The sequence below is a fragment of the Komagataeibacter oboediens genome, assembly GCF_003207815.1.
Classification (GTDB): Bacteria; Pseudomonadota; Alphaproteobacteria; order Acetobacterales; family Acetobacteraceae; genus Komagataeibacter; species Komagataeibacter oboediens.
This window is the reverse complement of sequence record NZ_NKTX01000003.1, coordinates 1-57,495: the sequence shown is the minus strand read 5'-3', so window position 1 is coordinate 57,495 and position 57,495 is coordinate 1. Positions and strand designations below refer to the sequence as shown.

Below are 57,495 nucleotides of genomic sequence, written 5' to 3'. Positions count from 1 at the left end.
CGCTGGCGAGAACACGCTGGCGTGCCTCAAGCCCATCCGGGATATCGAGGGTGACATCGCGATCTATCCGCTGCCGCACATGCCGGTCATCAAGGATCTGGTGCCCGACCTGGATGGTGCGTATGCCCAGCTGCGCTCGATTGATCCGTGGCTGAAATCCGACACGCTGCCGCCACCGGATTCCGAACGCCGCCAGAGCATCGAGGAACGTGCCGAGCTGGATGGCATGTGGGAGTGCATCCTGTGCTTCTGCTGCTCCACGTCGTGCCCGTCCTACTGGTGGAATGGCGACCGCTACCTTGGTCCGGCAACGCTGCTGGCGGCCTATCGCTGGATTGCCGACAGCCGTGACGAACATGCGGGCGACCGTCTGGATGCACTGGAAGATCCGCTGAAGCTGTATGCCTGCCGCACGATCATGAACTGCACCCAGACCTGCCCCAAGGGCCTGAACCCCGCCAAGGCGATTGGCCGGATCAAGGAGCTGCAGCTGGAACGCAAGGCGTAACAGCCGGTCACTTTCATTCGTGATTGACGCAGAAGGCGCTGGATGTGAAAAATCCAGCGCCTTTTTCGTCTCCACCCGTTTGAAAGGACAAGGCTGGTGTTTGAGGGAAACCTGTCCACCCCCGCCGGCCGAAGCCGTGCCTGGATCGACAGCCTGTTCGTTGACCATGCAATCCTGCGGCAGACATGGACCAACTTCCGCGTGGTCATTCCCGGCCGTGTCTATCGCTGCAACCATCCCACGCCGTGGCGGCTGCGGCTGGCCACCCGTCGCTACGGGCTGAAAACGCTGGTCAACCTGCGCGGGCACCGTCAGTGCGGGTCCGATGCCCTGTCACGCGAAGCCGCCCACAAGATCGGGCTGACCCATATCGACATGGCGTTCGAAAGCCGCAATGCCCCCCACAGGGACCGCATTGAACGGTTTGAGCGGATTTACCGCGACATCCGCTTTCCCATGCTCATGCACTGCAAGTCGGGTGCCGACCGCACGGGACTGGCCGCGGGGCTTGTCATCCTGTTCGAAGGGGGGACGGCGCAACAGGCGCTGCGCCAGCTTTCATGGAAGAACGGACATTTCAACAGTTCACGCACTGGCGTGCTTGATGCCTTCTTCCTGCGTTACGCGGCCGAGGCGGAAGGGCGCCTCCCCTTCATGGACTGGGTGCGCACGGAATATGACGAAGACCGCCTGCGCGCGGATTTCCGCGCCGGGAAAATCGCATCATTCATGACCGATCAGGTACTCAGGCGGGAATAGCCCGCCCGCTACGACGATGCCCCCATGGAGCGGACAAGATCCAGCACGCGGCGACGGGTGCCACTGTCCTCGATCCCGTAGTATGCGCGCACCAGTTCAATGGTTTCACGACGCGAAAGCAGGGCAAGGCCATCCTGCGCCACCGTGGGCAGCGCGGATGACAGTGTAGGGGCCTCGGGCTCGGCCATGCCATCGACAGTGTCTGTTACGGGCCGGTCCGTCGTATCGACATGCGCAGGCAGGCCCGCGAAAAAAAATCCGACCGGTACATCCAGCACGCACGACAGATCATACAGACGCGACGCACCCACGCGGTTACGCCCGCGTTCATACTTCTGCACCTGCTGGAATGTCAGACCCAAGGCATTCCCCAACCGTTCCTGTGACATACCCAGCAGTGTACGACGCAGACGGATACGGTTCCCGACATGGACATCTACCGGATTGGACGTAGCGGACATTTTCCCCGTCACAATAATGGTCTTACCTTCCCTACCTGCTATCTCCAGACCGGCTGGAAATTAAAATACGCCAGCCATTCACGGTGGGCGTTAAGATTTTTTAAATCAACTACAGCTACAATAAATCCGTTATTGACCCGAATTTCCAGAGTACCGGACCAAAGCATTACATAAATAACCTGTCCCTGCACGGCGAGCAGGGAATTAGGAAAATATTCATGCATTTTAAATGCATTAAATAAGATCAAAAAAAATGGCGGAAAACCGTTATGACAAAACGGCTTTACCCTGTCGACCTGCGTACCACACGCCGCACAGCCCCAGTAAAACAGCCAGCAGCAACGGCACCAGACGCCCGTACCGCCCGAAAACAGTCAGCGGCAGGGCATCGGGCACGGCATGCACCAGCACACCCTGACGGTCCCAGCCCAGCCGCGCCAGTTCATGTCCCCGCCCGTCAAACACGGCCGAGATGCCGGTATTGGCGGCACGGGCAACCGGCAGCCCTTCCTCCACCGCACGGATACGCACGGCGGCCAGATGCTGGCGGGGCCCGGCGCTGTTGCCATACCAGGCGTCGTTGGTGCTGTTCATAAGCCAGTCGGGCCGGTCATGCGGGGCTGTCACCTGACCTGAAAAAATCACTTCGTAACAGATCAGCGGTCCCACCGGCGCAATACCGGGGAGATGCCACGTCCGCACACCGGGGCCTGGGGTCATGCCCTCACCCGGCACAACATGGAAGGGCAGGAAGGCGGGCTGGTATTCTCCAAAGGGAACCAGATGCGCCTTGTCATACACCATGGACCCCGCGCCGTCGGGCGGCATCAGGGCCACCATGCTGTTGCGCCAGTGGTGATCATCCTCCAGCCAGCGCACGCTACCAATAATGCCGGCTGCAGCTCCCTGCCCCGCCCGCATGATCATGGGGCGCGCAATATCATCTTCCAGCAGCAGGCCCGGAAATGCCGATTCCGGCCATGCGAACACAACGGGGCGCGTACCCGCAGCCTGCTGCAGGCCCTGCGCCACCCCCTGATGGGTCAGGGCAAGGTAACGACGGAAAATCGCCACGTCTGAATTGCCTGCGATCTTGTCCGTCTCGGGCACGTTGCCCTGCACCAGCACGACTTCGGGATTATGGAGATAGGTGTCATGGATGCTGCTGAAGCGTGCCACGCCACAGCCAATCCACACCACCATCAGCGCGAGACAGGCCCGGCGGCCAGCACGACCATATAGCGGGGCCAGCGCCACGATACAGGTCAGCAGGGTCAGTCCGTCCACCCCGATCCATGCGGCAGGCTGGATCATGATATCGCCGGCAAGACCGGGGAATTCCCATACGCTGCCCGGCGGGTTCCATGGAAAACCGCTGAACACGTACACCCGCGCCATATCCGTCACCGTCCACAGGGCGGACAGGACCAGCAGACGGCCCGTGCCACGCGGCACAAGGCGGCTCAACCCGGCGGAGAGCGCACTGAGCGGGGCAAGGATCACCGCGCAGCCGGGCGATGCCAGCGGCACCAGCCACCAGAAATCATCCGCGCGCAGCAGGATGGCATACATGAGCCAGTACAGGCCGATGGTATGAAACCCCATCGCGAACATGAAGCCACGCCGCGCGGCCCCACGCCAGTCGGCCGCGTGATCGATCGCCAGCGCCAGCAGGCAGAAGGCGACCGGCAGGACCACCACCGCATGCAACGGTGGAAACGCAAGGGCATACACCCCACCCGCCAGCAGCATGGCCAGATCGGCCCGCCACCCGTGCAGGCGCGCAAGCTTCATATACAGCGTGTACAGGAACATCATGGAGCGTCGCGACCCGCCCCCCCTGTGGATTGCGGGGTCAGTCCAGCGCGTCACGCAGGCGACGTTCGTAATGGCGGTAATACTTATCAGCCAGCAGTTCGCTCTTGACCAGTACTGCAACATCGGTGGTGTTGAACTGTTCATCAATCACGGCGCCATCGCCCACATACCCACCCAGCCGCAGGTAGCCCTTTATCAGGGGCGGCAGGCGCGCCAGCGACCGCCGGTGGTCCAGCAGCTGCGGGTCCGCACGCAGCATTTCCACCCTGCGTTCAGGCAGGGCGCGCACCCGCAGCGCGGGCGGGGCAAGGTGATTGTGGTACAGGTAGGTCAGTTCATCCGACAGCGCATCGGGATCGGTGCCCGGCAGGCTGGCGCAACCGAACAGCACATCAATCCGGTGCAGGAAAATGTAGGACGCAATGCCACGCCACAACAGCTGCATGGCCGCGCGACCGCGATAGTTCATATCCACGCACGACCGGCCCACTTCCAGAAGGCGACCGGGAAATTCGGTCAGGGGCGAAATGTCGTATTCGCTGGAGGTATAGAATTTGCCCAGCTTCCGGGCAGCATCCCCCTGCATCAGCCGGTAGGTACCGACCACGCCCCTGGCACCCGATGAAATGGCATGATCGATCACCAGAAGGTGATCGGCATATTCATCGAATTCATCAATATCCCGCTTCAGGCGCTCGGTACGGGAATCGGGTCTGGCCCCCATTTCCTCATAGAACACCCGGTACCGCAGCGCCTGGGCGGCGTCGCGTTCCTCGTCCGTCGTGGCGATCCGGACGCCAAGGTTTCCCCCCCGCAATTCAGGAAAACCGTTGCGTTCCAGGTCCAGGGTAGAAAGGGACTGTATGGTTTTCTCGATACTCAAGGCCGTGACCTGCCTTTCCGCTGCGTTTGCGCCATCTGGCCCGTCTGTTCTTCTGCCACGTCGGGCAGCCTGCGCGCAAACAGTTCCAGTCGGTGCGAGACCAGTTCGAACCCGAGTTCGGCCGTAATCCTGCGCAACAGCTCGGCATGGTCGGCATGGGTGAATTCCACCACCTGTCCGCTTTCCACATCGATCAGGTGATAGTGGTCGCCTTCTTCCGTCGCTTCGTAACGGGCCCGGCCACCGCCAAAGTCACGACGTTCGAGAATGCCGTTTTCTTCCAGCAGGCGCACGGTGCGATATACCGTGGCAACCGAAATACGCCCGTCCAGCTGGGAGGCGCGACGATATAGCTCTTCCACATCCGGGTGGTCATGGGCTTCAGACAGGACACGCGCGATCACCCGTCGCTGGCCTGTCATTTTCAGGCCGCGTTCGGTGCACATGCGTTCAATGCGGGTCTGTAGTCCGTTACTGTCTGGTGCCATGTTTACGGGCGTAGCCGATCATGCAGATACCTGTCCACACTACCACACTCCGTGTGGTTCAGTCCTCACGTTTGGTGCCAAGGCCGATCTTGCGTGCAAGCGACGACCGATGGCTGGCATAGTTGGGCGCCACCATGGGGTAATCATGGGGCAGCCCCCATCGTTCACGGTATTCATCAGGCGTCATGTTATAAGCGGTCTTGAGGTGACGCTTGAGCATCTTGAGCTTCTTTCCGTCCTCAAGGCAGACGATGTAATCGGGGAAAACCGATTTCTTGAGGGGGACAGCGGGCACCGGCTTCTCAGGCACTGGTTCCGCACGCCCGAGGGAGGCCACGGCTTCATAAACCCGGTGAATCAGATCGGGAAGGGTATCCGCGTCAAGTTCATTGCGGGATACGTATGCCGAAACGATTTCGGCGGCCAGTTCCCGTACTTCCACTTCTGCCGCTGCATCGGCCATTAATCTGATCCTGTCGCTCTGGAATAATGATGTACCCTATATAAATAATTCCAGACGGATCGCAACAGGTAACAACAAAGGTTTCGTGGTAATATGTCTGATATTGATATGGCAGAAATAGATATCACCCATGAAGTATGCCCGATGACTTTCGTGCGTACCAGGTTGGCACTTGACAGACTTCCTGCCGGGGGAAAACTGCTTGTCCGACTGCGCGGCACCACCCCGCTGGACAATGTTTCACGCAGCCTGAAGCTGCTTGGTCATGTTGTAGAAGAAATACAGACAGAAACAGATGGCATGACACACCGGCTGACCGTCCTCAAATCTCCCGCTGCATGACGCAGGCATCCATCCCATCGGGGTAATAATTGCGCCGTACACCCGCCTGCACGAATCCACTCGTGCGGTACAGTGCCATGGCGGGAGCATTATCGCGCGCCACTTCCAGAAACAGGGTCCGCGCGCCTGCCTGGCCCGCCTGCCGCATACAGCGCGCCAGCAGGTCGCGCCCGATACCGCGCCGCTGCCATGCCGGGTCCACGGCAAAGGTCAGGATCTCGGCTTCATCAAACACGGTGCGGACCATGATGAAGGCAGGAGTGCCCCCTTCCGCCATCACGACAGAAACACCCGGCATGTCCAGCAGGGCCTGCATGGCCTGCGCATCCCACCGGTGAGTAGGGGGGAACGCCCGCGCATGGATATGGGCCAGCAACGTGGCCCGCGCGCTGGCGGGCCGGGGGGACAGGGTCATGGCGTATCGGTGGGGGCGGGCCGCAGGCCAGCCGCAGGCAGTTTGGCCTCCGGCGCATCGACATAAAGCGGCTGGGCCGCACGGGGCGGCAGATGGCCGCAGAAACGACGCAGGGCCACCGTAGCAATGCCCACGGGGTCAGGCTGCATCAGGTTGCATGTCCGCACATCCATGCGCCGTGACAATGCCTGCGCCACATCTTCCGCCGCATTTCCCGCCAGCAGCAAGCGACCGGGCGGCAGTTCAAGCATATCGAGCATATGGGCGGACACACTTCCCGCCCCATCCCCATCCGCCAGCATTTCGACAAAGACCCGTCCCCGTCGTGCAACGGTGCAGCACACCGGACGCGCCGCCTGTTGCCGGGCCAGATGACGCAGGGCGTCGGCCATGGCTTCCCCCCCGGTCATGCCCATGACGGCACAGCCACTGCCCGCGGCAAGCCCATGGGCAAAGGCCAGCGAGGCCCGCAGTCCCGTGAACGATCCCGGTCCGACGACCACGCCAACCAGTTCGGGCATGACATGGGTCCAGCCGCACTGCGCGAACAGTTCGGTTGCCAGCAGGGGAAACTGTTCCGCCGCGCCACGTCCGGTTGCCTCACGCGTCGCAAGGACAGACAGGACACCATCATCACCCAGCACAAGGCAGGCAATCACGGCACGCGCCTGCGTCCCGGTGGCGCTGCCGTCCATCACCAGAATCCGCATGACCTATACAATCACACAGGCATCATCGAAATCCGGGCGCGGGGCACGGGGCGTGGGTGGCGGTCCATCCGTATAACCCAGACAGACAAGGAAATTGGCCTGCCAGCCCTTCTGCGCCAGAAAGCTGTCTTCCACCATCGCGCCATCGAACCCCGACAGCGGCAGCACCGACAGGCCAAGCGCCCGCGCGGCCATGATCAGGTACGCGCCCTGCAACGTGCCATTGCGAAAGGCCGTTTCTTCCGCCAGTCCCACATCGGCTGCAAACCACTGCCGCACATCCGGGGCGGAATTAAGCGTATCCATGCGGTCAAAGAACAGTGGGTCATGCGCCACGATCACGGTGACCGGGGCGGTCATCACGCGCTGCACGTTTCCCGCCGACAGCGCGGGACGCAGGCGCTCACGGCAGCTTTCGGTCGTAATGAACACGAAACGCCCGGGGCAGCAGTTACCCGATGTCGGGCCAAGGCGGACCAGATCGTACAGCTGCCGCAGCGTATCCTGCCCCACGGGCCGGTCATTCCACGCCACCGGCGTGCGTGCGGTACGAAACAGAAGATCAAGCCCAGCGTCATCAAGCGCCATGAAACATTCCCAGACTACGCGCAGACCTGCCGATCAGGCCTCTACCTGCTCTACCGATACCACTTCCGGCACATAATGGCGCAGCATGTTCTCCACCCCGTGCTTGAGCGTCGCGCGCGACGACGGGCATCCCGAACACGCACCCTGCATGGTCAGCCGCACCACCCCGTCACGATACCCCCGGAATACAATGTCACCGCCATCACCCGCAACGGCGGGGCGCACGCGGGTATCAAGCAGTTCCTTGATCTGCTGCACGATTTCCTCATCCCCCGGCGCGATCAGATCCTCGACCACCTGCGCGTCGCTTTCGACCACGGCCTGCCCTGTGGCCAGGTAATCAGCCAGCACGGACAGCACCTGCGGACGCAGGTCATCCCACTGTGTTGCGTCGCTGCGGGTCACGGCAACGAAGTCATTTCCGAAAAAGACGCGGGCCACGCCGTCAAGGTCGAACAGAATTTCCGCAAGGCGCGACCGCCCGGCCACGGAATCGGGGCTGATGAAGTCAGCCGTGGCCCCGTTGGCCATGATCTCGCGCCCCGGCAGGAACTTCAGCGTTGCGGGATTGGGGGTATCTTCTGTTTCGATGAACATTGCTCGGTCTTCCAGACATGACGGGAAAGCGGGACATGCAAACGTACTTCCCAAGTCCTGTTATATGATCGACGCGCGCGTAAATCCAACCCCACACGACAGGGCCCGGCCCGCTTTTAGCTGCCGGGACGTATCACAGCATTGCGTGGCAGGACAATTTCCGCGCACAGCCCCCCCTGCGGGCGGTTGTACAGGTGGAAGCGCCCCCCGTCGCGCGCCACTTCGCGACTGACGATCGCAAGCCCCAGGCCCAGGCCGCCGGTACTGCGCGAACGCGATCCTTCCACACGGTAGAAGGGTGTCGTCACGCGCCCGATTTCGGCATCGGGCAGGCCGGGGCCGTTATCCTCCACCCGGATGCACAGGGCGTCCGCCGTCACCGTCAGGCTGACATGGGCGTTGCCACCATAATTCACCGCATTGTCGATCAGGTTGCCCAGCACGCGCTTGAGCGCAAGCGGACGCACCACGGCCTGCGCCTGATCCGGCCCGTCATAGGTCACGTCGCGCCCCTGATCGGCATCATCATCCACCCGTGTCGCCAGGATCGAGGCTACGTTGGCCGACCGCGCGGGTTCGGGGTCCTTTTCCCCCGACAGATAGGCCAGAACGCCTGCAATCATGGCCTCCATTTCCGTGACGTCGGCCTCGATTTCCTTCTGAGCGTTCGCATCTTCCAGAAAGCCCGCGCGCAGACGCAGGCGGGCCAGTGGCGTGCGCAGGTCGTGGGACACGGCGGCCAGTGCCTCGGTCCGGTCGGCAATCAGGCGGTTGATGCGTTCCTGCATGTCATTGATGGCCCGGGCCAGATAACGAACTTCACGCGGGCCCTTGTTTTCCAGCGGCACCCACTGGCCTGACCCGACCGTATCCGCCACATCCGCCAGCGCACGCAGCGGCATGCTGAGCGCGCGCACGAGCATGCCCGCCGCCAGCAGCACCGCCCCCGCCAGAATTGCCGCCGAGACAATGCCGCGCTGCATATGGTGCGGCTGCAGGATGGCGGGGGCAAGGAATCCCATGTAACTGCCATCGGGCAGGCGTAACGTGCCGCGCACATCCGCCGTGGCCGCGATCGTGCCCGACAGGTTCAGCGCATCGCCCCGCAATGCCGCAAGCGACCCCGCCATCCGGTCATGCAGCATGCGCAGCGATGGGGGTTCCACCTTCATCACCCCCTGCTGCGCCGGGGTGCGCCAGTCAACCGTCAGGTCATTGGTGGACAGCATGGCCGCCAGCACCATGCGCTGCGATGTGGGGGTGGCGGCCAGCACGCGGGCATCAATCACCAGCCGCTCCCCCACCTGTTCCAGCTGGGCGTCGTCTATGGTGTAGGTCTCGGCTTCTTCATAAAAGACGGAACTGCCGACAAAGACCAGCGCCACGGCGGCCAGCAGCACGAACATGACGCGCCCCACCAGGCCACGCGGCCATAGCGTAATGCGCCTGGCCACGGGTTCCGGTGCGCGGGGGGGCTGTGGAGGGCGGGTCGCTGTCACGGCCTGATCCCGTCAGATCCGCTCCACTTCCGACGTGAAGATATAGCCCATGCCGCGCACGGTACGGATCAGCCCATCCGAATCCGGCCCCAGCTTGCGCCGCAGGCGGCTGACCAGCACATCCACGCTGCGATCCGACACGTCCCCCAGCCTGGTACGCGACAGTTCCAGCAGCCGGTCACGGCCGATGACACGCTGCGGATTGTCAAGGAAGCTGGTCAGCAGGTCATGCTCCGCCCCCGAAATCTCGACCGCCGTACCGGACGGATCCGTCAGTTCACGACGGCGCAGGTCCAGCGTCCAGCCGGCGAAGCGGACGGTTTCCTTGCGCTGGCGGCCCGCACTTGGGGTCGTGACCCCGCCGCCCCTGCGGCGCAGTACCGCGCGCACGCGGGCAAGCAGTTCCTTCTGGCCAAATGGCTTGGGCACGTAATCATCCGCGCCCAGTTCCAGCCCCTGCACGCGGTCAAGCTCCTCACCGCGCGCCGAAACGATAATGACCGGCACTTCCGTCAGCGGCGCCTCCCCCGGCACCACCGGTTCGGACTGGGCACGCAGCCCGCGACACAGGTCCAGCCCGTTGGTGCCCGGCAGCATGACATCAAGGATGATCAGGTCAGCAGCCTGCGCACGCAGCGCGTCCCACATTTCGGGACCGTCCTGCACACCACGCACGCGGTAGCCATCACCCTGCAGGGCGCGGACGATCAGGGTGCGCATGCCAGGGTCATCTTCCACCACAAGGATACGGGCGGGCAGATCATCAGTGGCAGGTATCTGTGTCATTCTCTCGGCCATGTTTCGGTTCAGGGACAGTCATGATGCCATTCATGCGACGGCCTCCAGCATATCCAACGCACCGGGTCGGGATAAGACCATCGTTCATATCATAAAATGTCAGTCATGCCGGGATGCGAAACGCAGGCGGGGCGCCGGATCGAAACCCGGCGCCCCGCTGGTCATCAGTCCCGCGATTCCGAAGGAGCTCAGTGCGCGGCGGCAGCCGAGTTGAGCTTCAGCACCCAGAACTGGGCGATGTCACGCGCGCCATTGGTGCCTTCCACGCTGTTGAGCGTGGCAATGGCCGCATCCTTCTGCCCTGCCGCGGCCTGCGCCAGGCCAAGGTGCAGGCGGGCGATGTTCACATCCGACGGGCCCTTTGCAATGCCCTGCTTCATCAGCGCGATGCCCTTGTCGCCCTGACCGGACAGCACATAGTTGTAGCCCGCCGTCAGCATGGCGTTGCCGGTGGTCGCCTGTGTGGCGGTGGCGTCAAGATGCGCCTTGGTGTCGGCAACGCCCTGCGTTACCAGCGCCTTCAGCTTTTCCTCACGCGGGGCGCTGGCGTCATGCCCCAGCACGCCGGAGCTGTAGCCCTGGTTGATGATATCCAGCGCAAGCTGCGGCAGCCCTGCCTGCATGGCCAGTTCGGTAATGTCCATGTATTCGGCCGGGGTCTTGACCAGACCGGCCTCCAGACGCACGCGGTCGATATCCAGACGCAGCCCCGGGGCCATGTTCGGGGTGCTCAGGACAGAATGCACGACCTGCGCCCAGTAATCGGGCTTGGGGTAATAGGTGGCCAGCAGCACGTAGGTCTTGGTCAGTGCCGCATTATCCTTCAGCTGCGCCTGACAGGCGGCCAGAAGCTGAAGCTGGTTTTCCGTGGGTTTGCCACCCGCCTTGATGGCGGCATCAACCTGCGCCTGCTGCACGCGGGCGGCGTTGGCGTAATCATGCTGCAGGTAATAGGACTGAATCAGGATCGTCAGCATCTGCGGGTTCTTGCCACCCGCCTTGATGTATTTTTCCGTGACCGTAATGGCCGTAGGATAATCCTTGGCGGTGAAGGCCATGCTGCCTTCGGCCAGCGCCATCTGTTCCTTGGTCGCGGCAGGGGTGCGGGGCGATGCGATCAGCTTGTCATACGCTGAAATCGCGGCCGGAACATTGCCCGACTGGGCCGCGACGGCGGCACGCATCTGCGCAATGGTATAGGTCTCGAAATCGGACTTGCCGGTCACGGCATCCGCCGCGTCCACATCGGCCATGGCCTGCGGGTATTTCTTGGCGGCAAGTTCAGTCTGCGCCTTCTGCAGCGCCGTGCCGACCTTTTCCCCCAGCTGGTCCGCCGCATGCGCGCCGTGCAGGGGCAGTACCCCCGCCACCGGCAGCGCCATCATGACCCCGGCCAGCAGACGCCCGCGCAACTGGAACAGAGATTTGGATGTGATGTTTTTCAACTGGATATCCTTCCATGAACGGGTCATGGCCCGATTGATCGGCCAGGGCATAACGATGGTCCCACGCAGCCCATCATTCAATCCGCCCCCCGCCGATGGCAGCACGGCAGCCCACACGACATTCCTGCCGTATGACCTGCCGTGAAATCAGATCATGCGTGGATTGCAGGTTTATTCAGCAGGCTCGTGCGTTTCATGGCGATAGCCGCCCATCAGGATCGACTGCACGTCAGCGGCGAAGTTGCGGACTTCATCCAGCGCACCCTTGTTGCGACGGACCAGCATGTTGTAGCCCAGAACCGCAGGCACGGCGGTGCCTAGGCCGATGGCGGTCATGATCAGCGATTCACCAACCGGACCGGCAACCTTGTCGATCGAGGCCTGACCCGCGATGCCAATGGCCGTCAGCGCGTGATAGATGCCCCACACGGTCCCGAACAGACCCACGAACGGGGAAGTCGACCCCACGGTGCCAAGGAAGGCCAGGCCACCCTGCAGGCGGTTCTGGATGAAATCCACCGAACGCTGGATGGACATGGTGGTCCAGGAATGCAGGTCGATGGATTCCTGCATCGTGCCTTCGTGGTGTTCGGCGGCCTTGATGCCGGTATCAGCGATGTAGCGGAAGGGCGATGCGGTATCGAGCAGGGCCGCGCCTTCCTTGATGTCATGGGCAGGCCAGAACTTCGCCTTCACTTCCTTGGCGTCCTTGAACATGCGTGCCTGTTCAAGGAATTTCGTGATCATGATGTACCAGGTCCCGACAGACATCACGACCATGATGATCAGCACGGTACGGGCAATGAAGTCACCGTTCGACCACAGCGCACCCAGGCCATAGGGATTGGAGTCGGCAGCAGCCGCAGGCGTGGCGTAGGCAAGGGCCGGCAATGCGGTCAGCAGCGCGGCCGCGATGACTTGATTACGATGCTGTCGGGTCATTTACCTGAAATCCTCTGACAAATAGGGCCATGGGTCTGGCCTGCAACACATTTCATGACTGTTATCTGACCAGTCCGGAAACTGAAAATCAATCCGCCTGTATCGTTTTCGGAACAATTTCCGGCATATGGACCCTTCTGTCGCGACCAATGACAGGCGCGGGGACAGGGAAAACCTCCGGCTGGAGCATGACCGGGCGGACAGGGGGTGGTGCCGGGGGAACGGGTGGCATCGGTTCGGGAATGATCCGCAGCGTCACCGGCGGCAATGGGCGGTATGGTTCGGGAAACATGGGCTTGGCCTTTGGCCGCAACCCATAGGCCAGCACCGACAGGACAATGACATGGACCGCAATGATCACGCCCACCACGCGCAGGTACGGCGTCCGCCGTCGCTGCCGGGCGGCATAATCCAATCCCATGACTTCGTCAGACCACATGCCATTCCTGTCCAGACGCCGCCAGCAGGGATCCCTGCCCGGCCTGCGCGCCATTAAGTGCCAGGGTCTGATTGGGCGTGGTCGGGGCGTATGTGTCAAGCATGATATGCAACAGGTACGGAACAATTTTTCCGTTTCGGAACAAGGCGTCCCGTCCCGACATGAAAAAACCCCGCGGCCGGAAACCGCGGGGTATCACATACGGACGGGCCGTAGCGGATTACTGCGCCTGCGCGCTGGCTTCCGACCGGGTCGCCCCCACGCGGGCCGCAAGGGCTGCAGCCATGAAATCATCCAGGTCACCATCAAGGATGGCGTCCGGATTGGTCTTTTCCACGTTGGTGCGCAGGTCCTTGACCAGCTGGTAAGGGGCCAGCACGTAGGACCGGATCTGGTGGCCCCAGCCGATATCGGTCTTGTTCGCCTCGGTCTGGGCGGCGGCGGCTTCGCGCTTCTGCAGTTCCTGCTCGTACATGCGCGCCTTCAGCATGGTCATGGCCGTGGCGCGGTTACGGTGCTGGGAACGATCGGTCTGGCACGCCACCACGATCCCGGTGGGAATGTGCGTGATGCGGATGGCCGATTCCGTCTTGTTGACGTGCTGACCGCCAGCACCCGACGCCCGGAACGTATCCACCCGCAGGTCGGCTTCGTTGATCTCGATCTCGATCGAATCATCAACGACGGGATAGACCCACACGGATGCAAACGATGTCTGCCGCCGTGCCGCCGCGTCAAAGGGCGAAATCCGGACGAGGCGATGCACCCCGGCCTCGGTCTTGAGCCAGCCATAGGCATTCGGGCCGCTGACCTGAATGGTGGCGGACTTGATCCCGGCCTGCTCCCCTTCCGAACTTTCCAGCATGGTCACCTTGTAACCATGCTGTTCGGCCCAGCGGGTGTACATGCGCAGCAGCATTTCGGCCCAGTCCTGCGCCTCCGTCCCGCCTGCGCCGGCGTTGACTTCCAGGTAGCAGTCATTGCTGTCCGCCTCGCCCGACAGCAGGCTTTCCGTCTCGCGCCGCTTGGCTTCCTCCGCCAGGGCGCGCAGGCTGGCCAGCGCTTCGGCCACGACAGCCGAATCGCCTTCCATTTCCGCCAGTTCCACCAGTTCGAGCGTATCGTTCACATCGGCTTCAAGCCGCTGCACGCCCTCGATCTGGCTGGCCAGCAGCGTACGCTCGCGCATGAGCTTCTGGGCGGCTTCGGAATCATTCCACAAATCGGGATCTTCGGCCCGGTTGTTCAGCTCCGCAAGGCGGTCGATTGCGACATCCCAGTCAAAGATGCCTCCTCAGCAGTGCCACCGACTGCTTGATCTGGTCGTTCAGGGCCTCTGTCTCGGCAGACATGGGCTTGCTCCTCGCTCAACGGTAAACAATGCGGGCACGCGCGCGGCCCGGCATACGGGGCGTCAATACAGGCCGCCCATGCCAATGTCACCCCCGGAAGGCTGGGACGGGGCCGCGCCGGACGGCGCTGCGGGGTAACCGGCGGATGTCGTGCCATCACTGGCCGCTGCCGGACTGCCCGGCATGGTGCCCATGTCATTTTCAGAATCAGGCATGTTTTCAGCACCCGTATCCGCCGCCGTCAGCGCCATGCCCGACCCCGCGCCAAGGTCCACGCTCACGCCGGGCACCTGCCCGGGCTTGAAGGCGTCAATCGCCATGCCCATCCCGGTATCATACCGGGCCAGCTGCACCCCGTCGGGTATGCGGAAGTCAAGACGCGGACGGCTGGCGAACGCCGCCTTCATCACCTGATTCCAGATCGGACCCGCGATCACGCCGCCGGTCTCGTTCTTGCCCAGTGACTGCGGGGTATCGAACCCGATCCATACCACCGTCACCAGATCGGGAGAAAAGCCCGCGAACCATGCGTCATTGAAATCCTGGCTGGTACCGGTCTTGCCCGCAACGGGACGGTCAATGCCCGCCCCCGCGCGCACGCCGGTGCCCCGCCGCACCACGTCCTGCATCATCGCCACGATCTGGCTGGCCGATGTGGCCGACACCACCTGCGGGCGGGTATCGACCATCTGCGGGCCATCGGCGGGCGTGCCACCGGGCTGCCACGCAATGCCGTCGGGATGCCATATGACGTTGCCGTTGCGGTCCTTGATGTCATCAATCAGGGTGGGCGTGACCAGCCGGCCACCATTGGCAATGGTGGCGTAGGCGGCGGCTTCACGCATGACGGTGGTTTCCACCGCGCCAAGGGCGGCGGGCAGCACCAGCGGCATGGAATGGACAAGGCCCAGTTTCTGGGCAAGGTCCGCCACCGGCTTCATGCCGATCTGGGCGGCAAGGCGTATGGTGACGAGGTTGCGCGATTCACGCAGGGCGTCATGCAGCGTGGTTGGTCCCCAGAAATCCTTTTCATAGTTATTGGGATGCCATTCGCCATAGCTGACGGGGGAGTCATCGAATTTCTGCGATGGCGAGATCCCCTGCTCCATCGCGGCCAGATAGACGAAGGGCTTGAACGACGATCCCGGCTGGCGCGCCGCCTGTGTCGCGCGGTTGAACTGCGATTCCCTGAACGACCAGCCACCCACCATGGCCATGACGCGCCCGGTATGCACATCCACCGTGGCCAGCGCACCCTCCACGCGCGGCACCTGTCGCACGGCCACGCCGCCGCCATCGGCCTGCGGTTCAACCAGCACCACGTCACCTGCCTGCAGCCCCTTGCCGGTGCGCATCCACGCTCGGTCCCGCGCCAGCAGTTCGCCCGTATGGGGAATGACGGGGTCACGCCCCTCCAGCCAGCCCACGCGCCCGGTTGCGGGCGACAGCACGACCGCCACCCGCCACTGTTCCAGCATGGCGACGGGCGGCGTGACACGGGCCAGCGCATTGGCCCAGTCCCCTGCCGCGTCGGCAGCATCGATATGGGTGAACGCGCCACGCCAGCCGCCATGCGCACGGTCATAGCGCAGCAACCCGTCACGCAGGGCGGTGGTGGCCACCTGCTGCAGGTGGGAATCGAGCGAGGTATGAACCGACAGCCCCCCTTCCATGGTGGTGCCGATGCCGTAGCGTTCGATCAGTTCACGGCGCACTTCCTCAGCAAACCATTCGGAACCGGGAACCGGCCCGGGACGGGTGAAGTTGGCGGGAACTAGGGGTTCCTGCTGGGCCTCACGCGCCTCTTCGGGCGTAATGACCTTCAGGTCCGCCATGCGGTCCAGCACCCAGTTGCGCCGGTTGGTCGCCGCCTGCACGAAGCGGTGGGGGTTGTAGTTGGTGGGCGACTTGGGCAGCGCGCCAAGGAAGGCGGCCTCGGCATTATCCAGCTGGTCCAGTGGCTTGTTGAAATAGGTCTGGGCCGCTGCCCCGATACCGTAGGCCCCTTCGCCCAGGTAGATTTCGTTCAGGTAGATCTCAAGGATCTGTTCCTTGCTCAGCGTCTGCTCCAGCCGCATGGCCAGCAGCGCTTCCTTGATCTTGCGGTCGATGGACACCGCATTGGACCCCAGCAGCATGATCCGCGCGACCTGCTGCGTAATGGTCGATGCCCCGATGGGACGGTGCTTCGTCCCGTGCATCATCATGTCGGTCAGCCCCGCACGCATGATGGCCAGCGGATCAACACCACCATGGGTGAAGAATTTCTGGTCCTCGGCCGCAAGGAAGGCGCTGCGCACGCGCTCGGGTATCGCGCTGTAGGGCACGAATATGCGCCGTTCCGCCGCCAGTTCGGCCATGACCTGATCTTCGCCGGAATACAGGCGGCTCATCACCGGCGGCTGGTAGGTGCGCAGGCCGTCAACCGTGGGCAGGCCTTCGCTCAGGCGTTCATATTCCCCCCATGCCACAAGGCCCGCAGCCCCACCGCCAAGCAGCAGGACAGCAAGCGTGCTGCCAGCAAGCCAGCGCACCATGCGGTAGCGTGGCCGGCGCGGGCCACCGGCATCGGGGCGTGAGGGTCCATCAATCCGGCCATCGCGGCCTGATCCGTCAGCAAGCGTCATCCGGTATCCAATAGGGAAAGAAAGGGGCCGTTCTGTGTCGAGGTCCCCTGTCTAGCATTGTCCCGCGCCGCCGTCGCCCCCGATCCGCCGCCCCGTGGCCGTGCTGGTGCCTTATGCGCCGTTCTGGCGGGCCCATTCCGCGCGGCCGTCGTTATCAAGCTGCCGGAATTCCTCATCGCTCAGCTCAATCGCGGCGGCGGCGGCGTTATCGGCCACATGCGCGGGGTTGCTGGTGCCGGGAATGGGCAGCATGACCGGCGCACGGCGCAGCAGCCACGCCAGCGCGATCTGGCCGGGCTGCACGCCCTTCTCGTCCGCCAGCCGGGTCAGCAGCGTGTCCCCCTTCGTCAGGCTGCCTGCCGCCAGCGGTGCCCACGGAATGAAGCCGATGTTTTCCTTCGTGCAGTAATCCAGCACATCCTCGGAATAACGATTGACGAGGTTGAAGCGGTTCTGGACGGTCGCCACCGGAAAATACAGCCGCGCGCGCTCGATCATCTCGACCGTCACTTCGGACAGGCCGACATGACGGATCAGCCCCTGCGCGCGCATGGCGGCGATGGCCTCGAACTGCTGTTCGGGCGTGCAGTCGGCTCCCACACGGTGCAGTTGCCACAGGTCGATGCGCTCGACGCCCAGCCTGCGCATGCTCATCAGAACGCACTGCCGCAGGTAATCGGGATTGCCCACCGGCTTCCAGATATTGGGCCCATGGCGCGTATGGCCGCCCTTGGTGGCGATGATGGTGTCCGGGTAGGGATGCAGCGCCTCGCGGATCAGATCCTCGCTGACAAACGGGCCATAGGCATCCGCCGTATCGACAAAGTTGATACCCAGTTCGGGCAGGCGGCGAAGGGTGGCGAGTGCCGCATCGCGGTCGGCGGGTTCGCCCCATATGCCCGGTCCCGTAATGCGCATGGCCCCGAAGCCCAGCCGCGTGACCTCCAGGTCGCCTCCAATCATGAACGATCCGGACTGCCTTGCATCGGGTGTAAACATGCCATTCTCCTTGCATGGTGCGGGCACGCCGGGATCATCGTGATCAGGACGTGCGGTTGCTGTCTGCCCAGCATAAGGCCACCCCCGCGAGTCCGGTTGCATGAAACCGCCGCAGTTCAGCCCAGCATGCGGCCGATCACCCGCGCGGTGTAGTCCACCACGGGAATGATGCGGGCGTAATTGATGCGCGTCGGCCCGATCACGCCAATCGCCCCCACGATGCGGTTGGAATCCGTACGCGCCGGGGCAACAACCACCGACATGCCCGCCATGCCGAACAGCCCGCTTTCAGCCCCGATGAAAATCCGCACTCCTTCGGATTCACGCGCAAGATCCAGCAGACGCAGCATGGTTTCCTGTGTCTCCAGCCGCTCGAACAGCATCTGGATGGTGGTCAGGCGCTCGATTTCGGTCACATCGGCCAGCAGGCGGCCCTGCCCGCGTATGAACAGGGTGCCGCCGCGTTCATCGGCGTCGCTCCATGTCGCCAGCCCGCTGGCCACCACTTCCGCCGTCAGGTGGTCGAGTTCGTTGCGGTTGGCGGTCATGTCGGTGCTGACCGTCTCGCGCAGGCGGTCCAGCGTCTGGCCCGACAGGTGGGCGTTGAGGTAATTCCCCGCCTCGACCAGAGCCGAAGGCGGCAGGCCGGGCGGTGTCTCGATCACGCGGTTTTCCACCTGCCCGTCCGCACTGACCAGAATGACCAGCGCGCGCCCCGGGCCAAGGGCCACGAATTCGATATGCTTGATCGTGGTGCCATCGCTTTTGGGGGCCATGACCAGCCCCGCCGCGGATGACAGGCCGGACAGCATGGACGACGCCTTGGCCAGCATGTCCTCCAGCGAACGGCCCTTTACATCCAGCATGCCCGCGATGCTCTTGCGTTCGTCCTCGCTCAGGCTGCCAAACTGCAGCAGGCCATCCACGAACAGCCGCACGCCCTTTTCCGTGGGCAGGCGTCCCGCCGATGTATGCGGCGAAAACAGCAGCCCCGCATCGGTCAGGTCCGCCATCACATTGCGAATCGTGGCCGGTGACAGTGACAGCGGCAGGCGCTGCGACAGGGTGCGTGAGCCCATCGGCTCACCCGTTTCGACATACTGCTCCACGATCTCACGCAGGATCGCGGCAGAACGCGCATCAAGACCGGACAGCAGCGCTGGCTGTGATACCAGTGGTCGTGTTTCCATCGCCATGCCTCCCGTATTGCACGTATCCATTCACCATGCGGACCATCCGCATCCTTATCCTAGCAGATCCTGTCCCGTCATGCCCACGCGGGACTGGAAACAGGGGCGGATTGCAGGCTATGCCGCACCATCACCTTGCGGAGTTTTACGCCCATGCGCCCATCCGGCCGTGCCATTGACGCCCTGCGTCCCGTTTTCATCCAGCCCGGTTTCGCCCGCCATGCCGAAGGGTCCGCCCTGATCCGCATGGGCGGGACCGAGGTCCTGTGCGCCGCCACGGTCGAAACCCGCGTGCCCTCCTTCCTGCGTGGCAAGGGTCAGGGCTGGGTCACGGCGGAATACGGCATGCTGCCACGCGCCACCCACAGCCGGGGCCAGCGCGAGGCGGCAAAGGGAAAGCAGACCGGCCGCACGCAGGAGATCCAGCGCCTGATCGCCCGCGCGCTGCGCGCGGTGGTGGACCTGAAGGCGCTGGGGGAAATCTCGGTCACGGTGGACTGCGACGTGCTGAACGCCGATGGCGGCACGCGCTGCGCCGCCATTACCGGGGCATGGGTGGCGCTGCGCCTGGCGCTGGAAAAACTGGTACGCGCGGGCACCCTGCCCGCCCTGCCGATCAAGGGGCAGGTCGCGGCCATCTCATGCGGGCTGACGGATGACGGCCCGGTTCTTGACCTTGATTACCGGGAGGACAGCGCGGCCAGCGCCGATGCCAATTTTGTCCTGACCGCCGATGGCGGCATTGTGGAAATACAGGGCACAGCGGAAAAGGATCCCTTTACCGAAGCCCAGTTCAACACCCTCATGCGGCTTGCCCGCACCGGCACGGCTGAACTGTTCCGTATCCAGACCGCCATTGTGGAAGAGGCACTGAAGGCATGAACGCGCTCCCTACCCGTCTGAACCGTGGCGACACGCTGGTGCTGGCGACCCATAACCGGGGCAAGATCGCAGAATTCGCGGCCCTTCTGGCGGGATATGGCATCCGTGTCGTATCGGCAGGCGACCTGTCCCTGCCCGAACCGGAGGAAACGGCCACAAGCTTTGCCGGCAATGCCGCCATCAAGGCCCTTGCGGCAGCAAAGGCAGCCAACCTGCCCGCGCTGGCCGATGATTCGGGGTTCTGCGTCGCGGCACTCAATGGCGGTCCCGGCATTTTCTCGGCCCGCTGGGCTGGTCCGAAAAAGGATTATCCCGACGCCATGCGCCGCATCCATGACCAGATTGGCGACAACCCCGACCGCAGCGCGTGGTTCATTTCCGTCCTGTGCATCGCATGGCCCGATGGCCGGACCGAGACTTTCGAAGGGCGGATTGACGGGCATGTCATCTGGCCGCCGCATGGCGAAAATGGCCACGGCTACGACCCCATCTTCGCCCCCGGCAGCGGCACCCGCAGTTTTGCCGACATGAGCGATGTTGAAAAGAACACCATAAGCCACCGCGCGCTGGCTTTCGCGCTGTTTCGCGATACCTGTCTGCCCACAACAGAATAAAGGACAGGTTTCTGACGAAGCTTTTTTTCAGAAAGCTTCGAAGAACGCCGCCTTTTTAAAAAAAGGCGGCACCCAAAAACTTTTATTCCCTTTCGTCATAAAAAAGGCCGCCTCCCATAAGGGAGGCGGCCTTTTGCACGGGTTTTATGACCGGCTTACCGCCCGGTCATGATCCGCTCCAGCAGTTGCGCCACGGTGGGCACGAAACCATTGGCATAGAACGGGTCGGTCGCGAAACGCCAGGCGTTCGTACCACCGAACATGAGGTTGTGGTCAATCACCGCATCCTGATCCGGCCCGTGTGCATGGGCCGCTGCCTGCAGCGTTTTCTGGATGCAGTAGGACCGCGGGTCCGCCTTGTGCCCGTTGGAATAGGCGGGCGGCTTCTGGGACCAGTTGGAAAAGCGGCATTCCGACAGGCAGCCCATGCAGGCCCCCTGATCGGCCAGGATCTCACGCGCCTTCTCAGGGGACACGAACACCAGCGTGTTATCCGGCGTGCGCATGGCCTCGGTATGGCCTTCTTCCATCCACAACCGCGCGCGCTGCTCGTCCGCAGGGGTGACAAAAACCTGCCGCCCACGCGCACCGATGGCCAGCGCCGCCGTGTGTTCGCCCAGTACTTCGGGGGAGAAGGGCACCTGCCGCTCCGCACGGCCACGCAGTTCACGCAGGAACGAATTGTTCACCGCGGACGAATAGAAGCCGGTGGGGGAGAAACGGTTGAGGAACACATCCCCCTTCTTCAGCGTCAGCAGGCGCCGCTTCCACGCATCGGGGATCGGGCTTTCACGCGTCAGCAGCGGACGGGTACCGAACTGGAATGCGATCGGCCCGAGTTCGGGGTTGTCGATCCAGTCCTGCCATTCCTCCAGCCACCATACGCCGCCAGCCATGATGATCGGCGTGTCATCAAGGCCGAAGGCACGCATCTGCTTGCGCAGCGCCAGCACGCGGGGGAACGGGTCCTCCGGCGCCAGCGGGTTTTCAGTGTTGGACAGGCCGTTATGGCCACCCGCACGCCACGGGTCTTCGTACACCACAGCGCCCAGCAGTTCGGCCGTCTTGTGGTAAGAACGCCGCCACAGGGCGTTGAACGCCCGGGCGGACGATACAATAGGATAATAATGGATGCCGAAACGCGCCGCAATTTCCGACAGGCGGTACGGCATGCCCGCGCCGCAGGTCAGGCCCTGGATCATGCCCGGAGCACCTTCCAGCACGCCCTGTATGACACGTTCCGCCCCACCCATTTCCCACAGGATGTTGGCGTGGATCCGGCCTTTGCCACCCGCGATCTCGTGCGCGATACGGGCCTGCGCGATTCCGCCACGAATGGCGTAGTCGATCAGTTCCTCGTGCCGCTCACGTCGTGTTTTACCATGATAGATCTGCGGGACGACATTGCCATCCTTGTCATAGGAATCGGCATTCACGATCGAGACCGTGCCAGCCCCCCCGGCTGCCGCCCAGTGCCCGGCGGATACGCCGGTTGAGATCGAGACGCCCTTCCCCCCTTCGACCAGGGGCAGAATATCCGTCCCGCCCATACGGATCGCATTGATCGGCTTCATCACCATTCCATCGTCATGTGTCTGCCCGCGCGGCAGGATGCGCCCATACCGGACGCAGCCCGCCACCGGGTGTCATACAGGCCGGAGCCGCGTCTTAGCGCGCGGGCGCCCGGCCGGGCTTGGCGCCCACTGTCTCGGTGATATCGGCACCGGTTTCCTGATCGACCACGCGCATGGACAGCTTGACCTTGCCGCGATCGTCAAAGCCCAGCACCTTCACCTTCACTTCGTCTCCCTGCTTGACGACATCGGTCGTCTTGGAGACACGGCCCTGCGCCAGTTCGGAAATGTGAACCAGCCCGTCACGGGGGCCGAGGAAGTTGACGAACGCACCGAAATCGGCGGTCTTGACGACCTTGCCGTTATAGATGTGGCCCACTTCGGGTTCCGCCGTGATGCCACGGATCCGCTCGATGGCCTTTTCGGCCTGATCGTCGGACGACGCCGCGATCATGATCGTGCCGTCATCGTTGATGTCGATCTTCGCACCCGAATATTCAACGATCTCACGAATGACTTTACCGCCCTGACCGATCACATCACGGATCTTTTCCTTCGGCACGGAGATCGTGGTGATCTTCGGCGCGGAAGACGACACATCCGAACGGCCTTCGGTCAGCGCCTTGGCCATTTCACCCAGAATGTGCAGGCGACCCTGACGGGCCTGACCCAGCGCGATCTTCATGATTTCAGGCGTGATGGACGTGATCTTGATGTCCATCTGCAGCGCGGTCACACCCTGCTCGGTGCCCGCCACCTTGAAGTCCATGTCGCCAAGGTGATCTTCATCGCCAAGGATGTCGGACAGGACGGCGAAGTCCTCGTCTTCCTTGATCAGGCCCATGGCGATGCCCGCCACCGGACGCTTCAGCGGCACACCGGCATCCATCAGCGCAAGCGAGGTGCCACATACGGTCGCCATGGAAGACGAACCATTGCTTTCCGTGATCTCGGACACGACACGCATGGTGTACGGGAAGGTGTCCTTGCCCGGCAGCAGCGGGTGGATCGCACGCCATGCCAGCTTGCCATGGCCGATTTCACGACGGCCAGGGGACCCCATGCGCCCGCATTCCCCGACCGAGAACGGCGGGAAGTTGTAGTGCAGCATGAAGTTGTTGCGGTATTCGCCTTCCAGCGCATCCACGATCTGCTCGTCCTGACCGGTGCCAAGCGTCGCGACCACAAGGGCCTGCGTCTCGCCACGGGTGAACAGGGCGGACCCATGCGCGCGGGGCAGGATACCGACTTCGGACACGATCGGGCGGATCGTTTCCAGATCACGGCCATCGATGCGGAAACCGGTGTCCAGCACCTCGGTGCGGACCACATCGGCTTCCAGATCCTTGATCATGGGCTTGGCGGCATCGGCATCGTCCTCGCCAATCTTGGCAAGGATGGCGTCACGCGCGGCTGCGACCTTCTTGTAACGCACCTGCTTTGTGCGTTCCTTGTACGCATCGGCGATCAAGGCGCGACCGACCTTGTCCACCTTCTTGCGCAGCTTGATTTCCTCAGCCGTCGGCTCGGCCAGGTCCCAAGGGGCCTTGGCGGCACTTTCGGCCAGGTCAATGATCGCATCGATCACCGGCTGGAAGGCTTCGTGACCGAACGTCACCGCCCCTAGCATCACTTCTTCGGACAGTTCCACGGCCTCGGACTCGACCATCAGCACGCCTTCGGACGTGCCGGCCACAACCAGGTCCAGTTCGCTTTCCTTGAGCTGGGAAATGGTCGGGTTCAGCACGTACTTGCCGTTGGAATAACCGACACGGGCCGCACCCACCGGACCAAAGAACGGAATGCCCGACAGCGTCAGCGCCGCCGAACAGCCGATCAGCGCCACAACGGCGGGGTCGTTTTCCATGTCGTGGCTCAGCACGGTGGCAACGACCTGCACTTCATTACGGAAGTTTTCGGGGAACAGCGGGCGGATCGGGCGGTCGATCAGGCGCGAGTTCAGGACTTCAGCCTCGCTCGGGCGGCCTTCACGCTTGAAGAAGCCACCGGGGATCTTGCCCGCGGCATAGGCCTTTTCCTGATAGTTGACCGTCAGCGGGAAGAAATCCTGTCCCGGCTTCACGCTCTTGGCGCCAACGGCCGTGCACAGCACCACCGTGTCGCCATAGGTTACGACAACCGCGCCGTCGGCCTGACGGGCGATCTTGCCCGTTTCCAGCACCAGCGGGCGGCCGCCCCATTCGATTTCCTTGCGAAAATAATTGAACATCCAGACAAACCCTGTCCGTTGACTGCCGCAATGCAGGCGGGCCGGACATGGGAACGTTGATGGCAGCGCCTCGGACGGCATGGAGCGATGACGGCACATACCGCCAGAACACCATGTGGCCTGAAACGCTGCGATCCGGTCCGGATATCTCCGCCGTGGCGTCGGCAGCGTGTTGATGGCGCCCGTCAGGGGCACCAGAAAAGTAGCGGCCCGACGGGGCGCGGGCAGGCAGAAGCATGCGCCGCGCCCGTACAGGCCATGCGGAAAGGCATTATGCCTGCCTTCCCGCGTGGTCGCAAATCAGCGACGCAGGCCGAGGCGCTTGATCAGCGTTTCGTAACGGGCCTGGTCCTTGCGCTTGACATAATCCAGCAGGCGGCGGCGGCGGCCAACCAGCATCAGCAGGCCACGGCGGGAATGGAAATCCTTCGCGTGGGTCTTGAGGTGGTCGGTCAGGTTCACGATCCGCTCGGTCAGCAGGGCGACCTGCACTTCCGGCGAGCCCGTGTCCGTCGCGGCATTGCGGTATTCGCTAATCAGCGCCGTACGGCGTTCAGCGGTAATCGACATCGTCTTTCTCCATTACAGACAATTCAGTTCACAGCATGCGTACTGATCGCAGCCAGCCGTCCACGGGACGGCACAGTCCGACCACACGCGCCCCGTCCATCGCACGCACGACACCCGAACGGGGGTCGGTGTGCTCAGGCATCCGGTCCGCCAGCTGGTTCAGGTCTATTGCCTGGCCATATGACAGGGCATCCGCTTCCTCACGGGTCAGGGCCAGCGCCGGGATGTCGGCCAGCGCGGTCGCGACCGGAAGCAGCAGATCCGGTGGAGCAGGCGCGTTGTCGGCGCTTGCGACAATTTTGTCCAGTGGAATCGCATGGGATTCATCAAAAGGCCCGACGTTCAGCCGCCGCAACGCGGCCACATGCCCCACCGTGCCACAGGCCAGCGCGATATCGCGGGCCAGCGCGCGCATGTACACGCCCTTGCCCGATTCCACCTCGAACACCGCCGTATCGGCATCGGGGCGCGCGATCAGTTCAAACCGGTCGATCCGCGCGGGACGGGGGGCAAGTTCCGGCGCATTGCCCGCGCGCGCCATGTCATAGGACCGCTTTCCCCCCACCTTCAGCGCGGAAAAGACCGGTGGCACCTGCATGATATCGCCCCGAAAGGCAGCCAGGGCGGTCTCGAACGCGGCATTGTCGGGGCGCACGTCGGATACGGCGGTCACGCTGCCTTCCGCGTCGTCACTGTCCCGTGCTTCCCCGATGCGCAGGGTGAAGTGATAGCGCTTGGTGCCATCCATTATATAAGGCACGGTCTTCGTCGCCCTGCCAAAGGCGATGGGCAGCAGTCCCGTCGCCAGCGGGTCCAGCGTGCCGCCATGGCCCGCCTTGGCCGCATCAAACAGGTAACGCGCACGGCCCACGACCTGTGTCGAGGTCATTCCCGATGGCTTGTCAACTATCAGCCAGCCGTCCAGCGGGCGTCCACGTTTGCGTCCCATTGCAGGCACCTTGCGTCATGAGGGGGGAATGCCGTGCGTTTAGACGAGGCACGCATGCACGGCAATGCCCCATTCCGTCTGGGGGGCTGGCCGCCTGCGCCACACATGGTAAAAGGCGAAGCGGGCACATGCCTGCCATCCCCGCAGCCCGCTTTGCCTGCTGCGGATGTAGTGTCATCTTGCAGCAAACGGACACATGGACAAATGTGTCCGCAACCGTTTTTTTATTCTGCGTCTAGGGAGACCTGAACACCATGGCTGAACGGCAGACCACGGTCGGTGCATTTGTGTTGGGTGGAGCCCTGCTTGGTGTGACGGCCATAGCGCTGTTCGGACAGTTTCATCCCTTTTCCCCATCCAGCCGGGCCGTGGTGGTGTTTGACAGCCCGATCAACGGACTGGGCGTGGGTGCGCCCGTGACCTTCGACGGGGTACAGGTGGGGCATGTGGACCACATTGCCGTTCAGTTCGATCCCCAGACCCATCAGGCCTATATTCCCGTGACGCTGGAACTGCAGGCAAATGGCGCGCACATGGCGGGAAGCCATGGCAAGGTACTGGACAGCAGCGAACTGCCGAAGCTGGTTGAAAACGGCCTGCGCGCCGAACTGCACATGCAGAGCTTCGTGACCGGTCAGGAAGAAATCGACCTGACGTTCGACCCCAGCGTGCCGGCCCACCTGCATCCCGGAATCAGCCCGCTGCCGGAAATCCCGGCACGTGAATCGGAAATGCAGAAGCTGACCGATGCCCTGACCGCCCTGCCGCTGAAAAACATCGCCAACAATGCTGACGCCATGCTGGTCAGCATCCGCACGCTGGCGGACAAGCTGGACAAGGACCTGCCCCCGCTGGTGGACAGCGTGCGGGCCACGTCCGACCACACCCGGATAACGGTTGATACCGCGACCGACACGATCCGCGATCTGGACCACCATGTGGATACGACGCTGGCATCCATTGACCGTCTGGCCGATACCGGCACGGCGCAGCTGGATGCGCGTGGCGGCGAACTGCACACCCTGCTGGTCAATTCCAATGAAACGGTCACGGAAGCCAGGGGCGCGCTGGCCGGGCTGCATGACATTACCGCGCCAAGTTCTGCCGATCGGTCCAATATCGACTCGTCGCTGCGTGATCTCGCCGCCGCCGCCGCCGCCCTGCGCGGGTTCGCAACCGATGTGGAACGCAATCCGCAGCTACTGCTGATGGGACGGCGTAACTGATCCGGCTGTAAAAACGTTTTTTCGCAAAAAGGCCGGTCAGGGCATAACCCGACCGGCCTTTTTGTTATTCAGAACACATACGCGAAGCAGATGGATCAGTCTTCCTCCAGATCCCGCCTGACTTCCGGCTGTCGCAGCATGTTATCGACCTCCATGGCGTAATCCAGCGCCGTATCAGGCTGGAAATGCAGGTCGGGCACACCACGCAGCCGCAGCGCATGGGACAGGCGCGTCCGCAGGAAAGGCGTTACCCGCTTGAGTGCGGGCAGCAGTTCCGCCACGTCGCTACGCCCCAGACGCGCCACGAATACGGTCGCGTGCTTAAGATCGGGCGAGATACGCACCTCGGTCACCGTAATGCGCACATCCGCCAGATCCGGGTCACGGAATTCGGTGCGGGAAAAGATTTCCGCCAGCACACGGCGGACTTCTTCCGCCACACGCAACTGGCGCTGCGAGGGACCAGATGCGGAATGGCCGGCAAGTTTCCCTGCCGGCCCGCTCTCGCTCATCCCTTTTCTGGATGAATTACGGCTCATGCCGGGACGAGTTCCATTTCATAACATTCAACCACGTCACCCTCGCGCAGGTCATTATACCCGGCAAAGGACAGGCCGCACTCGTAACCGCGCGCCACTTCCTTGACGTCATCCTTGAAGCGCTTGAGCTGGCTCAGTTCGCCTTCATGGATCACGACGTTATCACGCAGCAGACGCACGCCACAGCCACGCTTGACCACGCCTTCGGTCACATAACAACCGGCGACCTTGCCAACCTTGGTGATTTCGAAAACCTTGCGGATTTCGGCATAGCCAAGGAACTTCTCGCGGTGCTTCGGCGCGATCTTGCCGCGGACCAGTTGCTCCACATCATCAGCAACCTGATAGATGATGGAGTAGTAGCGGATATCCACACCCTCACGCTGTGCCAGTTCACGTGCCTGCGCCGTGGCGCGGACGTTGAAGGCGATGATGACAGCACCGGACGCCTTGGCCAGCTGCACGTCACTTTCGGTAATCTGCCCGACGGTGGCGTTCAGCACGCGGATCTTGACTTCCTCATGCTCCAGCTTCTGCACGGTGGCTTCAAGCGCTTCCGCAGAACCCTGCACGTCCGCCTTGATCAGGACGGCAACTTCCTTCTGCGCGCCTGCCTGGATACGGGCCAGCATCTGGTCCAGCGTGCCGCGTGCGGCGGTCTGGCCAGCAGCCATGCGTTCCTTGATCACGCGCTGACGGAATTCCGAGATTTCGCGTGCGCGGTTCTCGTTTTCCACCACTACGAACGGCTCACCCGCGCCCGGCACCCCGGTAATACCCAGGATTTCAACCGGCATGGACGGACCTGCCTCGCTCAGCTGACGGTTGCGGTCGTCGATCATGGCACGGACGCGGCCCCATTCGGCACCGGCCACAACGATATCGGTGCGGCGCAGCGTGCCCTTCTGGACCAGCACGGTCGCAACTGGACCACGCCCACGGTCAAGACGGCTTTCGATCACCGAACCTTCGGCCACACGATCCGGATTCGCCTTCAGGTCAAGGATTTCGGCCTGCAGCAGGATCGCTTCCTCAAGCTTGTCCAACCCGGTGCGCTTGAGCGCCGAGACCTCGACATCCTGCGTGTCGCCACCCATGCTTTCCACCACGATTTCGTGGTTCAGCAGTTCCTGGCGCACGCGGTCGGGGTTCGCACCCGGCTTGTCGCACTTGTTGATCGCCACGATGATCGGGGCATCAGCCGCCTTGGCATGCTTGATGGCTTCGATCGTCTGCGGCATCACGCCGTCATCCGCTGCGACAACCAGCACGACAACGTCAGTTACCGATGCACCGCGGGCGCGCATGGCCGTAAAGGCTTCATGGCCCGGCGTGTCGATGAAGGTGATTTTCGCACCCGATGCCAGCGTGACCTGATACGCGCCGATATGCTGGGTGATGCCACCCGCTTCGCCATTGGCGACGTCGGTGGTACGCAGCGCGTCAAGCAGCGAGGTCTTGCCGTGATCGACATGGCCCATGACGGTCACGACCGGCGGACGGGGCTTGAGATCCTCTGGCCTGTCCTCGATTCCTTCGATCCCGATTTCAACATCGCTGTCGGACACACGGCGCACGCGGTGGCCGAATTCCTGCACGATCAGTTCAGCCGTATCCGCATCCAGCGACTGAGTGACGGTCGCCATGACGCCCATTTTCATCAGCGCCTTGATGACCTCACCCTGACGGGCGGCCATACGGTTGGCGAGTTCCTGCACCGTAATGGTTTCAGGCAGGACCACGTCACGCACCACGCGGACCTGATCGGACCGCAGGCGTTCGAGTTCGGCTTGGCGACGCTCACGCTCACGCTGGCGACGGACCGAGGCGAGCGAACGGGTCTTGTCGTCGTCTCCCTCAATCGCGGCCTGCACGTCAATGCGACCGGCGCGGCGGCTGTCATTGTTCTTCTTCGCGCCGCCCGAAGGACGACGACCCGGCGCCGCATTGCCGGGACGGCGGCTGGGACGACGTTCTTCCTCGCCCCCATCCGCACGGCCGGTACGCAGGCGCAGCGTTTCACCCGCACCGGCGGCAGTACGGCCGGCAGCAGCATTGCCACCACCTGCCGGACGCGACGGACGCAGCGGCTGTGCCGGCATGATCGCGCGTTCGGCCAGCGGGCGCAGGCGCTGCATCGGCGGCGCGAGCGTCACTTCACCCGGAATCGGCACGGACGACACGACGGGGCCTTCCGGCTCGACCGGTTCGGACTTCGCCTGCGTTGTAGCAGCCGCGCTGCGGGCTTCCTGCTTGCGTGCCTCGGCCTCGGCTGCGGCATCTGCCTTTGCCTGTGCCTCTTCTTCGGCACGGCGGGCATTTTCCTCTTCCTGGCGACGGGCTTCTTCCGCGGCGGAGAGGATCGTGATCTTCTCCTGCTCGCGCGCTTCCTTTTCGCGCTGGATCGCGGCGCGACGCTGTTCATCCAGCACGCGCTGGCGGGTTGCCAGCTCGGCTGCCGTCAGCGCGCGACCGCCCCGTCCTCCGGCGCGACCGCCAGCCGGCCCCGATCCGTTACCTGCGGCCCCGGCCCCGCGCTTCTTGCGCACCTCGACCTGAACCACCTTTGAACGACCATGGCTGAAGCTCTGTCGCACGGAACCGGCATCCACCGTCCGTCCGACTTCCCTACGGCCCGCCGGCCGCAGGGACAAGCGTCCCTTACCCTGATCCTGATCGTTGCCTTCGCTCATGTACCCGCCTGTTCACACCGTCCGGCGGACCGCTCCGCCGAATTCGGGCCAGCCCTGCCGGACAAACCCGCAAAACGTTCACTCTCGATACGGAATCGGCGCGCCAGTTCACCATGCAGCATCGCCGCATGAACAACATGGTCGCGGCCAAATGCCGCACCCAGACCCGATGCCGTAGGAACAACCGTAACCGGAAGGTCCCGTGCACCGGACAAAACTCTCTTCCTCTCGTCGGGGCTGCCATCAGCGGCCTGAATAACCAGACCGGCCCGACCGCCCACAACCCACTCACGCACCTTGGCGAAGCCACAGACAATCTGTCCTGCCCGCCGTGCCAGCCCTGCGACATCCATCATGCGCCGCAGCAACCCGTCTTCTACAAGATGGGTCAGGTCAGGGTGAATAACAACCCTTCCCCGTGCCGCGCGGGCGAATGCGCCGCGTGTGCGTGCTGTTTCTAACACATCCGCACGCGCGCTCAACCAAATTCCCCGTCCGGGCAGACGTGCGGAAAGATCAGGGATCACGACTCCATCGGGGGAAATGACAAATCTGATCATTTCCTCCTTTGGCAGCCGCACGCGGGTCACGGCACAGCGGCGCAGCGGACCGCGCTCTTCATGCTCCATGTCACCCGCGCCTTCCGCGTTGGGATCTTCCTGCTCAGACGTCGGACGTCTCCTGCTCACCAGCCTTGTCGTCTTCATCAAACCAGTGGGCACGCGCCGCCATGATGATTTCATTAGCCGCATCCTCGTCAATGGCATCGCTGCCAAGGATCTCGACCAGTTCATCACCCGCCAGGTCGGCCAGATCATCCAGCGTCTTCACGCCTTTTTCACCCAGCGTCACCAGCATCTGGTTAGTGAACACGCCCAGGGCCGCGATGTCATCGGTGACACCCAGCGCCCGGCGCTTGTTATCCAGTTCCTCTTCCTGCCCCGCGAGGTAGCCTTCGGCGCGGCGGACCAGTTCGCTGGCCACGTCCTCGTCAAAGCCTTCGATGCTGGCCAGTTCCTCGGGATCGGCGAATGCCAGTTCCTCGATGGAATGGAACCCTTCGGTCACCAGCAGGCCCGCGATGACGTCATCAACGTCCAGCGCCTCGACAAACAGGTTGCTGCGGCGACGGAATTCTTCCTGCCGGCGTTCCGATTCCTCGGCTTCGGTCAGGATGTCGATGTCCCAGCGCGTCAGCTGGCTGGCGAGGCGGACATTCTGCCCGCGCCGCCCGATGGCGAGGCTGAGCTGGTCATCAGGCACGACGACCTCCACCCGGCCTGCTTCCTCGTCCATCACCACCTTGCTGACTTCCGCCGGCGCAAGGGCGTTGACAACGAAGGTCGCTGCCTGCGGGCTCCACGGAATGATATCGATCTTTTCGCCCTGGAGTTCCTTCACGACTTCCTGAACGCGGCGGCCACGTACGCCCACGCAGGCGCCGACCGGATCGATCGACGCATCGCGGGAGATCACGGCCATTTTCGCGCGCGAACCGGGGTCACGGGCAACTGCCTTGATCTCGATGATGCCATCATAGATCTCGGGCACTTCCTGCGCGAACAGCTTGGCGAGGAACGCCGGATGCGTGCGGGACAGGAAGATCTGCGGGCCACGCGGCTCGTCACGTACGTCATAGATATAGGCGCGCACGCGGTCGGAATTGCGGAAGCTTTCGCGCGGGATCAGTTCATCGCGGCGCAGCAGGGCTTCGGCATCCCCGATTTCGACCAGCAGGTTGCCATATTCCGTGCGCTTGACGGTGCCGTTGATGATCTCGCCCACACGGTCCTTGAAGTCATTGAACTGGCGGCGGCGTTCATATTCGCGCACGCGCTGGACAATGACCTGCTTTGCCGTCTGCGCCGCGATACGACCGAAGTCGATGGGCGGCAGCGGGTCGATCAGGTATTCGCCCAGCTGGATCTCGGGCTTGAACTTGCGCGCGATGTACAGCGGGATCTGGGTTTCCTCGTTTTCCACCGTCTCGACCGCTTCGGTCCAGCGTGACAGGCGGACATCGCCGGTCTTGCGGTCGATGGTGGCGCGGATATCCTTTTCATGACCGTATTTCGCGCGGCCGGCCTTCTGGATGGCCTGCTCCATCGCTTCCAGCACTTCCTCGCGGTCGATCGACTTTTCCCGCGCTACGGCATCGGCCACCAGCAGCAGTTCGGGACGGGCAACGGACGTATCCATCAGTGTCTCCACAACATCGTTCAGTTGGCCTTGCGCGCCGGCTTGCGGTCGGGCTTGCCAGGGGCCTTCTGCGTTCCGGCCGGGGAGGCATCCTCCTCCGGCCCGTTTTCGTCGCTGGCGGCGTCCGGCTTCATCATCCGGGCGCTCGCCTCGATCAGTTCATCGGTCAGGACAAGACGCGCCTTGCGCATGTCAGCGAAAGGCAGCGCGACCTCGGTCCCGTCATCCAGCCGCATCAGGCCGTGGCCGTCACGCGCACCCAGCACGATCCCGGAAAAACGCTTGCGACCGTCGACGGGCATGTTCATCTCGGCCCGGGCGAGGTGCCCCGCGAACCGTTCCCAGTCCTTGGCGCGGGTCAGCGGCCGGTCGATCCCGGCGGAGGACACTTCCAGTGTCCAGGCACCCGGCAGCGGGTCCTCGACATCCAGTATCGCGCCCACCGCATGACTGATCTGTTCACAGTCCTCGATGGCGATCAGCGTGCCATCCGCACGGTCCGCCATGATCTGCACGGTGGGGGATTCGCGCCCCAGCACCGCCACGCGCACAAGGTCAAAGCCCATGTCGGCCAGCGCTGGCGCGATCATTTCGGCAATACGGGCATCAAGGCCCGTCAGGAAAGGCAGATCAGCGTCCAATGCAAAAAAGGCAGCCTTGCGGCCACCCCCCAAAGAAAAACCAGAGATGAAGGAATTGCCCGTAACATAGGTCACGCCCACGCTGACCGCAAGAACTATATATCGGACCGGGCGTTACATTTCCTGCATCTTAACGTCTTGCCAGATCACACCCGTGACCCACATTATGCACGCATGACGCCCTTGAACTCACCGCCGGAGCCCACTCGGGAACGCAGTGAACGCTCATCCAGCCGCCGGCTGGTTGTAGTGGGGCTGATCGCTGCCGTCGTCGCGGGCGGCGGTCTGGGCACGGGCGGTTTCATGGCCGCGCGCGAAGGGGGCAGCAGCAGCCAGACACCCCCCGTCGCGGCCGAGGCGGGCGGTGGTGGCACCAGCGATGGCACGCACCTCATGCTGAACGCCCCGGTGCAGAACCGCCCCGACATGATGGGCCAGATGCCCATGATCTCCCCCGACCGTGCGGCGGACATGCTACGCCAGACGTCCTATTCCATACAGCAGCAGGCCGAGATCCTGGCCGCGCTGAAACGGCGGGACATCATCCTGGCCGACATGCCCATGTATGACATGACCGGCAGCAACGCGGTGGTGAACGTGCAGTCGCTGGGGCTGGTGCAGACCGTGCATCTGGGTCCTCAGCCCAAAAGCGTGATCCTGCCCATCCGCGTGGCGGGCAACGTGTCCATTACCGCGGCGGGCGATCCCGGTCCTGCGGGCATCCACGCGGGCGCGGTCTTCGTGCCGGGCCCCACCGCGCTGCCGGTGCTGACGCGTGACACGGAAATCGTGATCGGGGTAGTTGTGCAATGAAACCGCTCTATCCGGCCCTGATGGAACGGCTGGTACCCCTCATCATGGTCATTTTCCTGGTGCTGGGCAGCTTTCAGGCCGCAATGGCGTTGCATCTTTCGCTCGCCAGCCTGCGGCATTTCATGGAATGGTGTGCCCCGGCCTATCCGGTCGTGGCAGCGGCCAGCGCCCTGCTGGCGCTGACCGGGCTGTGGTTTGAGAACCGGGCCGAAAAACTGGCCCGCAAGGGGATCCGACGCAGACGGGGATGGATAATGGACGTACTCGCCAGGCTGACCAATCGCAGCGCGCTGGAGGAAATGCTGGCGCGCGAACAGAAAGAAACCGTGATCGACGCGGAGGAACTGGCCGCAAGCCTGCGTGCCCGCGTGATCGGGCAGGACCAGGTATGCGAGGACGTGGCGACACAGTTGCGCCGCCGTCTGGCTCTGCAGGTGCGCGGCAAGCCGGTGGGCATCTTCCTGCTGGCAGGCCCGCCGGGCACGGGCAAGACCTATCTTGCCAAGCAGCTGGCCCGCCAGCTTGACCGTCCGCTGCTGAATTTCGACATGACGCAGATGAGTTCCCCCCATGCCGCGACCCAGCTGTTCGGCTCGCCCAAGGGGTATGTGGGGTCGGATACGTACGGCAAGCTGACCGGCGGGCTGAAGGAAAAGCCCGACGCGGTGGTCCTGCTGGATGAAATCGAGAAGGCGCATCCCGACGTCTTCAAGAAATTCCTGACCGCATGGAACGACGGACACGTGACCGAGGCCTCCACCGGGCAGCAGATTTCCACCGTACGCAGCATCTTCATCCTGACATCCAACATCGCCACCGAAGCCCTGACCGAAATTGCGGACAGGCTGGCAGATGAACCCGACAAGATGCGCGCCGAATCGGTCGAAGCCCTGCGCCAGGCCGGTTTCGCGCCGGAAGTGCTGAACCGTCTGGACCGCATTTTCATTTTCCGTCCGCTGGAAGGACTCGACATCGCGCGTGTCTCCGCCCTTGAGATCGAGGCCATGATCGACAGCTATGGCCTGAAGGTCGAAACCGGCGGCATTGATCCCGCGCTGCTGTTTGAAGTCATGCGCAGGCAGGACCGCATGGGGCCCGCCGCCAGTGCGCGTGATCTGGCCCGATCCATTGAGGACATGATCAGCGACTCGCTCATCACCGCCCGCCAGCAGGGGGCGAAACTGGTGCGCGTTGTCTCCAGTGAAGACGGCATAGTGGCCGAAATCGCAGACGAAGAACGCGATGCCCAGCGCGCGCGGATCAGTTCCTGATCCATGCGGGTGGTATCACGTTTCCAGTCCCGGCCAGCCCTGACGGACCACGGTGCCCTGCCTGTTTCCCAGGTGGGGAAAGGCATGACCGCCTGCGGCATGGACTGCTGAATGTCTGCTTTCTCGCGTTTGTGGCATCGTGCGCCGTTATGGCGGTTCTGCCTGTACCTGATCGTGCCGTTTACGGTGCTGACGCTGATTTTCCCGCCAGCCTACCTGCTCCGGCTGGTGCCCCGTCTGGCTGCGCTGTCTGCGAATATCCATAATCGGCTGGGCATGCATGATGCCCCTGCAAAAGGTGAAGGCAGCGGGGACAGCAATGGGGAAGACGGTGTCATTACAATGATGCCGATTACCGACCGGCTGACCAAGGCAATCCCGTTCGCAGGCCGTATCCTGCCGCTACCTGCGGGCACATGGCACCCGGTCATGAACATCATCAATGGTCCGCACGGGGAAGTGCTGGAAAACGTCCTGATCCGCGTGGAAGGCCATGTGGTGACCGGCATGATCGGGGCGGAAGGCAGCACCCAGCCCGTGCCGGAAACGGCCATTTCCTCCATTGATTCCAGTTGCCATGACGACCGGAACTACATGTCCCGCGTGCTGACCGCACATCCGCCCGCCATGGAATGCTGGTTCACCACGGCGGTCTATCCCGCTTCCATCAACCGTACGGCCATCATCGCCAACCGGCTGCGTGAAGAAGGTTTCGTCCTGCCGCCCGTGCTGCTGAAGGCCGGGTGGAGCTACAGCACGCCCGCAGGTGACCACAACGTCAATGTCGAAACGGTGACCATCTTCCTCAATCCCGTGAATACCGACAGCACCAAGATGCTGCGCACACCGGATTACTGGGTCAAGGACACGCTGGGCCAGCAGCCTGCCGCCAGCGACTTCGTCAAACGCACGAATACGTGGATGGCTGGCTGGGCGCAGGTCCTGCATGACGGGTTCAACAGCGACATGCTGGCCTCAAGCGAGGAACAGCGTGAACGGCTTGCGCGTGATCCCGCTGCCCCGCAGCCCGGCCGGGGCAGCCCACTGGACTGAAAACAGACAGTTCTTTGATGAGAAACAGAAGTTTCTGGTAAAGCTTTTTTCAGAACGCTTCAGAAAACGTCACCTTTCTGAAAAAAGGGGTACCCGGCAACTGTCATGACCCAGCCGGGACAGACGCAATGCGTGGCCTAGCCCTGCCGCAATACGTCTGAAATCTCGATCAGGAAGTCCAGCACGGTACGAGTGCGCAGCGGCAACGTACGCGGCCCGGTGTGCACGGCATAAAACGGCAGTTCCGGAATTGTCCATTCCGGCAGCAGGTGCTTGAGACGGCCGGCAGCGATGTCCTCTTCCACCTGGAATGTCGGCAGCATGCCAATCCCCAGCCCCGCGCGTACCGCCTGCAGCACGGCCTCGCTGCTATTGGCACGGAACGGGCCACTGGCCGCGACAGTGGTTTCAGCTTCACCCTTCCGGCCGAACTGCCAGTCATGACGGGTGCCGCCATAGCTGTAGGCAATGCAGGGGTGGTTCAGCAGGTCACGTGGATGTTCCGGCGTACCACGGCGGGCAAGGTAATCGGTCGACGCCACCACGCAGCGATGGACCGAACCCAGCCTGCGGGCAATCAGCGATCCTTCGGCAATGGACCCGATGCGGATGGCAAGATCCAGCCCTTCTTCCACCAGGTCGCCAAAACCGTCACGCATGACCAGTTCAACCGACAGATCGGGATGTTCCTCCAGCAGGCTGCCCAGCCGGCTGGTCAGATACAGACCAAACGCCGTGGTCACGCCAAGGCGCACAAGGCCGGACACCGCTGCACGACGGCGACCAAGGGCCGTTTCCGCCGTTTCAAGGATTTCCAGCACTTCATAGGCGTGCGGCAGCAGGCTGCGCCCGTCTTCGGTCATCATGAGGCTGCGGGTGGTCCGGGCGAACAGCGTCGCGCCGTAATGGGCTTCAAGCAACGCAATATGGCGGGAAATGGTGGGCTGGCTTGCCCCCGTCTCCCTTGATACCGCCGAGAATGAACCCGTGGCGGCCACACGGACGAAGCTATGCAAGGCAGAAAGCAGATCCATGAAGCCTCAGCACCCTTAACTATGTTATTACATAGTCATTGTTCTAAACGGCATCTCATTTATGCACAATATAGAGAAAAGGCACCACGGATATGTGTAAAATGCAACGGTAATCCCGATTACCTATGCCGATCATGCATATATGCCCTGCCCATAAAAAACGGCGGCCCACGTGATACGGGCCGCCGTCCTTTTCATTCCATCCCGGTCAGGGCCGGGACAGGCACCATGATTACGCGGCTTTGGTCATGCCACGCAGCACGGTCTGGAGAATGCCGCCATTGCGGAAATACTCCACCTCATCCAGCGTATCGACGCGGCACAGCAGAGGCACGTCCTGCTTGGAGCCATCGGCGCGGGTGATGGTCATGGTCATCGTCATCCGTGGCGTGATCTTGTCCAGACCACGGATTTCGAAGGTCTCGTCGCCCTTCAGGCCCAGCGTCTTGCGCGTCGTACCTTCCTCGAACAGCAGGGGCAGCACGCCCATGCCCACCAGGTTGGAGCGGTGGATACGTTCGAAGCTTTCAGCGATCACCGCACGCACGCCCAGCAGCAGGGTGCCCTTGGCCGCCCAGTCGCGTGAGGAGCCCATGCCATATTCCTTGCCGCCGATCACGACCAGGGGCACGCCCTCCTTCTTGTATTCCATCGCGACATCGTAGATGGAGCCTTCCTTGCCGTCCGGGAAGTGCTTGGACACGCCCCCTTCGGTGCCGGGCAGCATCTCGTTCTTGATGCGGATGTTGGCAAACGTGCCACGCACCATCACACGGTCATTGCCGCGACGCGAACCGTAGGAGTTGAAGTCCTTTTTCGCGACGCCATGTGCCTCAAGGTACTGCCCGGCAGGCGAGCTTTCCTTGATCGCGCCAGCAGGCGAGATGTGGTCGGTCGTGATGTTGTCACCCAGCAGCGCCAGCAGACGGGCACCGATGATGTCGCCACGCGGCTTGGGTTCGGGCGTGATGTCCTGGAAGTACGGCGGGTCCTGCACATAGGTGGAGGACGGATCCCACTTGTAGGTCTCGGAACCGGTGGCGACCTTCAGCGCCTGCCATTCCTTCGTACCCTGGCTGACGTGCTTGTAGCGGTTGATGAACTCCTCACGCGTGATCGCGGTGCCCATCAGGGCGGCGACTTCGTGGTTGGTGGGCCAGATGTCCTTCAGGTACACCGGCTTGCCGTTCTTGGAGGTGCCCAGCGGGGTGGTGGTGATGTCCTCACGCATGGTGCCCAGCAGGGAATACGCCACGACCAGCGGCGGGCTGGCCAGGTAGTTGGCGCGCACGTTGGGCGAAATACGGCCTTCGAAGTTACGGTTGCCCGAAAGCACCGAAACCGCGACCAGCTTGTTGCCTTCAATCGCATCGACGATGTGATCTTCCAGCGGGCCGGAGTTGCCGATACACGTCGTGCAGCCATAACCCACGGTGTTGAAGCCCATCGCGTCCAGTTCGGCCTGCAGGCCGGCGCGGTTGAGGTAGTCGGTCACCACCTGCGATCCCGGCGCGAGCGAGGTCTTGACCCACGGCTTGGGCTTCAGCCCCAGCGCACGTGCCTTTTTCGCCACCAGACCAGCCGCGATCAGCACGGCAGGGTTGGAGGTGTTGGTGCACGACGTGATGGCCGCGATCACGACATCGCCATGGCCGATCTCGTAATTGGTGCCAGCAACCTTGGCCTTCTTGTCCTTGTCGGCTTCGGGCACGCCCAGGCTGCCGGTCAGTTCCTTCTCGAACGCCTTGTCCGCACCCTTCAGCACGACGCGGTCCTGCGGGCGCTTGGGGCCTGCGATGGACGGCACGATGGTCTCAAGGTTGAGTTCCAGCGTATCGGTAAACACGGGATGCGCCGATTCGGCATGGCGGAACATGCCCTGCGCCTTCAGGTATTCTTCCGTCAGCTTGATGCGGTGTTCTTCACGGCCGGTCTGGCGCAGGTAATCCAGCGTCAGGTTGTCTACGGGGAAGAAGCCGCAGGTCGCACCATATTCCGGTGCCATGTTGGCGATGGTCGCACGGTCGGCAACCGGAAGATGGTCAAGGGCGGGGCCGAAGAATTCGACGAACTTGCCGACAACGCCCTTCTTGCGCAGCATCTGGGTGACGGTCAGCACCAGGTCAGTGGCGGTCGCACCTTCAGGCAGCTTGCCAACCAGCTTGAAGCCGATCACGTCGGGGATGAGCATGGCGATCGGCTGGCCCAGCATCGCGGCTTCCGCCTCGATCCCGCCAACGCCCCAGCCCAGCACGCCCATGCCATTGACCATGGTGGTGTGGCTGTCTGTGCCGAACAGGGTGTCGGGATAGGCATAGTCCTTGCCATCCACATTTGCCGTCCACACCGCCTGCGCGATGTATTCCAGGTTCACCTGGTGGCAGATCCCCGTGCCCGGCGGAACAACGGAGAAGTTTTCGAACGCTTCCTGGCCCCAGCGCAGGAAGGCGTAGCGTTCGCCGTTGCGCTCGAACTCGATGGTCACGTTGTCCTGCAGCGCTTCGGGAGAACCCGCCACGTCCACCATGACCGAATGATCGATCACCAGGTTGACGGGAACCAGCGGGTTCACCTTCTGCGGGTCGCCCTTCAGTTTCAGGATACCGTCGCGCATCGCGGCCAGATCGACCACGGCGGGAACGCCGGTGAAATCCTGCATGAGGATACGCGCGGGCTTGAAGGGAACTTCCTTCGTGCTGCGCCCTTCCTTCAGCCATCCGGCGATGGCCTTGGCGTCCTCGACCGAGTAGGAATGTCCGTCCTCGAATCGCAGCACGTTTTCCAGCAGCACCTTCAGGCTGACCGGCAGGCGGCTGACGGAGCCGATCGTCTTTTCAGCTTCCGGGATCGAGAAATAATGGTAGGTCTTGCCGTCCACATTCAGTGTGCGGCCCGTTTTCATTGAGTCGTGCCCAACCGTCTTCATTGGCTTTGTTTCCTCCGAGGCATCAGCAACGGATCGTCCCGTATGACCGTTTTTCCCTGCCCCACTTCCATGGCGCGGGATTTGCGGCCTTGTCGGGGACAACCTGCTTGATCTCCCAACGGGGGTAGAACATACCCGGACGCGGTTGCGACACAAGCTGGAGCCGGTAACAAGAAAGCGGGAGCAGGCGTTTTTTTCCGCCCGCCTGTCCCATCACCCACCGATCGGAGGATTTCTGTCATTCCTGCCTTTACTCCCCCCGGCCGCCCCCTGCTGGAAGTGGAAAATATATCGGTTTTCCGCGGTGAACGGCTGGTTCTGGACCGTGTCGGCTTTACGCTGGATGCGGGTGATGCGCTGCTCCTGACCGGGCCAAATGGCGCGGGCAAGTCCACTTTGCTACGTGTGCTTGCGGGTTTGCGCAAACCTGAAGGCGGCCATGTCCTGTGGTCCGGCGTCGATGCGCTGGCCGATCGCAGCCAGCATGCCGGACGGGTGGCCTATCTGGGTCATCAGGACGCGCTGAAGCTGGGGCTGACACTGCGCGAAAACCTGACGCTGGCGGCCCGCGCAAGTGGCGGGAATCCCGATTTGTGCATGAAATCGCTTAATATTTCCGGACTGGCCGACCTGCCCGCGCGCATGCTGTCGGCGGGACAGAAACGACGCGCGGCACTGGCGCGCGTCCTGCTGGCGCAGGCGCCGCTGTGGCTGCTGGATGAACCCAGCCTGGGGCTGGACATCAACACGATGGACCTGCTGGGCGGCCTGTTCGCGGCACATCGGCAGGCTGGCGGAATTGTGATTGCAACCACCCACGTTCCCCTGCCCCTTCCCAATGCCCGCACGCTGGCGCTGCCGGGCCTGAACGAATCCGACATCCCGCAACCGATGGAGGATTTCCCCGAGGACGACCTGCTGTGAAATTCCAGATTCCCTCCCTCATCATGGCCATTCTGGAACGTGACCTGCGGCTTGCGCTGCGCCATGGGGCAGATACGCTGGGCGCCGTGCTGTTCTTCATCCTTGCGGGCGCGCTGTTCCCGCTGGCGCTTGGCCCCTCGCCCGAACTGCTGCGCCGCATGGCGCCGGGCATTGTCTGGGTCTGCGCGCTGCTGGCCGCCCTTCTACCTCTGGACCGCCTGTTCGGGGCGGAGCTGGAGGACGGGTCACTGGACCAGCTGCTCATGACCGGCCTGCCCGCCTCCCTCATCGCGCTGGCGAAAATGATGGCCCACTGGCTGACCACCGGCCTGCCGCTGCTGCTGGCGGCGGGGCCGCTGGCCATCATGCTGGGCATGCCTTCGGGCAGCATGGTGGTGCTGCTGACCGGGCTGTTCCTTGGCACGCTGATCCTGTCGCTGATCGGAGGGATGGCGGCGTCGGTGGTGCTGGGCGCGCGGCGGGGCGGCGTGCTGCTGCCACTGCTGGTGCTGCCGCTGACCACGCCCGCGCTGATTTTTGGCGCGGCGGCGCTGGATGCGGCCCAGACCGGCCTGTCATGGGGGCCGGACCTTGAACTGCTGGGCGCCTTTCTGGCGGCGGCAATTCCCCTGTGCCCGCTGGCGGCAGGGGCCGGGCTGCGGGCCGCTGTGGAATAAAAAAAGAGAAGTTTTTGGGTGAAGCTTTTTTCAAAAAGCTTCGAAGAACGCCGCCTTTTTGAAAAAATGCGGCGCCCAAAAACTTTTATTCCTGTTTGTCAATCTTTCATGCTGGCTTGCCTATCTGGCCGTAACGGGTGCTGCGGGGGCGCCCACATCAAACGGCAGCGTCCCCTGCACCGGGTCGCCGGTCCTGGCCCGCATGCGCCAGTGCAAAACATAATGCCCCGGCGTCAGCGCCACGTTCGTGGCAATGGACTGCTGTTCATCATCAATGGGCGATGCGGGCAATAGTTGTGGCACGCCGCTGGGACCAAGCAGCAGCAGGCGCGCGCGGAACGGGTCGATCACGGTGTCGAACGACAGTTTCAGGGCAACGTTGCCCGCAGCGACCCGCTGCCCTGCCGCAGGTTCGGAATGCACCAGCGCAGGCGCAGCACAGGCCTGCGCCACAGCCACACCGGACAGGATGGCGGACAGGCCAAGCATGCGCAGCATTGGGAAAAAGGACACGGGAACGACACCTCCGGCATGATTGAACCTGCCGTGTGTATTCCCCCGATATGCGAAGGGCGGCAAGACCTTCATCCCGCCGCCCTGCATTGCCAGCCCCCGGTCAGGGAAATGGCGTATCAGATATAATGTTCCTGGATCGGCTTCAGGCCATTGAACCCGGTCGAGCAGTAGGTCGAGACATACGCCCCGGTGGACAGCAGTTCGATCCGGTCCCCCGACTCCAGCCCCAGCGGCAGGTCATAGGGGGTCTTTTCATACATGATGTCCGCACCATCGCAGGTCGGACCGGCAATGGCGACAGGTCCGGTCGCCATACCGTCATGCGGGGTGCGGATGCCGTAGCGGATCGCTTCACCCTCGGTTTCCGCCAGGCCGCCAAAACGCCCGATATCAAGATAGACCCAGCGCACACCGTCATCGATGCCGCGACGGCTGACCAGCACCACCTCGGACGACACCACACCGGCGTCACCCACGATGAAGCGGCCCGGCTCGACAATCATTTCCGGCAGGTCGTTGCCAAAATGCTCCGTCATGGCGTGGCTGATCGCCAGCGCAAAGCTGTCGATGCCCGGCACGTCGTCGCGGTACCGGATGGGGAACCCACCGCCCAGGTTAACCATGCGCAGGTCAAGCCCCGCCGCCTTCAGGTCGGTGAACAGCATGCCCACCCGTGCGATGGCGGCTTCGTACGCGCCGGTTTCCGTCTGCTGGCTGCCCACATGGAAGGACAGGCCATACGGGTCCAGACCAAGGTCACGGGCGCGCAGCATGAGGTCACGCGCATTGTCCAGCGTCGTGCCGAACTTGCGCGACAGCGGCCAGTCGGCACCTTCGTTTTCCACGATCAGGCGGCAGTAGACACGCGAACCCGGCGCATGGCGGGCCAGCTTTTCCAGTTCTTCCACACAGTCGAAGGCGAACATGTCCACGCCAGCAGAAAAGGCGCGGGCGATGTTGGATGCCTTCTTGACCGTGTTGCCAAAGGAAATGTCCGCCGCACGCGCACCCGCGTCAAGGCACATGGAGATTTCTTCCCACGACGCGGCGTCGAACGCCGAACCCAGCCCCACGAGGCGGGTCAGGATTTCCCGGGCGGGATTGGCCTTGACCGCATAATAGATCCGGGCAAGCGGCAGCGCCTCGCGCAGTGCGCGATAGCGTTCCTCCACCCGGTCAACGTCAACGACAAGGCATGGCGTAGCAGGAGACTGCTCAGCCAGATAACGAGCGATTTTGGGAGTCATCGCACCCAAATCCCTTCTGTACTGCCGCCCGGATGAACACAATTCTGGAATTGCACAAACGGACAGATGTTGCGAAACGGTCTAACGGACCAGCGACCAATTAAGGACCCCCACCCTGTGGTGGCCCGATTGCCAGAACGCTTGACGTCGTTGCGTAACCTCAGAGGGCCAGTGGCACGTGCGTTGTTGCGTAGGGAGCGCATATGCGGACAATACGCGCGTGACGCAATAGAAAAATCATCCCCTGGGGAAGTTTTTCATCTAAGGTCACATGATCGTGGCACAATATACACATGCCGCCCCAATGGCCGGCCTGCCCATTCATGACCGTAAACAGGACACGAAGCGCCCCTTGATTGGTTCCTCTTCTCCCGAAATCGATATGACGGACATTCCACCGCCTGCGCACTGCCTGCCGCAGTTTTCCATGCAGCAGGTCAAGAAGGTGGCGCAACAGGTCGCCCGCAACATCGTATCCGATCAGATCACGCTGGCTGCGGCGGGGTGCGCGTTCTATGCCACCCTGTCGCTGTTTCCGGCCATGAGTACGCTTATCTCCCTGTACGGCCTGTTGTTCGATCCGCAGACGGTGGAACCCCAGCTGGTGGTCCTGCGCAACCTGCTGCCGCCATCCGCCTATGACATGATCGGGGACCGCATCCACCTGCTGGTGGCCGAATCGCATTCATCGCTTACGCTCAACCTGATCATATCGACCACCATCGCCACATGGTCGGCTTCGGCCGCCACGCGGTCGCTGATCATGGCCATGAACGTCGCCTACAACACACCGGAAACACGCAGCTTCCTGCGGTTCCAGGCCATGGGCATGGGACTTACGTTCTGTTCGATCTGCGGCGGGATCCTGACACTGGCCCTGATGGTGGCGCTGCCGTTCCTGCTGGACTACCTGCCGCAGCGGCTGTCGCTTGCTCCCCCGCCGGGGTCGGTCGAACTGCTGGTACACATGGGCGGGCCGCTGCTCATGCTGCTGTTCGTGCTGTCGTTGTGTTCCCTGCTGTACCGCTTCGGCCCCAACCGGCCCCATACATACTGGCGCTGCATCCTGCCCGGATCGGTGGGGGCGACGCTGCTGTGGCTGCTGTCGTCGGCGGGATTTTCCTATTATGTCAGCCATATCGCGGGCTACAGCGCCACGTACGGGCCGCTGGGCGCGTTCATCGCCATCATGATGTGGTTCTATGTCTCGGCATATGTCGTGCTGCTCGGCGCCGAACTGAATGCCGGGCTGGAAATCGAGATGAAACTGCGCTGCGCGCCCGAAAAGACCATGGAAGGCTGGACCAAGCACCAGAGCCTGTAATCAGGCCGGGACAGCTTCAGCGCGGCGCGCTGGCCACTTCTTCCTCATCACCCGGCAGGGGCCGGACATCGACCTGCGTGGTCCCCCTACCCATCATGCCCAGCTGGCGCGCCGCCTCGGGCGACAGATCGAGGATGCGGTGGCCGTGATAGGGCCCCCGGTCATTCACCCTGACCACGACCGAACGCCCCGTCTGGCGCGAGGACACCAGCACCCGCGTGCCAAGTGGCAGCTGGGGATGGGCTGCGGTCAGCGCACCGGGATCAAACATTTCGCCCGATGCCGAGGTGTGGCCCAGCTGCCGGCCGGTGCCGTACCAGCTGGCCAGCCCGTGCTGGCTCCAGTGTGCGGGGACGTGTGTCATGGCAGGAGGCCGACGTACGACGCCACGCCCACCGTGCCGCCCCATGACCGCGCCATGCCTGACCGCGGCACAGGCCACCTGCACGGCGCCGGATGCCGCCAGCATGAGACACGCCACAACCACCGGCCACGCAAACCGCGCCGCGCCGCGACCCATCCCCACGCCAGCATGCGGCTGATCGGGATATCCTGTCATGCCCCCCCATAACATGTGGGACGCCGATATCATACCAATAGCGTCATATCTCCCGATACCACCCCGGCACGGGTGCTGAAGGGGGCATGTACGCCACACCTGCCATGATCGGACTTGGAACCGGGCGGCGGGCGTGCTAGGCGCGTGCATCATGGAGCGCCCTCTCATTGCCGTGCTGAACGGCCCCAACCTGAACATGCTCGGACTGCGACAGCCCGAGGTTTATGGTCACGCCACCCTGGATGACGTGGAACAGGTCTGTGTCCAGGCCGCCGAACGCCTGGATGTGGCCATCGACTTCCGCCAGACCAATGGGGAGGGGGAACTCGTTTCATGGATACAGGAATGCCGGGGCCGCGCACGCGGCATCATCATCAATCCGGCGGCCTATTCCCACACTTCGGTTGCAATCCTTGACGCGCTTCTTGCCGTTGATCTGCCTGTGATCGAGGTGCACATTTCCAACATTCACCGCCGTGAAGCCTTCCGTCATCACTCCTACGTCTCCCGTGCCGCCATTGGCGTCATATGCGGGCTGGGCGTACGGGGGTATGCTCTTGCGCTTCAGGCCATGACAGACATGATTCTGGACGAGGACGATCAATGAGCCGACTGCTCGTGGATGCGGATGCCATTCGGGCATTGGCTGAAATTCTGACCGATACCGGCCTGACCGAAATCGAGATCGCGGAAAAGGACAACCGCATCCGTGTTGTCCGCGCGGCAGCACCGGTCGCCCACGCCGTGCCGGCCCCGGCCCCCGTGGCCGCCGCGCCCATCCCCGTGGCACCTGCGACGCCTGTGACCCCAACGGTCACCGATCCGGCCAAGCACCCCGGCGCCGTAACCAGCCCGATGGTGGGTGTCGCCTATCTGGCGCCCGACCCGTCTTCCCCGCCATTCATCACCGAAGGCCAGCAGGTCAGCGCGGGCCAGACGCTGCTGCTGATCGAGGCGATGAAGACCTTCAACCAGATCAAGGCCCCGCGCGCCGGCACCGTGAGCAAGATTCTGGTGCAGTCGGGCGACCCGGTCGAATTTGGCGAAGCGCTGGTCATCATAGAGTAATGTTTTCCAAGATCCTCATTGCCAATCGTGGCGAGATCGCCCTGCGCATCCTGCGGGCCTGTCGCGAACTGGGTATCCGGACCGTTGCCGTGCATTCCACGGCCGACACGGACGCCATGTATGTCCGCCTGGCGGATGAAGCCGTGTGTATCGGGCCGCCAGCCAGCCGCGACTCGTATCTTAATGTCGCGGCCATCCTGTCGGCCGCCACCATTACCGGTGCGGATGCGATCCATCCCGGTTACGGCTTCCTGTCGGAAAACGCCGATTTCGCGGAAACGGTCGAAGCCCACGGCATCACCTTCATCGGGCCGACGGCGGAACATATCCGCATGATGGGTGACAAGATCACCGCCAAGACCACCATGAAGGCGCTGGGCGTGCCGCTGGTCCCCGGATCGGATGGCGCGCTGGAAAACCTTGAACAGGCACGTGAAGTGGCGGCAAGGGTCGGCTATCCCGTGCTGATCAAGGCGGCTGCCGGCGGCGGCGGTCGCGGCATGAAGGTCGCCCCCACCGAGGCCGACCTTGAGGAAGCATGGAGCGTCGCCCGCACCGAAGCCCGCGCCGCCTTTGGCAATGACGAGGTGTATCTGGAAAAATACCTCGACAAGCCGCGCCACATCGAACTGCAGATCATGGCCGACACGCATGGCAACGTCGTGCATTATGGCGAACGTGACTGCTCGCTCCAGCGCCGTCACCAGAAGCTGCTGGAAGAGGCGGGCTCGCCCGCGCTGACGGCAAAGCAGCGTGACGAAATCGGCACGATCGCCACCTCCGCCCTGACCAAGCTCGGCTACCGCAACGCCGGCACGCTGGAGTTCCTGTACCAGGACGGACAGTTCTGCTTCATCGAGATGAACACCCGCCTGCAGGTGGAACATCCGGTGACGGAAATGGTGTGCGACGTGGACCTGGTGCGCGAACAGATCCGCATCGCGGCGGGTGAGCCGCTTGGCTACAGCCAGCCGGATATCACGTTTTCAGGTCATGCGATCGAATGCCGCATCAATGCGGAAGACCCGCAGACCTTCATGCCCACGCCGGGCACGATCACTGTCTATCACCCGCCGGGTGGGCTGGGCGTGCGAATCGACAGTGCGCTGTATGCGGGCTACCGCGTGCCACCCTATTACGACAGCATGATCGCCAAGCTGATCGTGCGTGCGCCCACGCGGCTTGAAGCCATCGAGCGCATGCGCCGCGCACTGGATGAATTCGTGATCGAAGGGGTCAAGACGGTCATTCCGCTGCACCGCAGGATTCTGGAAGATCCCCAGTTCCGCAAGGGTGACTACACCATTCACTGGCTGGAAAACTTCGTGGCCCGGCAGCAGGAAACGAACTGAACCGGTCCATACCTACAAGCAGACACGACAGAAAAGGGCGGCGCCATTCCGGTGCCGCCCCTTTTTTATTCTCCCGTCACCCGGCGAACCCCCGCGCCAGTCATGCCCACGTCCCGCACACGTACATCACGGCAGGCCAGCGTCAGGCCATGACCGGATCAAGATAGGGGCTGGATGCATCGAAGAACTTCTGATTGTGATCCAGTTCATAGGAAATCACGTACAGGCACGTCAGCGCACTGTCGATTTCCAGCCGCACGCCCAGATTATCCGCCTGTCCCGCCATCTGCTGCAGATGGAAAATGGCGAATTTGGCGGATCGCGCCGTGCGGCCATAATGGCCACCATACCGGCCGCTGAACTGCGCCATGCGGCCCATCATGTCACTGACCGCACGCTGCGCCTCGGGCGGAAGCAGGTGACGTTCAAGAATTGCGCGCAGCCGGATGACATTCAGCCCGATGGTCATGGCCGACAGGATACCCTGCAGATACGCATCGATAATCGTATCGGGCGTATTTTCGGCATTGGTCAGCAGGCGAACGAAACGGTCCACGTTATGTTCAACCACATACAGCGTGGTGGGCAGGTTGCGCGCACGCGCGATATAACGCAGCCCGCGCAGGATGCCGGTACGCATCTGCCAGCGCATGTCATTCGTATCGAACGGCAGGACCAGCCGGAACGACCACATGGCGTACCACAGCCCCAGCACCAGGGGCATGGCGGTATTGAAGAATGCGACTTCATCCAGTCGCGACTGGTTGCCCGGTCCCAGCAGGATGGGCAGGAACAGGTTGTACGACACCGCCCCCAGCACCAGCGCGGGATAGGCAAAGGCCAGCCCCCCCGCCAGCATGGGCAGGAACAGGCACACGGCCATGATTTCATACGTAGTAGGTTCAGCCAGGCGCCACAGCACCAGTATCCCCGCCACGATCGAGGCAATGATCGCCCCACCCAGGAACGCCCGCGTGGCCAGTGCCGGTTTTTCCAGCGTGGAGAACAGGCTGCACACAATGGAGACGAACATCATGAAGGTCAGCCCCGATGACCATGATGTCGTGACCCAGATCAGCCCCGATCCGAAAATGGTGACCGACGCCCGCAGGCTGTTGGTAAATGCCTGCTGCCAGTCACGGAAGGTCTTGAGCCGGTAGTGGAAATGGTCATGCAGCAGTGGATGGCGGCTGGCGTCGAACTGGATCAGCGCCTGTTCCAGTTCATCCAGTATCTCGCCCAGCGCGTAATTGAGCATGCGCTGCTGCGACAGCATCTGCACCAGTTGCGGATCGGTGGGCGCGCTGCCGGGACTGCCCATTTCCTCATCCAGCGAGTCAGCCACGCTCTGCCGGCATGCGGCCTGAAGTGCTGCCAGGCGGGCAAGGACGGGATGGATGTCATCACTGGCTTCAAGCTGTGACGCCATATCCTTGAGGAAGGCTTCCACCTTGCTTGATGTTGCGGAGAAAGCGGCATCGGGCATGCCGCATGGTCCCTGCATCAGAGCCGCCAGGTCCAGACCGCGTGACAGCAGCATGGCCACCCGGGCCAGGGCGGCGCGCGCATGGTCGCCTTCATGCCCACGGTGGGATCCCATCTCCACTTCCGCGAATTCGATCTGGTCGCTCAGGGTGGTGATATTGGAAAAGACGCCACGCGCCTTCTTGAGCACCTGCGTATCCCCCGACAGCAGGGAGGCAAGGGTCTGGGCCGCCCCGTTGATGGCCGTCAGGAAATTGGCGGCCAGGCGATCCTGCGCGCGCTCCTCCAGCTTGAACTGAAACAGGGAGGAGACGGAGCTCTCCAGAACGATGCCCAGCACGATATAGGTCGCGCGCGCCATGGCCGTCATGAAGATATGCTCGGGATCGGCAATCCCGTCGAGCGAGATGATGGCGTAGGTAAAGCCGCTCGCGCGCATGCCGTGGATACGGTAATTGGTCATGGTCGCGGGACCGGGCAGCAATGTCCCGATAAAGCAGAACGTGCCGATCCCGATCGCCAGCAGGAGAATGAACATGAGCGGCGCCTGTGGAAAGGCTGCCACCAGCAGCACGGCGCAGATCGTGCCGACCACCATGCCAAACAGGTGCCATCGCGCCTTGGCGACACTCTTGCCACGCGTGCCCTGCGCCACCATCCAGACCGTAAGCGCCGCCCATTGCGGGCTGCCCAGTTCCCACCACAGGGCAATGCCCAGCGCGATGAGGGAGGTAATGGTGGTCCGCAGCGCGTAACCGAAGGTAAAGATGCCGGGCGCGTACAGCCAGCGCAGGTGATCCTGCCGCAGGGTCATGCCCGGCGGCCACAGGCGCCTGAAAAAATCACGGACCTGATTCTGAAAACGGATCAGGGAAAGCTCAAGACCTTTCATCCCGGCATCAGGCTCCCCTGTTCAGATACAATCCATCCACACTGTACATCATAGCGGCCCGGCGCACAGGCCAACAACCCGCTGGCAACATGGAAGAAAGCGCATGCCGCATACCATATGCCCGGCGCTGCCGGTCTACTCGTCGTAGGAAACGAGGGTCTTGACCGGGACATCCAGCCGGCCGCGGCCACCAAGCCCCGTCAGTTCGATCATGGTGGCGGCCCCCACGACATCGGCCCCTACCTTACGCAGCAGCGCAACCGATGCCACCAGCGTGCCACCCGTGGCCAGCAGGTCATCCATGACCACCACGCGCTGCCCCGGCTGGATCGCATCGGACTGGATATGCAGCGAATCGGAACCGTATTCCAGGTCATAGCTGTGGGACACGGTCTCACCGGGCAGCTTGCCGGGCTTGCGCAGCATGACCAGCCCGCAGCCAAGGCGGCTGGCCAGCGGGGCCGCCGTCAGGAACCCGCGCGATTCGATGGCGGCCAGCATGTCCGGCGCCCATGGGGCGACCGCCGCGGCCAGACGGCCCATGGCAATCTGCCACGCATCCGCATTCCGCATCAGGGTCGAGATATCGTAGAACAGGATACCCGGCTTGGGAAAATCCGGGATGTTACGGATATATTGTTTCAGGTCGATCTTGGCAGTCGTCATGATCGGTGCGCAGTCCCCGTTGCGTGGTCATACAGATCCGGGACATGCCTGCCCCGTTCACGAAAATGTCGCCCCTGCGGACGGCCCCCCGCTGTAGCCGCCACACGGCGGGGCGACAACCCCAACCGGACGCGGGGCACATGCTTAGGCGCGCACGCCCGGGCCGTTGCAGACGGGGAAGACTTTATTCCTGCCCTGCCACCGTGCTGCCAGGGGGGCGTGCGGGACGCAGCAGCGCCATGACCAGCATGATCGCAGCCCCCATCAGCATGACGCCGGCCATGGGAATGGGGGAATTGGTCGGCAACATGCCGACGAAGGCCCCGGCCACCGCGCCCAGCACGTATTGCAACGTGCCCACGAATGCGGAGGCACTGCCCGCGAAACGCGGGTGATCGGCCAGCGCGCCGACCGTGGCATTGGGACCAATGATGCCCGTGGTGCCCAGCGACACCATCATGGTCAGGATCAGGCACCCCATCATCCACATCGGCGCATGGCCGCCGTGCTGCATGGCGAAGGCAATGACAATGGCCATGGCCGTCATGGCGACGGTCCCCACCAACGCGATCCCCACCGTAAACCCGAGGATACGGGTCGCGTCGATCCGCCCCACCAGCATGCCATTCAGCTGCGACGCCCCGATCATGCACACCGCGAATACGCCGAACAGCATGCCAAAATGCGCCGCCGACAGGCCGAACAGGCCACGGAACACCGACGGGGCCGCCGACAGGTAGGTAAAGGACATGAAGCACGAGAAACCGGCAATCATGGCATGCGTGATGAACCCGCGGTCACGCGCCAGCATCACGTAGCGGCTGAACAGGGTGACGGGCGAAAATTCACTGCGGTTTTCGGGTTTCAGCGTTTCAGGCAGCACGCGCCAGATCAACAGGATGCAGATCAGCCCATATACCGCCGATGCCCAGGAGATCGACCGCCACGACGCAATCGACAGCACCATGCCCCCCAACGTGGGCGCAAGAATGGGCACGACCCCCATCACCAGCACCAGCCGCGACATGAGGCGGGCTGATTCATTGCCATGCGACATGTCGCGCACGCAGGCACTGGGAATGATCAGGCTGGCCGATGCCCCAAGCGACGCGATCAGGCGGAAAAACGAAAAAGTGGGAATGTCGCGCGCCATCGCGCACCCGACCGATGCCAGCGTATAGACCAGCGTCCCCACCAGCATGGGCCTGCGCCGACCGAAACGATCCGACAGCGGCCCCATGGTGATCTGCCCGATCGCAAGCCCGACGAACCATATGGCCAGCGTCATCTGCGCCGAACCCGCGCGTCCGTGCAGCGTCGATTCCAGTTCTGGAAAGGCCGGAAGGTAGATGTCGGTGGAAACAGGGCCGACCGCGGTCAGGAACCCCAGCAGGATCGCAATCCACCCCAATGGGCGGACAGTCGTTTCCGGCACGGGCTTTTCCGCTGAATGGCCCGCCGTTGCGGATGAGCCCATGAGGCACTCCATATTGAAAGATCGTGCAGACTAGTAGACCAGCAGGGTCCACTTTTTCACCATCTAATTACGACATTACTGCAATTCGCTATCGCGATACCCATGCGGTGTCAAGGCGGCGCGCGCGCATGCGGCGCATAAGCCACAACCCCAGCAACGCGGACAGGGCGAACAGCATAACAGCCACCCCGATGCGCCATGGCCCCTCCAGCCGGATACCCGACCCCACCAGCACGAACACGACGGTCTGCGGCAGGCTGCCCAGCATGGTGGCCATCACGAACGGCACGACCCGCACCCCCAGCATGCCCGAAGCCAGATTGAGGACAAGCGCCGACCCCACCGGCATGAGCCGCAGCGTCAGCACGGATACAAAGGGTTCCTGACGCACGAAACCATCCAGCCGCGCCATGGTTGCCGCAAACCGCGCGGGCATGCGCGGCCGTCCCGCCCACCGTCCCCAGCTGTATCCGAACAGGCAGCCCGTCACGGTCGCCAGCGTGGCCAGCACGCAGCCCCCCCCGATTCCATAGGCGGCACCCGCGGCAAAACACACCGCCTGGCGTGGCAGGCCAGACGCACAGAACGCGCTGGCAGCCAGCACGAATATCGCCACCCCTTCCCCGCCCGCATGCATGGCGGGGCCAGCCGTCAGCATGGCGCGTACCCCCGGCAGGCGGCCCAGGACCACGGCCAGCCCGACAAAGGCCGCCAGCAGCACGATGGGCCGGACCAGCGCGCGCAACGCGGGCCGCGCAGGGGGTGCAGGCCGTGCGGCGTGCGATAATGTCATGCGTGCGTCCCGTTTTCCGACTGCGATTTACTTCTTCGCGCCTAGCATCGCCTTGCGGCGGACTGCAAGGGCGGTCTAAATCCGGTTATGTCTGCATATTCCCGAAATGGCTCCCTGATGGGCCGTACGCCCCCGTCCGCGCAGGAGCTGCGCAACCGGCAGCGTATCTCGACGTGGCTGTTTGCAATCTGCTTCATGCTGGTCGGCATGATTGCGCTGGGTGGTTATACCCGCCTGACCGGATCGGGCCTGTCCATCATGGACTGGCGGCCCATTACCGGCATGATCCCGCCACTGAGCCACGCAGAATGGGAACGGCAGTTCGCGCTGTACAAAACCATTCCGCAGTACAAAATCCTGCATGACGGATTCGGGCTGTCCGGGTTCCAGCAGATATTCTGGGCGGAATGGACGCACCGGTTCTGGGGGCGGCTCATGGGGCTGGTCCTGCTGGTGCCGCTGGTCTGGTTTTCCATCACCGGCGCGCTGAACCGTGGGCTGGCGCTGCGGCTGGTCCTGTTTTTCGTGCTGGGCGGCCTGCAGGGCGCCATCGGCTGGTTCATGGTGGCGTCGGGCTTCAACCCCGACAGCACGGCGGTCGCCCCCGTGCGGCTGGTGCTGCACCTGTGCTGCGCCTTCGCACTGTACATCGCCATCCTGTGGACGGCGCTGTCCGTGCGCACGCCGCGTCCCGCCTTCATTCCTGCAACGCCCGAGGTCGTGCGTGTTCACCGTCTGGTCTGGGCCATCTGCCTGCTGGTGGGCATCACGGTCATCGCGGGCGGCTTTACCGCAGGCACGCATGCGGGCTTTGCCTACAATACCTTCCCGCTCATGGACGGGCACCTGATCCCGCAGGGCTATGCGCGGCTGCACCCGTTCTGGCTGAACTGGTTCCAGAACATCCCGGCCGTCCAGTTCGACCACCGGCTGCTGGCCACCACCACGGCGCTGGTCATTGGCGGTACCATCGTGCTGGGACTGCGCACGCCGCAACTGGGTCAGGATGTCCATAATGCGCTGGCGGTACTGGGGTGGCTGGTGCTGCTGCAGTACGCACTCGGGATCACCACGCTACTGCTGGTGGTGCCGGTATGGGCGGGAACGGTGCACCAGACCTGTGCCGCCATCGTGCTGACGGCAGCCATCATCACCCTGCATCGCCTGCGGGGGGTAGGCCACCCGTAACACCGCGTGTGTGGCGGCGCGCATGCCGCGCCACCACCGCCACGATCAGGGCGTTACGATGTAGGCCACGCCCTGCAGCCGTGCATGGGTATAGCGCGCGCGGATAATGCGCCACAGGTCCGTAAACTCCCAGACGTCTTCCTGCGTATCAAAGAGTGAATTGCTGACGAACGCCGCAATATCATGCCGGTCCACGACGCGCTCCAGCGCCGTGGCGTCATGCGTGACCGCGACATGCTGGGAATAATTGAAGAAATCCATCACCACCGGCTTGTGAGCCCAATAGCACAGGGCCAGCGTCTCACACGCAACATTGCCATCAATGGCGCGCACGGCGGCGACCGTTTCGTTCGATGCGTCGATATGCTCTGCGATGCTGGTCACGCTGACGCGGTACAGATAAGGGACATAGGCTGGCATGCTGACCATGACCGGCAGCAGGTTCAGCCCCACCATGCCGACAAGGACGGCGCGGGCGGGGACGCGGCCAGTCATCCGTGCCCCCGTTGCAAGGGACGACATGGCCAGCCCCGCGCACAGGCTGGCGGCGATCAGCGCCTCGAAACAGGCATTATGCGATACGCCCATGCCCGTGCGCTGCACGATGGCCGATGCCGCCGCCAACCCCAGATACAGCCCCAGCAACAGGCCGTACCGATGCCTCAGACGCAGCCAGGGCACGAATGCACATGATACCACCATGCCGCTCAGCCCCAGCACGTTACCCAGTCCCTTGAGCAGGCCATACGCACGGAAAATGCGCTTGTGACCAAGGACGCCCTGTACAAAATCCGGGCCGAAACTGGCGTAATACAGCCCTCCCAGCAGGCATAGCGACAGCAGGCATCCCCCCATCCACGCCACGGCATGACGCCGGTCGGTCAGCAGCAGCCACACCAGCACCGCCACGGGCAAGGCCAGTATGTTGTGCTTGAAGGTCAGTCCCGCCACCATGATGAAACCCGCGCAGAAAGGCCGCCACGCGCCAGACCGCCCCGGTTCGCGACCATTGCCCAGCAGCACCATGAAGCCCGTCATGATGACGGCCTGCCCCAGCCATTGCGGATCATCCATGGCGACATAATCGCTGTAGAACACGGCGGAATAGATCATGACCAGCAGACCGGCCAGCCACGCCCCCGCCCGTGTTCCGCCACAGGCAAGGACGATGCGTCCCGTAGCCCAGGCACAATACAGCAGCGCCAGAAGCGAGATGATCCGCCCCGCCACGATCATGTCCCCCACAAGCCAGCCGAACAGGCCGACGACATAGAACGAGCTGGGCGGGTAATTATTGAACACCATCTGGTCCGATGGCGGGTATAGCGGCGCGTGGTCCAGCCCTATGGCACGCTGCGCCAGATAGGCATTCCACCCTTCATTGCTGGATAACGAGACATGCGCGGTAATAAACGCCACATGCGGGGCAAGAAGAACACATACAAAAAATACGCCAAGAAAAATCCATATAGAATTCTTGTTTCTTGTTTTTTCTACAACACGATTCATATTTTCTGTATGGTTTTTATTGTTCATGGCACTTTAAATACATATGAATGCAGAAAACGGAGGGAATGTGGCGCATCCGGATATTTCTGTAACCCCACGGTGACAATGTCCTGATCCCGATATCCTGACAGATGCATGCGTGCCCCATGCTGACCCGAACCAGGTCCGATGGATACCGTTAGAACAGGCTGCAATAATTTCATATGCCACGTTGACCATTTTTTATGGTGTCATGCCCTGACCTGCGTACAGGTGCAAACCGGACGGAAAATACCTATATGGAGCACACGCTGCCCGGAACCGGACGGCAGGTATCAGGCAGCCCACCATGACGCCGGTTACCATGGGGCAATCCGGCCACGTGACAGGCCACGTCTTTTCCGGACGGGTGATTTTCTGCGATACATCGCATTCAGATATGCAGGAATGGAACATGCTCAAGCTGAAACATGTCATGACAGGTGCGCTGCTGGCACTGATCGCATGCGGACCGGTCGCCCATGCCGAACCGCATGGCGGGGGTGGGGGCGGCGGCTTCCATGGTGGCGGTGGCGGCTTCGGCGGCGGCCGGGGCGGCGATGGCTGGCACGGCGGCGGCCGGGGTGGCGGTGACTGGCGCGGTGGTGGCCGGGGCGGTGGCTGGCGAGGCGGCGGTTGGGGCTGGGGTGGATGGAGCGGCGGCTACTACCCCGCCTATGTCGGCTGGGGCTATCCATGGGGTGGATGGGGCGGCTGGGGTTGGGGCTGGGGCGGCTACGGCATGGGCTATGGTATGGGCTATGGCATGGGCGCCGCCATGGGGGCGGCCGCAGCCGGCGCCAGCTATCAGGCCGCGCCTGAAATCTATAACGGTACGGGCAATAACGCACCGGAAGATGATTCCGTTTATGACAAGGACCTGTCCACGCTCCTGACCGACCAGACTGCCCCGGCACAGCAGGGACAGCCGGCAACGGGCCAGTCCGCACCCGCCAGGTCCGTCACCTGCCCGAAGGGTCAGGTCTATAACACCCTGACCGAAAGCTGCGACCGGCCCTAACACTACTTTGGCAGAATATGTTGCGAGGTCTGGAGTAGAAGGTTTCCACAGTGCGGGCATTGCCCGATAGGTGGTCGTAGGATGCGATCAAGAATGGCCTGTCGTATTGCTGGCAGACTGGGCTGTGGCGGTGGGCCGGTGACTCTTTTTTTTCCGCCCGACCGCCGTAAGGCGCCGGGACTGGAGAAAGGCGTAGGCCATCATGGACATCAGGGCGTGTCGGTGCAGGCCTGTCCATGATC

At 63.0% G+C, this 57,495-nt stretch carries 54 protein-coding genes and 1 pseudogene (1 of these 55 only partly in view); 17 read left to right on the top strand and 38 right to left on the bottom strand.

Annotated elements, in window-relative coordinates; all coding sequences use genetic code 11:
• Together CFR80_RS03170 and CFR80_RS03165 are read left to right on the top strand one after the other, a co-directional pair.
• Positions 1–508 carry the 3' portion of a succinate dehydrogenase iron-sulfur subunit gene (locus CFR80_RS03170; RefSeq protein WP_010509197.1) on the top strand. The gene continues 275 nt to the left of window position 1, outside the view, so only the last 508 of its 783 coding nucleotides appear in the window; the start codon falls outside the window, past its left edge; its stop codon occupies positions 506–508.
• Between the two features lie 96 nt (positions 509–604).
• On the top strand, positions 605–1,267 hold the full coding sequence (locus CFR80_RS03165) for a tyrosine-protein phosphatase (protein WP_010514764.1): 663 nt from the start codon (positions 605–607) through the stop codon (positions 1,265–1,267).
• An 8-nt stretch (positions 1,268–1,275) separates the two neighbouring features.
• Here CFR80_RS03165 and CFR80_RS03160 read toward each other — a convergent pair whose 3' ends face one another.
• The 5 genes from CFR80_RS03160 to CFR80_RS03140 form a co-directional block, all read right to left on the bottom strand.
• On the bottom strand, positions 1,276–1,728 hold the full coding sequence (locus tag CFR80_RS03160) for a helix-turn-helix domain-containing protein (protein ID WP_010514763.1): 453 nt from the start codon (positions 1,726–1,728) through the stop codon (positions 1,276–1,278).
• A 267-nt stretch (positions 1,729–1,995) separates the two neighbouring features.
• Entirely contained in the window at positions 1,996–3,546 is a 1,551-nt protein-coding gene (lnt, locus tag CFR80_RS03155) for an apolipoprotein N-acyltransferase (RefSeq protein WP_010514762.1), read from the bottom strand.
• 37 nt (positions 3,547–3,583) lie between these two features.
• Positions 3,584–4,429: a GNAT family N-acetyltransferase gene (locus CFR80_RS03150; RefSeq protein ID WP_010514761.1), complete on the bottom strand. Its 846-nt coding sequence runs from the start codon at positions 4,427–4,429 to the stop codon at positions 3,584–3,586.
• The gene (locus CFR80_RS03145) at positions 4,426–4,917 is read right to left on the bottom strand and encodes a Fur family transcriptional regulator (protein WP_010514759.1); all 492 of its coding nucleotides are present in this window, start codon (positions 4,915–4,917) and stop codon (positions 4,426–4,428) included. Before CFR80_RS03145 ends, CFR80_RS03150 begins: the two co-directional genes overlap by 4 nt.
• Positions 4,918–4,975: 58 nt before the next feature.
• On the bottom strand, positions 4,976–5,380 hold the full coding sequence (locus CFR80_RS03140) for a MucR family transcriptional regulator (RefSeq protein ID WP_010514757.1): 405 nt from the start codon (positions 5,378–5,380) through the stop codon (positions 4,976–4,978).
• A 93-nt stretch (positions 5,381–5,473) separates the two neighbouring features.
• On the opposite strand from CFR80_RS03140, the gene CFR80_RS03135 reads away from it, so the two are divergent.
• Positions 5,474–5,722 carry a sulfurtransferase TusA family protein gene (locus CFR80_RS03135; protein WP_010514756.1) on the top strand — a complete coding sequence of 83 codons (249 nt, stop codon included), beginning with the start codon at positions 5,474–5,476 and terminating at the stop codon, positions 5,720–5,722.
• On the opposite strand, the gene rimI is transcribed toward CFR80_RS03135, so the two are convergent.
• From rimI to hrcA, 13 genes are all read right to left on the bottom strand, one after another.
• The gene (rimI, locus tag CFR80_RS03130; RefSeq protein ID WP_010514754.1) at positions 5,703–6,137 is read right to left on the bottom strand and encodes a ribosomal protein S18-alanine N-acetyltransferase; all 435 of its coding nucleotides are present in this window, start codon (positions 6,135–6,137) and stop codon (positions 5,703–5,705) included. The genes CFR80_RS03135 and rimI overlap by 20 nt on opposite strands.
• Entirely contained in the window at positions 6,134–6,847 is a 714-nt protein-coding gene (gene tsaB, locus CFR80_RS03125; RefSeq protein WP_110507083.1) for a tRNA (adenosine(37)-N6)-threonylcarbamoyltransferase complex dimerization subunit type 1 TsaB, read from the bottom strand. Before tsaB ends, rimI begins: the two co-directional genes overlap by 4 nt.
• A 3-nt stretch (positions 6,848–6,850) precedes the next feature.
• A complete protein-coding gene (locus CFR80_RS03120) occupies positions 6,851–7,435 on the bottom strand; it encodes a malonic semialdehyde reductase (protein ID WP_010514752.1) in 585 nt (194 codons plus the stop codon).
• 33 nt (positions 7,436–7,468) lie between these two features.
• Complete coding sequence (locus tag CFR80_RS03115) at positions 7,469–8,032, bottom strand: NifU family protein (RefSeq protein ID WP_010514751.1); 564 nt, start codon at positions 8,030–8,032, stop codon at positions 7,469–7,471.
• A 116-nt stretch (positions 8,033–8,148) separates the two neighbouring features.
• A complete protein-coding gene (locus CFR80_RS03110; protein WP_232275730.1) occupies positions 8,149–9,438 on the bottom strand; it encodes an ATP-binding protein in 1,290 nt (429 codons plus the stop codon).
• Between the two features lie 105 nt (positions 9,439–9,543).
• Entirely contained in the window at positions 9,544–10,317 is a 774-nt protein-coding gene (locus CFR80_RS03105; RefSeq protein WP_010514749.1) for a response regulator transcription factor, read from the bottom strand.
• A gap of 200 nt (positions 10,318–10,517) precedes the next feature.
• Positions 10,518–11,825, bottom strand: coding sequence for a tetratricopeptide repeat protein (locus tag CFR80_RS03100; protein WP_234448355.1), 1,308 nt, complete (start codon positions 11,823–11,825; stop codon positions 10,518–10,520).
• Positions 11,826–11,945: 120 nt separating this feature from the next.
• Complete coding sequence (locus CFR80_RS03095; RefSeq protein ID WP_010514747.1) at positions 11,946–12,716, bottom strand: MotA/TolQ/ExbB proton channel family protein; 771 nt, start codon at positions 12,714–12,716, stop codon at positions 11,946–11,948.
• An 88-nt stretch (positions 12,717–12,804) separates the two neighbouring features.
• Positions 12,805–13,155 (bottom strand): hypothetical protein, encoded by a 351-nt coding sequence (locus CFR80_RS03090; RefSeq protein ID WP_010514746.1) that lies wholly within the window; start codon positions 13,153–13,155, stop codon positions 12,805–12,807.
• 220 nt (positions 13,156–13,375) lie between these two features.
• Positions 13,376–14,507, bottom strand: a protein-coding gene (gene prfB / locus CFR80_RS03085; protein ID WP_110507082.1) for a peptide chain release factor 2 whose coding sequence is annotated in 2 segments (ribosomal slippage) — positions 13,376–14,437 and positions 14,439–14,507 — 1,131 coding nt in all. Because the reading frame shifts where the segments join, the coding sequence is not laid out codon by codon here.
• A gap of 62 nt (positions 14,508–14,569) precedes the next feature.
• Positions 14,570–17,134: a penicillin-binding protein 1A gene (locus CFR80_RS03080; RefSeq protein ID WP_010514743.1), complete on the bottom strand. Its 2,565-nt coding sequence runs from the start codon at positions 17,132–17,134 to the stop codon at positions 14,570–14,572.
• Positions 17,135–17,245: 111 nt separating this feature from the next.
• Complete coding sequence (locus CFR80_RS03075) at positions 17,246–18,133, bottom strand: aldo/keto reductase (protein WP_010514742.1); 888 nt, start codon at positions 18,131–18,133, stop codon at positions 17,246–17,248.
• A gap of 116 nt (positions 18,134–18,249) precedes the next feature.
• Positions 18,250–19,329 carry a heat-inducible transcriptional repressor HrcA gene (gene hrcA, locus CFR80_RS03070; protein WP_082071215.1) on the bottom strand — a complete coding sequence of 360 codons (1,080 nt, stop codon included), beginning with the start codon at positions 19,327–19,329 and terminating at the stop codon, positions 18,250–18,252.
• A 147-nt stretch (positions 19,330–19,476) separates the two neighbouring features.
• Here hrcA and rph point away from each other — a divergent pair, with 147 nt between their 5' ends.
• Positions 19,477–20,205, top strand: a complete 729-nt coding sequence (gene rph, locus CFR80_RS03065) for a ribonuclease PH (RefSeq protein WP_010514740.1) — start codon at positions 19,477–19,479, stop codon at positions 20,203–20,205.
• A complete protein-coding gene (gene rdgB, locus CFR80_RS03060; protein ID WP_010514737.1) occupies positions 20,202–20,819 on the top strand; it encodes an RdgB/HAM1 family non-canonical purine NTP pyrophosphatase in 618 nt (205 codons plus the stop codon). The genes rph and rdgB overlap by 4 nt, the downstream gene beginning before the upstream one ends.
• A 155-nt stretch (positions 20,820–20,974) precedes the next feature.
• On the opposite strand, the gene CFR80_RS03055 is transcribed toward rdgB, so the two are convergent.
• The 4 genes from CFR80_RS03055 to truB form a co-directional block, all read right to left on the bottom strand.
• Positions 20,975–22,393 carry an NAD(P)H-dependent flavin oxidoreductase gene (locus CFR80_RS03055; RefSeq protein WP_010514735.1) on the bottom strand — a complete coding sequence of 473 codons (1,419 nt, stop codon included), beginning with the start codon at positions 22,391–22,393 and terminating at the stop codon, positions 20,975–20,977.
• Between the two features lie 94 nt (positions 22,394–22,487).
• Complete coding sequence (gene pnp / locus CFR80_RS03050; RefSeq protein ID WP_010514734.1) at positions 22,488–24,623, bottom strand: polyribonucleotide nucleotidyltransferase; 2,136 nt, start codon at positions 24,621–24,623, stop codon at positions 22,488–22,490.
• Positions 24,624–24,923: 300 nt separating this feature from the next.
• On the bottom strand, positions 24,924–25,193 hold the full coding sequence (gene rpsO, locus CFR80_RS03045; RefSeq protein WP_010514733.1) for a 30S ribosomal protein S15: 270 nt from the start codon (positions 25,191–25,193) through the stop codon (positions 24,924–24,926).
• 28 nt (positions 25,194–25,221) lie between these two features.
• Positions 25,222–26,142, bottom strand: coding sequence for a tRNA pseudouridine(55) synthase TruB (gene truB, locus CFR80_RS03040; protein ID WP_010514730.1), 921 nt, complete (start codon positions 26,140–26,142; stop codon positions 25,222–25,224).
• A 254-nt stretch (positions 26,143–26,396) separates the two neighbouring features.
• On the opposite strand from truB, the gene CFR80_RS03035 reads away from it, so the two are divergent.
• Entirely contained in the window at positions 26,397–27,368 is a 972-nt protein-coding gene (locus CFR80_RS03035) for an MlaD family protein (RefSeq protein ID WP_010514729.1), read from the top strand.
• A gap of 95 nt (positions 27,369–27,463) precedes the next feature.
• Here the strand turns inward: CFR80_RS03035 and rbfA are convergent, their stop codons facing one another.
• The 5 genes from rbfA to rimP are packed head-to-tail and all read right to left on the bottom strand — an operon-like array spanning position 27,464 to position 33,440.
• Positions 27,464–27,880, bottom strand: coding sequence for a 30S ribosome-binding factor RbfA (gene rbfA, locus CFR80_RS03030; protein ID WP_010514728.1), 417 nt, complete (start codon positions 27,878–27,880; stop codon positions 27,464–27,466).
• A 23-nt stretch (positions 27,881–27,903) separates the two neighbouring features.
• On the bottom strand, positions 27,904–30,600 hold the full coding sequence (gene infB, locus CFR80_RS03025) for a translation initiation factor IF-2 (RefSeq protein ID WP_010514727.1): 2,697 nt from the start codon (positions 30,598–30,600) through the stop codon (positions 27,904–27,906).
• Complete coding sequence (locus CFR80_RS03020) at positions 30,597–31,307, bottom strand: RNA-binding protein (RefSeq protein ID WP_307784551.1); 711 nt, start codon at positions 31,305–31,307, stop codon at positions 30,597–30,599. The genes infB and CFR80_RS03020 overlap by 4 nt, the downstream gene beginning before the upstream one ends.
• Positions 31,264–32,799, bottom strand: a complete 1,536-nt coding sequence (gene nusA, locus CFR80_RS03015; protein ID WP_010514725.1) for a transcription termination factor NusA — start codon at positions 32,797–32,799, stop codon at positions 31,264–31,266. Before nusA ends, CFR80_RS03020 begins: the two co-directional genes overlap by 44 nt.
• 20 nt (positions 32,800–32,819) lie before the next feature.
• Positions 32,820–33,440 carry a ribosome maturation factor RimP gene (gene rimP, locus CFR80_RS03010; protein ID WP_039736653.1) on the bottom strand — a complete coding sequence of 207 codons (621 nt, stop codon included), beginning with the start codon at positions 33,438–33,440 and terminating at the stop codon, positions 32,820–32,822.
• 183 nt (positions 33,441–33,623) lie between these two features.
• On the opposite strand from rimP, the gene CFR80_RS03005 reads away from it, so the two are divergent.
• The 3 genes from CFR80_RS03005 to CFR80_RS02995 all read left to right on the top strand — a co-directional run bounded on the left by CFR80_RS03005 (position 33,624) and on the right by CFR80_RS02995 (position 36,577).
• The gene (locus CFR80_RS03005) at positions 33,624–34,253 is read left to right on the top strand and encodes a hypothetical protein (protein ID WP_029329511.1); all 630 of its coding nucleotides are present in this window, start codon (positions 33,624–33,626) and stop codon (positions 34,251–34,253) included.
• A complete protein-coding gene (locus CFR80_RS03000; RefSeq protein WP_010514722.1) occupies positions 34,250–35,524 on the top strand; it encodes an AAA family ATPase in 1,275 nt (424 codons plus the stop codon). The genes CFR80_RS03005 and CFR80_RS03000 overlap by 4 nt, the downstream gene beginning before the upstream one ends.
• A 111-nt stretch (positions 35,525–35,635) precedes the next feature.
• Positions 35,636–36,577 carry a hypothetical protein gene (locus tag CFR80_RS02995; protein WP_010514719.1) on the top strand — a complete coding sequence of 314 codons (942 nt, stop codon included), beginning with the start codon at positions 35,636–35,638 and terminating at the stop codon, positions 36,575–36,577.
• A 137-nt stretch (positions 36,578–36,714) separates the two neighbouring features.
• Here the strand turns inward: CFR80_RS02995 and CFR80_RS02990 are convergent, their stop codons facing one another.
• Both CFR80_RS02990 and acnA read right to left on the bottom strand, forming a co-directional pair.
• The gene (locus CFR80_RS02990) at positions 36,715–37,611 is read right to left on the bottom strand and encodes a LysR family transcriptional regulator (protein WP_110507081.1); all 897 of its coding nucleotides are present in this window, start codon (positions 37,609–37,611) and stop codon (positions 36,715–36,717) included.
• A gap of 232 nt (positions 37,612–37,843) precedes the next feature.
• Positions 37,844–40,537, bottom strand: coding sequence for an aconitate hydratase AcnA (acnA, locus tag CFR80_RS02985; protein ID WP_010514715.1), 2,694 nt, complete (start codon positions 40,535–40,537; stop codon positions 37,844–37,846).
• Between the two features lie 279 nt (positions 40,538–40,816).
• Between acnA and ccmA the strand changes: the two genes are divergently transcribed.
• The gene (gene ccmA / locus CFR80_RS02980; protein WP_010514714.1) at positions 40,817–41,461 is read left to right on the top strand and encodes a heme ABC exporter ATP-binding protein CcmA; all 645 of its coding nucleotides are present in this window, start codon (positions 40,817–40,819) and stop codon (positions 41,459–41,461) included.
• A 23-nt stretch (positions 41,462–41,484) separates the two neighbouring features.
• Positions 41,485–42,138, top strand: a complete 654-nt coding sequence (gene ccmB, locus CFR80_RS02975; protein ID WP_039734178.1) for a heme exporter protein CcmB — start codon at positions 41,485–41,487, stop codon at positions 42,136–42,138.
• Positions 42,139–42,258: 120 nt separating this feature from the next.
• Here ccmB and CFR80_RS02970 read toward each other — a convergent pair whose 3' ends face one another.
• Positions 42,259–42,651 carry a copper resistance CopC family protein gene (locus CFR80_RS02970; protein WP_042658879.1) on the bottom strand — a complete coding sequence of 131 codons (393 nt, stop codon included), beginning with the start codon at positions 42,649–42,651 and terminating at the stop codon, positions 42,259–42,261.
• Between the two features lie 119 nt (positions 42,652–42,770).
• Positions 42,771–43,901: a type III PLP-dependent enzyme gene (locus CFR80_RS02965; RefSeq protein WP_048856820.1), complete on the bottom strand. Its 1,131-nt coding sequence runs from the start codon at positions 43,899–43,901 to the stop codon at positions 42,771–42,773.
• A gap of 382 nt (positions 43,902–44,283) precedes the next feature.
• Here CFR80_RS02965 and CFR80_RS02960 point away from each other — a divergent pair, with 382 nt between their 5' ends.
• Positions 44,284–45,225 carry a YihY/virulence factor BrkB family protein gene (locus tag CFR80_RS02960; RefSeq protein WP_042658878.1) on the top strand — a complete coding sequence of 314 codons (942 nt, stop codon included), beginning with the start codon at positions 44,284–44,286 and terminating at the stop codon, positions 45,223–45,225.
• A 16-nt stretch (positions 45,226–45,241) separates the two neighbouring features.
• Here CFR80_RS02960 and CFR80_RS02955 read toward each other — a convergent pair whose 3' ends face one another.
• Positions 45,242–45,784 (bottom strand): septal ring lytic transglycosylase RlpA family protein, encoded by a 543-nt coding sequence (locus CFR80_RS02955; protein WP_110507080.1) that lies wholly within the window; start codon positions 45,782–45,784, stop codon positions 45,242–45,244.
• 151 nt (positions 45,785–45,935) lie between these two features.
• Here CFR80_RS02955 and aroQ point away from each other — a divergent pair, with 151 nt between their 5' ends.
• From aroQ to accC, 3 genes are read left to right on the top strand one after another with little or no spacing between them, the layout of a single operon-like run.
• A complete protein-coding gene (gene aroQ / locus CFR80_RS02950; protein WP_010514708.1) occupies positions 45,936–46,391 on the top strand; it encodes a type II 3-dehydroquinate dehydratase in 456 nt (151 codons plus the stop codon).
• Positions 46,388–46,852 carry an acetyl-CoA carboxylase biotin carboxyl carrier protein gene (accB, locus tag CFR80_RS02945; RefSeq protein ID WP_010514707.1) on the top strand — a complete coding sequence of 155 codons (465 nt, stop codon included), beginning with the start codon at positions 46,388–46,390 and terminating at the stop codon, positions 46,850–46,852. Before aroQ ends, accB begins: the two co-directional genes overlap by 4 nt.
• A complete protein-coding gene (accC, locus tag CFR80_RS02940; protein ID WP_010514705.1) occupies positions 46,852–48,204 on the top strand; it encodes an acetyl-CoA carboxylase biotin carboxylase subunit in 1,353 nt (450 codons plus the stop codon). The genes accB and accC overlap by 1 nt, the downstream gene beginning before the upstream one ends.
• Positions 48,205–48,346: 142 nt before the next feature.
• Here the strand turns inward: accC and CFR80_RS02935 are convergent, their stop codons facing one another.
• The 4 genes from CFR80_RS02935 to CFR80_RS02920 form a co-directional block, all read right to left on the bottom strand.
• Positions 48,347–50,581, bottom strand: a complete 2,235-nt coding sequence (locus CFR80_RS02935; protein ID WP_010514704.1) for an FUSC family protein — start codon at positions 50,579–50,581, stop codon at positions 48,347–48,349.
• Between the two features lie 135 nt (positions 50,582–50,716).
• A complete protein-coding gene (locus CFR80_RS02930) occupies positions 50,717–51,247 on the bottom strand; it encodes an adenine phosphoribosyltransferase (protein ID WP_010514703.1) in 531 nt (176 codons plus the stop codon).
• A 184-nt stretch (positions 51,248–51,431) separates the two neighbouring features.
• Positions 51,432–52,724, bottom strand: coding sequence for a multidrug effflux MFS transporter (locus tag CFR80_RS02925; protein WP_110507079.1), 1,293 nt, complete (start codon positions 52,722–52,724; stop codon positions 51,432–51,434).
• Positions 52,725–52,812: 88 nt separating this feature from the next.
• Positions 52,813–53,517, bottom strand: coding sequence for a TVP38/TMEM64 family protein (locus tag CFR80_RS02920; RefSeq protein ID WP_110507078.1), 705 nt, complete (start codon positions 53,515–53,517; stop codon positions 52,813–52,815).
• A gap of 117 nt (positions 53,518–53,634) precedes the next feature.
• Between CFR80_RS02920 and CFR80_RS02915 the strand changes: the two genes are divergently transcribed.
• On the top strand, positions 53,635–54,705 hold the full coding sequence (locus CFR80_RS02915; RefSeq protein WP_010514699.1) for a COX15/CtaA family protein: 1,071 nt from the start codon (positions 53,635–53,637) through the stop codon (positions 54,703–54,705).
• A gap of 45 nt (positions 54,706–54,750) precedes the next feature.
• Here CFR80_RS02915 and CFR80_RS02910 read toward each other — a convergent pair whose 3' ends face one another.
• The gene (locus CFR80_RS02910) at positions 54,751–56,241 is read right to left on the bottom strand and encodes a glycosyltransferase family 87 protein (RefSeq protein ID WP_010514697.1); all 1,491 of its coding nucleotides are present in this window, start codon (positions 56,239–56,241) and stop codon (positions 54,751–54,753) included.
• A 301-nt stretch (positions 56,242–56,542) separates the two neighbouring features.
• On the opposite strand from CFR80_RS02910, the gene CFR80_RS02905 reads away from it, so the two are divergent.
• Positions 56,543–57,253 carry a hypothetical protein gene (locus tag CFR80_RS02905; RefSeq protein ID WP_258367719.1) on the top strand — a complete coding sequence of 237 codons (711 nt, stop codon included), beginning with the start codon at positions 56,543–56,545 and terminating at the stop codon, positions 57,251–57,253.
• A gap of 87 nt (positions 57,254–57,340) precedes the next feature.
• Here CFR80_RS02905 and CFR80_RS19730 read toward each other — a convergent pair.
• Positions 57,341–57,495: pseudogene (locus CFR80_RS19730) on the bottom strand (IS701 family transposase); the annotation flags it as partial.

Bases quoted from the DNA above. Each gene is read 5' to 3' on its own strand.
- CFR80_RS03160 (WP_010514763.1), bottom strand. From the start codon at position 1,728: ATGTCCGCTACGTCCAATCCGGTAGATGTCCATGTCGGGAACCGTATC.
- lnt (WP_010514762.1), bottom strand. From the start codon at position 3,546: ATGATGTTCCTGTACACGCTGTATATGAAGCTTGCGCGCCTGCACGGG.
- CFR80_RS03145 (WP_010514759.1), bottom strand. From the start codon at position 4,917: ATGGCACCAGACAGTAACGGACTACAGACCCGCATTGAACGCATGTGC.
- CFR80_RS03140 (WP_010514757.1), bottom strand. From the start codon at position 5,380: ATGGCCGATGCAGCGGCAGAAGTGGAAGTACGGGAACTGGCCGCCGAA.
- CFR80_RS03135 (WP_010514756.1), top strand. From the start codon at position 5,474: ATGTCTGATATTGATATGGCAGAAATAGATATCACCCATGAAGTATGC.
- rimI (WP_010514754.1), bottom strand. From the start codon at position 6,137: ATGACCCTGTCCCCCCGGCCCGCCAGCGCGCGGGCCACGTTGCTGGCC.
- tsaB (WP_110507083.1), bottom strand. From the start codon at position 6,847: ATGCGGATTCTGGTGATGGACGGCAGCGCCACCGGGACGCAGGCGCGT.
- CFR80_RS03120 (WP_010514752.1), bottom strand. From the start codon at position 7,435: ATGGCGCTTGATGACGCTGGGCTTGATCTTCTGTTTCGTACCGCACGC.
- CFR80_RS03115 (WP_010514751.1), bottom strand. From the start codon at position 8,032: ATGTTCATCGAAACAGAAGATACCCCCAATCCCGCAACGCTGAAGTTC.
- CFR80_RS03110 (WP_232275730.1), bottom strand. From the start codon at position 9,438: ATGTTCGTGCTGCTGGCCGCCGTGGCGCTGGTCTTTGTCGGCAGTTCC.
- CFR80_RS03105 (WP_010514749.1), bottom strand. From the start codon at position 10,317: ATGACACAGATACCTGCCACTGATGATCTGCCCGCCCGTATCCTTGTG.
- CFR80_RS03100 (WP_234448355.1), bottom strand. From the start codon at position 11,825: ATGCCCTGGCCGATCAATCGGGCCATGACCCGTTCATGGAAGGATATC.
- CFR80_RS03095 (WP_010514747.1), bottom strand. From the start codon at position 12,716: ATGACCCGACAGCATCGTAATCAAGTCATCGCGGCCGCGCTGCTGACC.
- CFR80_RS03090 (WP_010514746.1), bottom strand. From the start codon at position 13,155: ATGTGGTCTGACGAAGTCATGGGATTGGATTATGCCGCCCGGCAGCGA.
- CFR80_RS03080 (WP_010514743.1), bottom strand. From the start codon at position 17,134: ATGACGCTTGCTGACGGATCAGGCCGCGATGGCCGGATTGATGGACCC.
- CFR80_RS03075 (WP_010514742.1), bottom strand. From the start codon at position 18,133: ATGTTTACACCCGATGCAAGGCAGTCCGGATCGTTCATGATTGGAGGC.
- hrcA (WP_082071215.1), bottom strand. From the start codon at position 19,329: ATGGCGATGGAAACACGACCACTGGTATCACAGCCAGCGCTGCTGTCC.
- rph (WP_010514740.1), top strand. From the start codon at position 19,477: ATGCGCCCATCCGGCCGTGCCATTGACGCCCTGCGTCCCGTTTTCATC.
- rdgB (WP_010514737.1), top strand. From the start codon at position 20,202: ATGAACGCGCTCCCTACCCGTCTGAACCGTGGCGACACGCTGGTGCTG.
- CFR80_RS03055 (WP_010514735.1), bottom strand. From the start codon at position 22,393: ATGAAGCCGATCAATGCGATCCGTATGGGCGGGACGGATATTCTGCCC.
- pnp (WP_010514734.1), bottom strand. From the start codon at position 24,623: ATGTTCAATTATTTTCGCAAGGAAATCGAATGGGGCGGCCGCCCGCTG.
- rpsO (WP_010514733.1), bottom strand. From the start codon at position 25,193: ATGTCGATTACCGCTGAACGCCGTACGGCGCTGATTAGCGAATACCGC.
- truB (WP_010514730.1), bottom strand. From the start codon at position 26,142: ATGGGACGCAAACGTGGACGCCCGCTGGACGGCTGGCTGATAGTTGAC.
- CFR80_RS03035 (WP_010514729.1), top strand. From the start codon at position 26,397: ATGGCTGAACGGCAGACCACGGTCGGTGCATTTGTGTTGGGTGGAGCC.
- rbfA (WP_010514728.1), bottom strand. From the start codon at position 27,880: ATGAGCGAGAGCGGGCCGGCAGGGAAACTTGCCGGCCATTCCGCATCT.
- infB (WP_010514727.1), bottom strand. From the start codon at position 30,600: ATGAGCGAAGGCAACGATCAGGATCAGGGTAAGGGACGCTTGTCCCTG.
- CFR80_RS03020 (WP_307784551.1), bottom strand. From the start codon at position 31,307: ATGAAGACGACAAGGCTGGTGAGCAGGAGACGTCCGACGTCTGAGCAG.
- nusA (WP_010514725.1), bottom strand. From the start codon at position 32,799: ATGGATACGTCCGTTGCCCGTCCCGAACTGCTGCTGGTGGCCGATGCC.
- CFR80_RS03000 (WP_010514722.1), top strand. From the start codon at position 34,250: ATGAAACCGCTCTATCCGGCCCTGATGGAACGGCTGGTACCCCTCATC.
- CFR80_RS02995 (WP_010514719.1), top strand. From the start codon at position 35,636: ATGTCTGCTTTCTCGCGTTTGTGGCATCGTGCGCCGTTATGGCGGTTC.
- CFR80_RS02990 (WP_110507081.1), bottom strand. From the start codon at position 37,611: ATGGATCTGCTTTCTGCCTTGCATAGCTTCGTCCGTGTGGCCGCCACG.
- acnA (WP_010514715.1), bottom strand. From the start codon at position 40,537: ATGAAGACGGTTGGGCACGACTCAATGAAAACGGGCCGCACACTGAAT.
- ccmB (WP_039734178.1), top strand. From the start codon at position 41,485: ATGGCCATTCTGGAACGTGACCTGCGGCTTGCGCTGCGCCATGGGGCA.
- CFR80_RS02965 (WP_048856820.1), bottom strand. From the start codon at position 43,901: ATGACTCCCAAAATCGCTCGTTATCTGGCTGAGCAGTCTCCTGCTACG.
- CFR80_RS02960 (WP_042658878.1), top strand. From the start codon at position 44,284: ATGACGGACATTCCACCGCCTGCGCACTGCCTGCCGCAGTTTTCCATG.
- CFR80_RS02955 (WP_110507080.1), bottom strand. From the start codon at position 45,784: ATGACAGGATATCCCGATCAGCCGCATGCTGGCGTGGGGATGGGTCGC.
- aroQ (WP_010514708.1), top strand. From the start codon at position 45,936: ATGGAGCGCCCTCTCATTGCCGTGCTGAACGGCCCCAACCTGAACATG.
- accB (WP_010514707.1), top strand. From the start codon at position 46,388: ATGAGCCGACTGCTCGTGGATGCGGATGCCATTCGGGCATTGGCTGAA.
- accC (WP_010514705.1), top strand. From the start codon at position 46,852: ATGTTTTCCAAGATCCTCATTGCCAATCGTGGCGAGATCGCCCTGCGC.
- CFR80_RS02935 (WP_010514704.1), bottom strand. From the start codon at position 50,581: ATGAAAGGTCTTGAGCTTTCCCTGATCCGTTTTCAGAATCAGGTCCGT.
- CFR80_RS02930 (WP_010514703.1), bottom strand. From the start codon at position 51,247: ATGACGACTGCCAAGATCGACCTGAAACAATATATCCGTAACATCCCG.
- CFR80_RS02925 (WP_110507079.1), bottom strand. From the start codon at position 52,724: ATGGGCTCATCCGCAACGGCGGGCCATTCAGCGGAAAAGCCCGTGCCG.
- CFR80_RS02920 (WP_110507078.1), bottom strand. From the start codon at position 53,517: ATGACATTATCGCACGCCGCACGGCCTGCACCCCCTGCGCGGCCCGCG.
- CFR80_RS02915 (WP_010514699.1), top strand. From the start codon at position 53,635: ATGGGCCGTACGCCCCCGTCCGCGCAGGAGCTGCGCAACCGGCAGCGT.
- CFR80_RS02910 (WP_010514697.1), bottom strand. From the start codon at position 56,241: ATGAACAATAAAAACCATACAGAAAATATGAATCGTGTTGTAGAAAAA.
- CFR80_RS02905 (WP_258367719.1), top strand. From the start codon at position 56,543: ATGACGCCGGTTACCATGGGGCAATCCGGCCACGTGACAGGCCACGTC.